Origin of the sequence: Kocuria kalidii (genome assembly GCF_044462225.1) — a bacterium.
GTDB lineage: Bacteria > Actinomycetota > Actinomycetes > Actinomycetales > Micrococcaceae > Kocuria > Kocuria kalidii.
Genome location: NZ_JBISWJ010000023.1, coordinates 1 through 56893 on the forward strand (window position 1 = coordinate 1; position 56893 = coordinate 56893).

A 56893-nucleotide genomic window follows, 5' to 3' on the forward strand; every position below is an offset into this window, starting at 1 on the left:
GGGCGGACCCCGGGACCGGCTGCGGCCCTACGGGTGCGGGTGCGGGTGCGGGTGCGGGTGCGGGTGCGGGTGCGGGTGCGGGTGCGGGTGCGGGTGCGGGTGCGGGTGCGGGTGGACCACCATGGCGGATCCGCCGTAGCCGCGCTCGGTCTCGGCCGCGGCGACGAACAGATCGTGGTCGAGGATCCGGATCGCCGAGGCGTTGCCGATCCAGCGCACGTCCTCGAGCACGTGCCCGAGCTCGCTCAGCTCCTGGCCGGTGGGCGAGGCCTCGAGGCCCAGGTCGGCGCCCGCCGTCCCGTTGCGCGAGCTGAGCCGGGGCGCGGCCACGGCGTCGACGAGGGCGAGGTCCCGGTCCACGTGACCCGTGACGATCTGCGCCACCGTGGTGATGATCGTGGCGCCGCCGGGCGTGCCCACCGACATCCACGGCTCCCCGTCCTGCAGCACGATCGTGGGGCTCATCGACGAACGGGGCCGCTTGCGCGGGCCGGGCAGGTTCGGGTCCGGCACCCCCTCGGTGACGGGCGCGAAGCTGAAGTCGGTCAGCTCGTTGTTGAGCAGGAACCCGTGCTCCGGGACCGTGATCCCGGAGCCGCCGGTCTGCTCGATGGTGAGGGTGTAGGAGACCACGTTGCCCCACCGGTCGGCCACGTTGAGGTGGGTGGTCGAGACGCCGCCGGCAGGCTCCGGCTGGCGGGCTCCGGACGTCCCGCACTCGGCGTAGTCCCCGTCGGGCTCCCCGAAGGGGATCGGCCGCTCCTGCGCCGCGGCGGGGTCGAAGAGGCAGGCGCGCTCGTCGGCGAACTCCTGGCTCGTGAGCTGCTCCACGGGCACGCCCTCGACGTCCCCGATCCACCGGTTGCGGTCCGCGAAGGCCGTCGCGGTCGCCTCCGCGAAGCGGTGCAGGTACTGGGTCTCGGAGACCCCGGAGAGACCGGTCCCGGTGCGCTCGTCGTAGGCCTCGAGCAGGTTCAGGGTCTCGGCCACCGTGATGCCGCCGGAGCTCGGCAGGCCCATGCCGTAGACGTCCAGACCGCGGTACTCGGTGTGGGTCGGCTCCTTGAGCAGGGCCTCGTAGGCGTCCAGGTCCTCCAGGGTCATCTCCCCGGGGAGCACCTCGACGCCCTCGGCGGTGGTGGGCTCCCGGCTCTCCTCGACGAGTGCCCGGCCGATCGCGCCCTGGTAGAAGGCGTCGGTGCCCTCGTGCCGGATCGCGTGGTAGGTGCGGGCGAGGTCGGGGTTGCGGAACACGGTGCCGACCTCCGGCGCCTCGCCGTCGCGCAGGAACAGCTCGGCGGTCTCGGGGAACATCATGAAGCGCTCGGCGTTCGCCGCGGTCTGCTCCTGGAAGTTCTCGTCCACCACGAAGCCGCGGTCGGCGATCCGCTCCGCCGGCCGCAGCAGCCCGTGCAGGTCCATGGTGCCGAACTCCTCGGCGGCCGCCTCCCAGGTGGCCAGGGTGCCGGGCACTCCCACTGATCTCCCCGAGCTGACCACGGTGGCGAAGTCGAGGGGCTCGCCGTCGTCGCCCAGGAACTCGTCCTCCGTGAACGTGGCCGGGGCGGTCTCGCGCCCGTCGATCGTGCGGACCTCGCCGGTCTGCGCGCTGTAGTGGACGAAGAACCCGCCCCCGCCGATGCCCGCGGAGTACGGCTCGGTCACGCCCAGGGTCGCGGCAGCGGCCACGGCGGCGTCCGCGGCGTTGCCGCCCCGCTCGAGCACGTCGACGGCGACCTGGCTCGCGAGGGGGTCCACGGAGGAGACCGCCCCGCCGCTGCCCGTCATGGTGGGGACCTTGGGCAGTTCGGCCGTGACGGGCGAGCCCCGGCCCCGGTCGTGCCGATCGTCGTGCGCGACGGCCGCGGAGCCGCCGAGTACGGTGCCGGAGACGCCGAGCGCTCCGGCCAGACCCAGTGCGAGGTACCTCAGGGATGCGCGCATGGGCTCATGCTGGCACCGGCGTGCCGCCCCGACCAGGGGCAACGCCTACATTTCGGCCGGTGGCGACGGCGTGCCCAGCCCCCGCGAGGACGCGACGAGCCGGTGCACCACCGTCTCGGCGTCCGACGAGGGATTGCCGAAGCGGTGCATCGTGACGGAGACGGCCTGCTCCGCGAGCAGCGGGAGCATCTCCACGCGGGAGGCCCCGACCACCGGGTCCGCGAGCACGGCGATCTCGGGCCGCTCCGCGAGGGCCTCGGCGAGTCCGTGCGCGGTGCCCACGACCCGGATCCGCCCGGCGCCGCTCGTGTCGGCCCAGTCCGCGGCGACCCGGGCGAAGGCCTCGTCCGGACAGGGGTCCAGCACGGAGCGGAACAGCTCCCGCACCTCCGCCGGCAGCTCCTGCGCGGGGACCAGGACCACGCGCGCCCCGGAGCGCACCGCGGCGAGCCCCACCCGGATCACGTCCGTGAGCGGGGCGTCCTCGGCCGCCCGCACGACGACGTCGCGGGGGCGGTAGCGGAACAGGTTGGCCTCGCTCTCCAGGCCGGTGGGGTCGTGGGCGCGGCCGAACTCCCGGTCCCACCACGCCTGGTCCTGCTCGGCGCAGGCCGTCAGCCAGGCGGCGTCGGCCTCGGGCACGAGGGGGCGCAGCGCGGCGAGGTGGTGGGCCACGGCCTCCGAGGGCTCGGCCCCGGTGCCGGTCCCCCCGTCCGGGACCTCCGCGAACGGGGCCTTCTGCCAGGAGCCGAGCTGGACGAGGTAGTTCGGCCCGCCGGCCTTCGCGCCCAGGCCCACCGACGACTTCTTCCACCCGCCGAAGGGCTGGCGCTGGACGACGGCCCCCGTGATGCCGCGGTTGACGTAGAGATTGCCCGCCTCGACGAGATCCACCCACGTGCTGATCTCCTCGGGGTCCAGGGAGTGCAGCCCGGCGGTCAGCCCGTACTCGACGGCGTTCTGCAGCGCGAGGGCCTCCTGCAGGTCCGGGGCCTCCATGAGCCCCAGGACGGGGCCGAAGCACTCGGTGCGGTGGAAGAAGGACCCGGGGGCCACCCCGGTCTTGATCCCGGGCCGCCACAGCCGCCCGGTGTCGTCGAGCTGCTCCGGCTCGAGCAGCCACTCCTCCCCCGGCTCGAGGCGGGTCAGTGCGCGGTGCAGCTTGTCCCCGGGCTCGGAGATCACCGGACCCACGGTCGCCTGCAGGTTCTGCGGCCAGTCCACGACCATCGAGGACGCGGCGTCGAGCAGCTGCCGGCGGAACCGCTCGGACCGTGCCACGCTGTCCACGAGGATGCCGAGGGAGGCCGCCGAGCACTTCTGCCCGGCGTGGCCGAACGCGCTGGTCACGAGGTCCCACACCGCCAGGTCCCGGTCCGCGCTGGGGGTGATGACCAGCGCGTTCTTGCCCGAGGTCTCCGCGTTCATCGGTCGTCCCGCCCGCCAGGACTGGAACAACCGGGCGGTCTCGTAGGCGCCGGTGAGCACGATGCGGTCCACCCCCGGGTGGGAGACCAGGGCCTGCCCCACCTCCCCCTCGACGGAGTCGACGAGCTGGAGCACGTCCCGCGGCACCCCGGCCTCCCACAGCGCCTCGACCACGGCGGTCGAGCAGCGCCGGACCTCGGGGGCGGGCTTGTGCAGCACGGCGGCGCCGGCGGCCAGGGCCGCGACCGTGGAACCGGTGGGGATCGCCAGCGGGAAGTTCCACGGCGGGGTGACCAGCACGAGCCGGTCCGGGACGAACCGGGCGCCGTCCACGGCCTCGAGCTCGAGGGCCCGGCGGGCGTACCAGCGGCAGAAGTCGATCGCCTCCGAGACCTCCGGGTCCGTCTGGCCCAGGGTCTTGCCGCCCTCCGCGCCGGCCACGGCCAGCAGGTGTCCCCGGCGGGCGGCCAGGACGTCGGCCGCCCGGTTGAGGATCTCGGCGCGCTCGCGGGCGCCGCGGGCGTGCCACTGCTCGGCGGCGGCCCGGCCTGTGCGCACGAGCCGCTCGACGTCCGGTGCGTCGACGGGATCGGGCACGGGCAGGGCGTCGTACCACTGCCGGTCCGCGATCCGGGCCGCGATCTCCTCGGCCCACGCCTGGTTCGCGGGGACCGAGACGTCGGTGTCCGGCTCGTTGCGGAACGGCTCCTCCAGCGGCAGGTGCGCGGACCCGGCGTCGGGCGCGGCGCGGTCCTGCGTGCGGGCGGGGACCGGGGCGGCGTCCTCCGCCGGGTCCAGTTCCTCGAGGGCGGCGCGGAAGCGCTGCTCCTCCCGGTCGAAGACCTCGTTGTCCGGTGCGAGGTCGAAGATCCCCGACATGAAGTTCTCGTGCGAGGCGTTCTCCTCGAGCCGGCGCACCAGGTAGGACACGGCCACGTCGAACTCGGCCGGGCGCACGGCCGGCACGTACAGCAGCAGCTCGCCGACGTCGGCGCTCACGGCCCGCGCCTGCTCGACCGCCATGCCCTGGAGCATCTCGAACTCGATCCGGTCGGTCACGCCGCGGCGCTCGGCGAGCAGGTGGGCGAAGGCGATGTCGAAGAGGTTGTGCCCGGCCACCCCGAGCCGCAGCCCCGTCATCCGCGCGGGCACGAACAGCCAGTCGAGGACCCGCTTGTAGTTGGTGTCGGTCTCCTGCTTGCTGCTCCACGTGGCCACGGGCCAGCCGTGCAGCTCCGCGTCCACGCGCTCCATGGGGAGGTTCGCGCCCTTCACGAGCCGGACCTTGACCCCCGCGCCCCCGGCCTCGACCCGCTCGGCCGACCACGCCGAGAGCCGCTGGACCACCGCGAGGGCGTCCGGCAGGTACGCCTGGACCACGATCCCCGCCTCGAGTCCCCGCAGCTCCGGGCGCTCCAGGAGACGCGTGAACACCTCGGTGGTCAGGTGCAGGTCGGAGTAGACCTCCATGTCCAGGTTGATGAACTTGCTCCCGGCCGGGGCCTGGGCCGCGGCGCGGTAGACGGGCAGCAGCCGCTCGACGACCTTCGACACGGTCCCCTCGAAGCCCCAGTGGGACAGCTGCGGGACCACGGAGGAGACCTTGAGGGAGACGTAGTCGACGTCGTCCCGGTCCAGCAGCTCGGCGGCGTCGGCGAGGTGCTTGTCCGCCTCCTCCTCGCCGAGGACCTCCTCCCCCAGCAGGTTGATGTTCAGCCGGTGGCCCTGGTCCGTGAGCTTCCGCACGGACTGCCCGAACTGGCGGGGGCGGGCGTCGACGATCATGTGCCCCACGAGCTGGCGGAGCCGGATCCGGGCGGCGGGGACGACGACCTGCGGAGCCCTGGCGGACAGGGCCGCCCCGAGCCGGATCTGGGCGCGGTCCGCCGCGGGCATGGTGCGGGGCACGATCTCGGCGAGCGCGTTCAGGGCCCGCCCGGCGGCCCGCACGTCCTCGGTGCGCACCACCCGGTCCACGAAGCCGACCGTGAACTCGAGCCCGTGGGGGTCCTGGAGGACGGTGGCCAGCCGGTCGGCGGCGCCGTCGCGGTGCTTGCGGCCCTCACCGGCGCGGACGAGCCATTCGCGGACCAGGGCGACGGCCTCGTCGGCCAGGGCGCGGGAGTCGGGGACGGACGGGGCGTCGGCGGTCATGGGGCACTCTCCTGGAGGCTCCGCCCGGCAGCGGTGCCGAGGCACTCCCTCGGCCACCGGCCGATTCCACCGGGCGTCACGGTGGCCGGTGAGTCCACGCTACGGGCGCCGCGCCCCCAGGGGAAGGGGCTGTGGGGAAGGGGCCGGGCGGAAGGGCCCGCCGTCAAGGGCGCCGCGGGAAGGGCCCGCCCGGCCGGTCCCCCGGGGAGGATTCCTGGCCGCCGGCCTGCCGCAGGATGTCCGTGGCGAGCCGGCCGAGGACGGCCTTGTGCGGGGCGAGCATGGCGTACCAGTAGGCGCGCCCCGCCGCGCCGGCCGGGCGGAAGACGGTGGTCTGGCGGTAGACGAGGGTGCCGTCCGGTTCCGGCTCCAGGCAGATGTCCAGCCAGGCGTCCCCGGGCATCCGTACGACGGACCGCAGCCGCAGCCGTCGCGGCGGTTCGAGGGCCTCGACCGTCCACCAGTCCAGGCGTTCCCCGGCCGCCAGCCGGTCCGGGTCCTCCCGGTGCCGCAGCCGCCCGGGCGGCAGCCCCAGGCGGTTGGCCGCGGCACGGGCGGCCCAGAGACGGTCCGTGCTGTACCAGCCGCGCTCGCCGCCGATGCCCTCGACGACCGCCCACACGGCGTCCTGGTCCGCGGTGGTGGTGCGCTCCACGGTGTCGACGTAGAAACCCCGCGTCTGTGCCATGCCACCATCCAAGCACGTGCCCCGGACCGGCACGAGGGGCGGGCCGGGAGAGCCGCCGGCCGTGGGGCCGCGGCGGGGTGCGGCCGGCCCCGGCGCGGCCGGTCCGGAGGGCGGACGCTCCGGGGAACGGGCCGAGTAGAGTGCGAGTGCCGTCCAGCACACCGCCGACCCACCGGAAGGGCCCTCCGTGACCGACTCCGTCCTGTCCCGTCTGCACGACCCTGCCCGGAAGGGCTTCGCCAGCGACAACCACGCGGGCGTCCACCCCGAGGTGCTCCAGGCCCTCGCGACGGCCAACGGGGGCCACGTGGGGGCCTACGGCGCCGACCCCTACACCGAGGCGCTGCAGGACGTCGTGCGGCGCCACTTCGGGGAGCAGGCCGCCTGCTACCCGCTGTTCAACGGCACGGGGGCGAACGTCGTGGCGCTCGCGGCGATGACCGACCGCTGGGACGCCGCGATCTGCACGGCCACGGCCCACGCGCACGTGGACGAGTGCGGGGCCCCCGAGAAGGTCGCGGGCGTGAAGATGCTGGCCGTGCCCACGCCGGACGGGAAGCTGACCCCCGAGCTGATCGACCGGGAGGCCCACGGCTTCGGCTTCGAGCACCACGCCCAGCCGCGCGTCGTGACCGTCACCCAGTCCACCGAGCTCGGCACCGTCTACACGCCCGAGGAGCTGCGCGCGGTCTGCGAGCACGCGCACGGCCTGGGCCTGACCGTCCACCTGGACGGCGCCCGGCTCGCCAACGCCGCCGCGGCCCTGGACGTCCCGCTGCGGGCGCTGACCACCGACGCCGGCGTGGACGTGGTCTCGTGGGGCGGGACCAAGAACGGGCTGATGGGCGCGGAGGCCGTCGTGGTGCTCACCCCGGACGCCGTGCGCCAGCCCCGGTTCGTGCGCAAGCTCTCGACCCAGCTGGCCTCGAAGATGCGCTTCGTGTCCGCGCAGCTGCTGGCCCTGCACACGGGGGACCTGTGGCTCGAGGCGGCCCGCCGGGCCAACGCCATGGCCCGGCGCCTGGCGGCCGGGATCGCGGAGGTCCCCGGCGCCCGGGTGACGCAGACCCCCGAGGCCAACGCGGTCTTCGCGGTGCTCCCGGCCGGGACCACGTCCCGGCTGCAGGAGCGCTGGCCGTTCTACGTGTGGGACCCGGCCGTCGGCGAGGTCCGCCTGATGTGCTCGTGGGACACCACCGAGGAGGACGTGGACGGGTTCGTGGCGGCGCTGCGGGAGGACATGGTCGCCGCCGCCCGCTGACCCCGGGGGCCCGGCCGAAGTGCGGAGGCCCTGCTGGCCCACAGCAGCCCGGCCGGCCTCGAGGACTTCAGACGATTCCGGAGACGATGTCGTCCACGACACGCTCCGCCCACCGGTCGATCTGCTCCTGGCGCTGCCCGCGCAGGGGTCCGTGCACCACGAGCTCGGCGAACCCGTGCACGGCGCTCCAGCAGACCCATTCCGCGCCCTCCCGCCGTGCGCGGGAGAGCCCGCCCGCCCGGACCATGCCGTCGAGGGCGTCCACGAGCATCGCGAACGGGGGTGGCAGGCGGCCGTCCGCGCCGGGGAGCACACCGTCCGGCTGCCCGCCGGGCCCGAAGAAGGCCGTCTCGAACCACCCCGGTTCGGCCACGGCGAAGGCGATGTAGCCGAGTCCCACGCCGCGGAGCCGGAGCCGTGCCCGTTCGCGGGGGGCGACGTCCCCCGGAGCCGGCGTCCGCGCTCGCATCCGTTCGGCCATCCGGTCCTGGATCTCCCGCGCGACGGCGGTCAGCAGGGCCTGCCGGTCGGCGAAGTGGCGGTACGCGGCGTTCGGCGAGACCCCGACGCGCCGCGTGACGTCACGCAGCCCCAGGGCGGCCGCCCCCCGCTCCCGCGTCGCGGCGAGACCGGCGTCGACCAGCGCCCTGCGCAGATCGCCGTGGTGGTAGGACTTCTCCGAGCGCGGCACCCTTGACCCTCTTCCCAACCGGTGTGTACGGTGTGAACATTCTACTGCTCCACGGTGCCCGCCCGGCGACGGCGGACCCGCTGCACACGGACGAAGGAGTCCCGGCATGCGGACCCTGGTCATCACCCAGAACATCACCCTCGACGGCGCGGTCGAGATGCTCGACGACTGGTTCGACCCCTCCGGGGAGCCGGACCCGGACTACCTGGACCTGACCCACCAGCAGGACCGGGAGGCGGACGCCTGCCTCCTCGGCCGGCAGACCTTCGAGGACTTCCGCGGCTACTGGCCGCTGCAGACCCACGACGCCACGGGCATCGCCGATTATCTCGACCGGGTGCAGAAGTACGTCGTGTCCTCGACGACGACGGACCCGCAGTGGCGGAACTCGACGATCCTCACCGGCGACCCCGTCGAGCAGGTCCGGGCGCTGAAGGACCGGCCCGGCAAGGACATCGTCTGCACCGGGAGCATCACCCTGACCCACGCCCTCATCACCGCCGGGCTCGTCGACGAGTACCGGCTGTTCACGCACCCCGCCGTCCAGGGCCGCGGGCGGCGGCTGTTCCCGGACGGGCACGTCATCCCGGAGCTGCGGCTGCTCGACGCACGGTCGTTCGGGTCCGGGGTCACCTACGCGGCGTACCGGCCGGTACCGGCCCGTGCGCAGGAGGAGACGCCATGACCGACGGAGGACGGCCCCGCGTCGTCGACCAGGACACCTGGCAGCGGGAGCTCGACGCGCTGCGCGCCCGGGAGAAGGCCGCCACCCGCGAACTGGACGCGATCGCGGCGCAGCGTCGCCGGCTGCCCATGGTCGAGCTGCCGGACTACACCCTCGAGGGCGAGGACGGACCGGTGCGGCTCGTCGACGTCTTCGCCGGGCGGCGGCAGCTCATCACCTACCACCACATGTGGTTCCCCGGCGAGACCTGGCAGTGCGGAGGGTGCACGAGCTTCACCTCGCAGTTCACCCGCCTGGACTTCCTGGACAGCTACGACGCCCGGTTCGTGGTCGTCACCCAGGGCCCGATCGACGAGGCCCTCGCCTACCGCCGCCGGGTGGGCAACCGGATGGACTGGTACTCGAGCGCCGGCAGCCCGTTCGGCGCCGACGTCGGAGCTCCTCCGGGCGGCGGCTTCGCCCTGAACGTGTTCTTCCGGGACGGCGACACCGTCCACCGCACCTGGCACAGCAGCGGTCGCGGCGTCGAGCAGATCAGCCACACGTTCCCGCTCGTCGACCTGCTGCCCTGGGGGCGCCAGGAGGAGTGGCAGGACTCCCCCGACGGCTGGCCGCAGTCCCCCGCCTTCAGCGGGTGGCTCGGGTCCGAGGACGTCGCCGCCCTCTACGGTGGGGAGCCCTGAGCGGACGGCGGCGCTGCGGACGGACACAGCCGCGGCCNGACCGCTCGGCCGGCCGAGCGGTCCCGTGGCCGTGCGGGAACGGTGCACGCCCGTGCCGTCACACCGGGGTGACGTAGGCCCCCGAGATCCCGCCGTCCACGAGGAACGTGGCGGCGTTGACGAACGAGGCGTCGTCGCTGGCCAGGAACGCGACCGCCGCCGCGATCTCCTCGGGCTCCGCGAACCGCCCGGCCGGCACGTGCACGAGCCGGCGCTGGGCCTGCTCCGGGTCCGTGGCGAACAGCTCCTGCAGCAGTGGTGTGTTGACCGGGCCGGGGCACAGCGCGTTCACGCGGATCCCCTCCCGGGCGAACTGCACGCCCAGCTCCCGGCTCATCGACAGCACGCCGCCCTTCGAGGCGCTGTAGGAGATCTGGGACGTGGCCGCGCCCATGACGGCCACGAAGGACGCGGTGTTGATGATGGATCCCCGGCCCTGTTCGCACATGTAGGGGAGCACGTGCTTGCAGCAGTGGAAGACGCTGGTGAGGTTGACCTCCTGGACCCTGCGCCACGCGTCGAGTCCGGTGTCGAGGATCGAGCCGTCGTCGGTCGGGTTGATCCCCGCGTTGTTGAAAGCGATGTCCACCGATCCGTAGGCCTCGTGCGTCGCGGCGTAGAGGGCGATCACGTCGGCCTCGTCCGCCACGTCGGTGCGCACGAACAGACCGCCGACCTCCTCGGCGGCCGCCTCCCCGGCGGCCGGGTTCAGGTCCGCGACGACGACGTGCGCGCCCTCGGCGGCGAGGCGGCGGGCCGCGGCGAGACCGATGCCGCTGGCCCCTCCGGTGATGACGGCGCTGCGGCCGACCAGGCGGCGGGCGTTGACCTCCATGGGTCCTCCTTCGGTGGTGGGGGCTCTCCCGGGACGGGACGAGGGGTGGTGGGCGGGGCGCCGACCGGGGCAGCGGCCGGTGGCCCCGGTCGGTCGCCGCGGTCAGTGACGGCGGTCGGTGGCCTCGGACGGTGGGCTCGGACGGTGGCCTCGGACGGTGGCCTCGGACGATGGGCTCAGTCGGTGGCGATGAACACGTTCTTCGTCTCGGTGAACGCCTGCGGGGCGTCCGGGCCGAGCTCCCTCCCGAAGCCGGACTGCTTGAAGCCGCCGAACGGTGTCCAGTAGCGCACCGAGGCGTGCGAGTTGACGGAGAGGTTCCCGGCCTCGACGGCGCGGGACACGCGCAGCGCCCGCCCGACGTCACGGGTCCAGATCGACCCGGAGAGCCCGTACTCGGTGTCGTTGGCGATCCGGACGGCGTCCGCCTCGTCCTCGAAGGGCACCACCGCCAGCACGGGGCCGAAGATCTCCTCCCGGAACACGCGGGAGTCCGGCGACGGGGTGAGCACGGTGGGCGGGAACCACCAGCCGGGGCCCTCGGGGGCGGTGCCCCGGAAGGCGACGGCCGCGTCGTCGTCGTCGAGGAAGGAGGCCACGGAGTCCCGGTGCGCGGCCGAGACCAGGGGCCCCATCTGCGTGTCCTCGCGCCACGGGTCCCCGCAGGCGAAGTCCCGCACGGCGGGCTCGAGCAGCTCCAGGAACCGGTCCAGCACGGAGCGCTGGACGAGCACGCGGGAGCGGGCGCAGCAGTCCTGGCCGGCGTTGTCGAGGGCGCCGGCGGGGGTGGTGGCGGCGGCGCGCTCGAGGTCGGCGTCCGCGAAGACGATGTTGGAGTTCTTGCCCCCGAGCTCCAGGGTGACGCGCTTGACCTGCTCCGCGCACCCGGCCATGATCCGCCGGCCCACCTCGGTGGAGCCGGTGAACACGACCTTGCGCACGGCGGGGTGGGTCACGAAGCGTTCCCCCACCACCGAGCCCTTGCCGGGCAGCACCGTGAGGACGCCCTCGGGCAGCCCTGCCTCGAGCGCGAGCTCCCCGAGCCGGATCGCGGTGAGCGGGGTGAGCTCGGCCGGTTTGAGCACCACGGTGTTCCCCGCGGCCAGCGCCGGGGCGAAGCCCCACGCGGCGATCGGCATGGGGAAGTTCCAGGGCACGATCACGCCCACCACGCCCAGCGGCTCGTGGAAGGTGAGGTTGACCCCGCCCGGGGCGGGGATCTGCTGTCCCGAGAGCCGCTCGGGCGCGCCGGAGTAGTAGGTCAGCACGTCCCGGACGTTGCCCGCCTCCCAGCGGGCGTTGCCGATCGTGTGCCCCGCGTTGCGGACCTCCAGCCGGGCGAGGTGCTCGAGGTCGGCGTCCACGGCGTCGGCGAAGCGGCGCAGCAGCCGGGCCCGGTCGGCGGGATCCACGGCCCGCCAGGTCTCGAAGGCTCGCCGGGCCCGCTCGACGGCCGCGTCCGTCTGCTCGAGGGACGTCAGCCCGACGGTGCCGACGACCTCCTCCGTGGCGGGGTCGATGATCTGCGTGGTGGTCATGGGATGCGGGTGTCCTCTCGCTGGGGTGCGTGGTCCGCCCCGCCGGCCCTGCGGGGGCGCTCCGGCCGGGCGCGCTCGCGCGCGTAGTCGTGCGCCACGCGGACGAAGCCCTCGAAGAGGCGGGCGTCCTTCCGGTTCTCCTCGGGGTGGAACTGCACGCCGAGCGTCCAGCCGCCCCCGGTGGTCTCGACGGCCTCGACCGTCCCGTCATCGGCGCGGGCGGTGACGACCAGGTCCTCGGCCACCGTCTCCAGGGCCTGGTGGTGGTAGCACGGGGACTCCGCCGTCTCGCCGAGCAGCTCACGGCAGCGGCTGCCCGGCGCGGTGGTGAACTCGACCTCCCCGTACCGGCCCGGTCCGGGCTGGTAGCGCGCGGCGTTCTCGTTGACGTCCGGGAGGTGCTGGATCAGCGTGCCGCCGAGCGCCACGTTGAGGATCTGGGCGCCGCGGCAGATGGCGAACAGGGGCACCCCGCGCTCCAGCGCCGCCCGGGTCAGGGCGAGGTCGTGCTCGTCCCGGGACGGCTGCGAGGAGGTCAGCTCGTGCCGCTCGGCACCGTAGAACCGCGGGTCCACGTCCACGCCGCCGATGACGATCAGCCCGTCCACGAGCTCGAGCACCCCCGGGTCCGTGCCCACCGGCGGCAGCAGCAGGGGCGTGCCGCCGGCCGCGGCGACCGCCTCCACGTAGGCGCCCGGGACGATCGCGGCCACGGAGTTCCAGACGCCCCACGACCCCTCCTGGTAGTAGGTGGTCAGGGCGATCCGGGGCCGGTACCCGGCGCCGGACGGCTCAGAGCCGCTCGAAGCCACGGCGCAGCTCCCAGTCGGTGACGGCGGCCTCGAAAGCCGCCAGCTCCACGTCGGCGTAGTGCACGTAGTGCTCCACCACGTCCTCGCCGAACAGCTCCGGTGCGAGCTCCGACCCGGCCAGCAGGTCGCGGGCCTCGCGCATGGTCGAGGGCACCACGGGGGCGTCGGACTCGTAGGCGTTGCCCTCGGTCATCGGCTCGAGCTCGAGCTCCTGCTCGATGCCGTGCAGCCCGGAGGCCAGCATCGCGGCGAGCGCCAGGTACGGGTTCACGTCCCCGCCGGGGAGCCGGTTCTCCATCCGGGCGGACTGGCCGCTGCCGACCAGGCGCACGGCGCACGAGCGGTTGTCCACGCCCCAGGCCACCGAGGTGGGGGCGAAGCTGCCCTCGACGAAGCGCTTGTAGGAGTTGATCGTGGGGGCGTAGAACAGCGTGAACTCGCGCATGGTCCGCAGCACCCCGGCGATGAAGTGCTCGTACGTCCGGGACCGGGCGTCCCGTTCGCGGTCCCAGAAGACCAGCTCGCCGTCGGGCCCGCGCAGGGACATGTGGATGTGGCAGGAGCTGCCCTCGCGCTCGTTGGGCTTGGCCATGAAGGTGATCGACTTCCCCTGCTGGTGGGCGATCTGCTTCGAGGCCAGCTTGTAGACCACGTGGTTGTCCGCCGTGACCATGCCGTCGTCGTAGCGGAACGCGATCTCGTGCTGACCGAGGTTGCACTCGCCCTTCGCGGACTCCACGGTCAGCCCGGCCGCGTACATCGTGTTGCGGATCTCCCGCAGCAGCGGCTCGACCCGCTGGGAGCCCAGCACCGAGTAGTCCACGTTGTACTGGTTGGCCGGGACCAGGTTCCGGTAGCCGGCGTCCCAGGCGTCCTCGTAGCTCGTGTTGTACACGCAGAACTCCAGCTCGGTGCCCGTGACCATCCGGAAGCCCATGTCCCGGGCACGGTCGAGCTGACGGCGCAGCATGGCCCGCGGCGACATCGGGATGGGCTGCCCGCCGTGTCCGGTGAGGTCGCACTGGATCATGACCTGGCCGGGGTTGTGGGGCATCAGCCGGATGGTGTCGAGGTCCATGTCGAACTCCATGTCCCCGTAGCCGGAGGACCAGTCACTGATCGAGTAGCCGCCCACGGTGTTCATCTCCGTGTCCACGGCCAGCAGGTAGTTGCAGCCCTCGGCGCCCTCGTCGAGCACCGAGTCCAGGAAGAACTGCGCGTGGTTGAGCTTGCCCTGCAGTCGTCCCTGCATGTCGGTGAAGGCGAGCACCACGGTGTCCACCAGCCCGTCGGCGACGTGCCGGCGCAGCTGCTCGACGGTGAGCATGCGGTCGTTGCGCGGGTGCTGGGCGATCTCGGTCATGGGTCCGTCCTTCGTCGCGGGAGCCGTGGGACGGGGCGGGCCGGGAGGCCGCGCCCCGGGTGGTCAGTGCAGGTCCGCCTCGGCGGTGCGGATCTGGGCGAACTCCTCCTCGGGGGCGTGCCCCACGAGGTGGTGCCGGCTGTAGAACCAGTAGTAGGCGAGGAAGACGACGAACACGAGGGCGGTGATCGAGGCCGCGACCACGTCGACCAGGAACGTCGCGACGACGGCCACGAGCGCCAGCACGAGGGCGATGCCGGTGGTGACCACGCCGCCCGGGGTGCGGTAGCCGCGCGGGAGGTCGGGCTCGCGCACGCGCAGCACGATGTGGGAGAGGTTGAGCAGCACGTAGGAGACCGTGGCGCCGAACACCGCGATGTTGATGAGCAGCCCGCCGTCCCCGGTGACCGCGGCGAGGACGAAGCCGATGGTGCCCGGCACGATGAGCGCCACCCAGGGGGTCCTGCGCTTGCCGGTCAGCGAGAGCCAGCGGGGCAGGTAGCCCGCCCGGGAGAGCGCGAACAGCTGCCGGGAATAGGCGAACATGATGGAGAAGAAGCTCGCGACCAGTCCGGCCAGGCCCGCGTAGTTGACGATGTTCGCCATCACGCTGTCCTGCCCCGCGACCGTGCGGATCGCCTCCGGCAGCGGGTTGTCGGAGGTGCTCATCGCCTCCGAGCCGGCCGCCCCGGGGACGAGCACGAGCATCAGCGCGCCGGAGACCAGCAGGAACAGCATGGCCACGATGATCCCGCGCGGCATGTCGCGGCGGGGGTCGGCGGTCTCCTCGGCGGCGAGCGGGACGCCCTCGATCGCCAGGAAGAACCAGATGCCGTAGACCAGGGCGGCCATCGCCCCCGCGTACCCCATGGGCAGGAACGCGCTCGCCCCCACCGCGTCGTTCGGGACGATGTCGAAGAGGTTGGCGGTGTCGAAGTGCGGCACGAGCGCGACGACGGTCACCCCCAGCGCGAGGACCGCGACCACGGTGATCCCGAACATCAGCTTGAGCGCCTCGCCGACCCCGTACATGTGGATGCCCATGAACACGAGGTAGGTGACCAGGTAGACCGGCCAGGAGTTGGTGATGCCGAACAGGCCCAGCGCCTCGATGTAGCCGCCGATGAACGTGGCGATCGCCGCCGGGGCCACGGCGTACTCGATGAGCACGGCCATCCCGGTGGCGAAGCCGCCGAGCGGGCCCAGGGCGCGCCGGGCGAACCCGTAGCCGGCGCCCGCGGTGGGCAGGGTCGAGGACAGCTCGGCGAGCCCGAAGACCATGCAGGTGTACATGAGGCCCATGAGGACGAAGGCGATGAGCAGGCCGCCCCACCCGCCCTCGGAGAGCCCGATGTTCCAGCCGGAGAAGTCCCCGGAGATGACGTAGGCGATGCCCAGGCCCGCGAGCAGGACCCAGCCGGCCGCCCCGGACCGGAGCTGGCGGTGCTGGAAGTACTCGTCGTTGCGGTTGGACGGTGCTGGGGAGTCGGACATGGGACGAGCCCTCCGGGTTCCACAAAGGTCTGAAATCAGACGTATGGCGCGAGTGGTCATAGTCTGTGGGCTCTCCCGCGGACCGTCAAGACCACCTCGGACCCGGTCGGCTCCTCCCGCACCGCACCGGGTGCCGGCCGGGCGACGCGCGGGACGGCCGCCCGGTGGTGGCGGTCGTGGCGGATGCCGCAGAATGGAGGGCATGAACCAGACCAGCGCACCGAACTCCTCCCGCCCCGACTCCAGGAACTCCGGTCAGGGCCGTTCCTGGGCGTTCATCGCCATCGCGGCCGGCTTCCTCGTCTCCGCCGCACTGATCATCGCGGTGGGCGTGGTCGCCCTCGACCTCACCAGCTAGCGGTCCCGGCCGGCAGTGAGGAGCGCCGCCCGGCCCGCGCCGGGCGGCGCTCCTCGTGGCGGACGGAGTGGGGGCGACGTGCGGGCGGCGTGAAGAACGCGTCAAGAAACGCCCCGGCAGTGTCAGGGCGGCGTTAAGAAACCGTGTGCGGTGCCCGCCCGTGGTGTGGACTGCTCGTGCGGTCCCGCAGAGTGCGAGCCGTCGCAGCGGGCGGACGAGAGAGGCTCCACATGGACATGACCACGGTCGCGGGGCCCCGGCCGGACGAACCACCGGCCGACGCCGACGATCCTGCCCGGTCGTCCCCCGGTGACGACCGGAGGGGCCGTCCGCGCGTGGTCGTGGCCGTGGCGGGCGGCCCGGAGTCGGAGGCGCTGATCCGGCGGGGCGCCCGGGTCGCGGAGCGCTTCCCGGACGGGGAGCTGATGGCGGTGCACGTCGTCGCCGGTTCCCGGCAGCACGCCGCCGAGCCGGCCGCCCTGTCCCGGCAGCGTCGGCTGGTCGAGTCGCTCGGGGGGACGTGGCACACCGTCCTCGGGAACGACGTGGCGACCGCGCTGCTGGACTTCGCTCGCAGCATCGCCGCGTCCCAGCTGGTCGTCGGCGTCGACCGCCGCACGCCGACGACCCGGTTCCGGGCACCGGGGACCGGTGCCCGGGTGGTCGACGCCGCCGGGGCCCTCGACGTGCACCTGCTCTCCCACGACCGGGCCGCCGGGAGCGGCCCGTGGCGCCGGCGCGCCACGGCCCTGAGCCGGAACCGGCAACTGGCCGCCTGGTTCCTGGCGGTGACCGGGTCCGTGGCGCTGACCGCGGGGTTCCTCACCGCGGGGACCGGCACGGCAGCGCTGAGCCTGAACTTCCTGTGCCACCTCACCCTGGTCGTCTTCGTGGCCATCCTGGGCGGGTGGTGGCCGGCGCTGGGCGCGGCGCTGCTGAGCACGATGCTCATCAACTGGTTCTTCACCCCGCCCACCCGGATGCTGGTCATCCACCACCCCGAGAACATCGTGGCCCTGGGCCTGTTCCTGCTGGTGGCCGCCGGCGTCGCCCGGGTGGTCGACGTCGGGGCCCGGCGCACGGACGAGGCCGGCAGCGCCCGCCACCAGGCCGGGATGCTGTTCGAACTGGCCGGCGGGGTGATCAGCGAGGGTCTGAGCGTCCAGGCCCTGCTGGACCGGCTCCGGCTCACCTACGCCCTGCAGGGGGTCGCCCTGGTGGAGCACGCCGAGGGCCCCGGTGAGCAGGGCGGCCGGACCACGGTCCTGGGCTCCGGCGGCCGGGTCCCGGTGCTCGGGGTCTGCGACAACACCGTGGTGGTCGACGACCACCACCTCCTGCTGATCGACGGCCTGCCCAAGGAGGCCTCGGACCAGGGGGTGCTGGAGGCGTTCGCCGGGCGCATCAGCGGGGTGCTCCAGCAGCAGGCTCTCGACGAGGCCCGGCTGGAGGCGCGGGAGCTGGCTGCGGGCAACGCCATGCGCACGGCGTTGCTGGCGGCCGTCTCCCACGACCTGCGCACCCCGCTGGCGGCGATCAAGGCGTCCGTCTCGAGCCTGCGCATGGAGGACGTGGTGCTCCCCGACGAGGACCAGGACGAGCTGCTGGCCAACATCGAGGAGTCCGCGGACCAGCTCGCCGAACGGGTGGACGACCTGCTGGACATGAGCCGCATCCAGTCCGGGCAGCTGGTCGTCCACCGGACGGCCCTGGACCTGGGGGACCTCGCCGAGAGCGCCGTCCGCAGCGCCACCGGCGCCGATCAGGCGACCCGGGTCAGCATCGACATCGCACCGGACGCGCCCCCGGTGCTCGGCGACCACGGGCTCCTGGTCCGGGTGGTCGCCAATCTCGTGGAGAACGCGCTGAAGCACAGCGGTCCCTCCCCCGTGGTGCTCCGGTCGGCGACGCGGCCGGGATGGGTCCAGCTGCTCGTGGTCGACCGCGGCCCCGGCGTCCCGGCTCCCGACAGGGACCGGATCTTCCAGCCGTTCCAGCGCCTGGGCGACCGGGAGGCCGGCTCCGGCGTCGGACTCGGGCTCGCCGTGGCCCGCGGCCTCGCCGAGGGCATGGGCGGGCACGTCCGGGCCGAGGACACCCCGGGCGGCGGTCTCACCATGGTCCTCGGCCTGCCGGCCGTGGACCCCGCCGACCGCGGGACGGCAGGAGCCGCCGGGACGGCCGCCGAGGACGGCGAACCGTGAACCCGAGCGTGCTCGTCGTCGAGGACGACTCCCACATCGCCCGGGCCCTGGTGGTGAACCTCGAGGCCCGCGGCTACCGGACGCACTGGGCCGCCACCGGGCACCGGGCCCTGGACCTGGCCGCCCACGAGCACCCCGACGTCGTGCTGCTCGACCTCGGGCTGCCGGACATGGAGGGCCGAGAGGTCATCGAGGGCATCCGGGGCTGGTCCCCCGTGCCGATCATCGTGGTCTCCGCCCGGCACGAGTCCCACAGCAAGGTCGACGCCCTGGACCGCGGTGCCGACGACTACGTGACCAAGCCCTTCGCCATGGACGAGCTGCTCGCCCGGTTGCGCGCCGCCCTGCGCCGCGCCCAGCCGGCTCCGGGCGAGGCCGTGGTCGCCACGTCCGACGGGCGGCTGTGCATCGACCTGGCCCACCGGGAGATCACCGTCGAGGGCGACCCGGTGCGGCTGACCAAGCTCGAGTGGCGCCTGGTGGAGGTCCTCGCCCGGAACCCGCACCGGCTGATCGGCCGCGCGGAACTGCTCACGACCGTCTGGGGCCCCGGGTACGGCGAGGAGTCCAACTACCTGCGGGTCTACATGTCGCAGATCCGCGCCAAGCTCGAGCCCGACAGCTCCCGCCCCCGCTACTTCCGCACCGAGCTGGGCATCGGCTACCGGTTCACGCCCTGAGGGCCGGCGCCCGCCGCGCGGAACGACCCTCCCGGGCCCGCCCCGCGGCACCGCGGGGACGGCAGACCGGGACAGCACTGCGGGGACAGCAGCACGGGACCGTCCGCGGAGCGCACGGTCCGGGTGCCCGGCACGGAGGACGACCTCGTCGTCCGCCCGCCCGCGGCACGCGACCCGTCCTCCCGCCCTTCCCCGACCGATCCACGACAAGACCCACGACCAGACCCACGACCAGATGATCCGGAGGACCCGTGCACCGCGCAGCGAGGAACAGCGGGAGTTTCATGCCTCTCGACGAGGCGCTGTACCGCACCCGCATCCGGCGGTTGACCGGCCGGCCCCGGCTGCGACGCCCGCACCGGCCGCGGCCTCCCCGCAGCACGGACCCGCGGGAGGTCACCCCGGCGCGGGTCGCCCAGCTCATCATGGGAGCCTTCGGAACGGCCCTGCTGATCGGGACCGTGCTGCTGCTGCTGCCCGTCGCACGGGTCGGCCCCGGCGGGGCGAGCCTCCTGCAGGCCGTGTTCACCGCCGCCTCCGCGGTCTGCGTGACCGGGCTCGTGGTGGTGGACACCCCCACGTTCTGGACCCCGTTCGGCCAGGCCGTGATCCTGGGACTCATCCAGATCGGCGGGTTCGGGGTCATGTCCTTCACCACCATGCTCGGCATCCTGCTGGCCCGCCGGCTCCGCCTGGCCTCTCGCATCCTGGCGTCGACCGAGACCAAGAACCAGGGACGCGGCGACATCGGACGGGTCCTGCTCCGCATCCTGGCCACCGCCCTGACCCTGGAGGCAGCCGTGGCCGTGGTGCTGGCCCTGCGCTTCCTGGTCGGCTACGACTACCCGCTGGGCCGGGCCGTCTGGCACGGGGTGTTCCACGCCGTCTCGGCCTTCAACAACGCCGGGTTCGCGCTGTACTCCCTGTCCCTGATGGACTTCGCCACCGACCCGTGGATCTGCCTTCCCGTCGTCGTCGCGGTCGTTCTGGGCGGACTCGGGTTCCCCGTGCTCTACCAGCTGCGTAAGGAGTGGCGGCTGCCGCGGCGCTGGACCGTGAACACCCGCATCGTGCTCTTCGCCACCGGCGTCCTGCTGAGCGCCGGCACCGCGTTCCTCTGCGCGGTGGAGTGGACCAACCCCGGGACACTGGGACCGATGGAGCCCTCGGAGAAGCTGCTGGCAGGGTTCTTCCAGTCGGCCATCGCCCGCACCGCCGGGTTCAACAGCATCGACATCGCCGCGATGCACCCGGTCTCCTGGCTCGGCCTGGACGTCCTGATGCTCATCGGCGGTGGCCCCGCCGGCACCGCGGGCGGGCTGAAGGTGACCACGTTCGCGGTGCTGGGCTTCATCGCCTACACGGAGATCACCGGAGGAGCCGCGGTCAACGTGCTCGGGAAGCGGCTCTCGCGCTCCGTGCAGCGCCAGGCGACCACCGTGGTCGTGCTCGCCCTCGGCGCCGTCATCACCGGCACCATGGCGCTGATGCTCCTGCACGAGGACCTGGGACTGGACCGCCTGCTGTTCGAGGCGGTCTCGGCCTTCGCCACCGTGGGACTGTCCACCGGGATCACCGCCGACCTCTCCGCGCCGGCCCAGTGCGTGCTCATCGCCCTGATGTTCCTGGGACGCCTGGGGCCCGTCACCGTGGCCACCGCCATCGCCTACCAGCACCGGCGCACCCTCTACGAACTGCCCGAGGAACGTCCCCTGATCGGCTGAGCCCCGCCCGGCCCACCAGCGGTCAGCACGCAGCCGCCCGCCCCCTGAAACGCACCCGATCCTCCTGGAGGTCCCCGATGTTCTCCCCCCGTCCCGACACTGCTCCCGCCCACCGCCCCGCAGGACGCAGGAACCGCGGCCCGGGCACCGTGGCCGTCATCGGCCTGGGCCGCTTCGGGTCCGCCCTGGCGCTGGAGCTGATGCGCAACGGCGCCGAGGTCCTCGGCATCGACACCCGGGAGGAGGTGGTCCAGGAGCTGAACGGGCAGCTCACCAGCGTGGTCCGGGCGGACGCCACCCAGGAACAGGTCCTGCGCCAGCTCGGGGTGGACGAGTTCGACAAGGTCGTGGTCGGCATCGGCTCCGACGTCCAGGCCAGCATCCTGACGACGTCACGGCTGCTGAAGTTCGCCCGGCCCGAGGTCTGGGCCAAGGCCATCACCGGCCCGCACGCCGAGATCCTGGACCAGCTCGGCGTGCACCACGTGATCCGCCCCGAGCACGACATGGGGGTGCGTGCGGCGCACCTGATCCAGGGCCGCGTCCTCGACTTCCTGGCCATCGACGAAGGGTTCGCGCTCATCCGGTGCGCCGCGCCCGCCACCGTCCAGCAGCGGCCCCTCGACGCCCTCGCCGTGCGGCGCAACCACGGGGTGTCCATCGTCGCGGTCCGCCGGCCGGACGAGCCCTGGGGGGCGATCGAGCCGGGCACCGTCCTTCACGAGAGCGACCAGATCCTCGTCACCGGACCCACCGGGAAGGTGGAGGCCTTCAGCAACCTCGCGTGACGGCCGTTCCCGTGCGGTGCCGGCACGGTGCCTCCGGCCGGCCTCCCGGACGACGTCCCGGACGAGCTCCCGGACCGTGACACGATGGGCGCACGCCGCACCGCAGGGAGGAGCGCCACCGTGAGCGACCCCGTCCAGCACCCCCTCATCCGGCCCGTGCGCCAGGGCAACGCCTTCGAGGAGGCCGTGGAGCGGATCCTTGACTCGATCCGGCTCGGCCTGTTCCGCAAGGGGGAGCGGCTCCCGCCCGAGCGGGAGACCGCGGCGATGCTCGGCATCTCCCGCGCCACCCTCCGGGAGGCCCTGCGCGAGCTCCAGGCGGCCGGGGTCCTGGAGGTGGTGCGCGGCCGGTACGGCGGGACCTTCGTGACCGGCCGCACCGCCCTGCCGGACGAGACCCTCCCCCCGGTGGACCCCGCGGAGGTCGAGGACGTGCTCGTGTTCCGCGCCGTCGTCGAACCCGCCGCGGCGGAGCTGGCCGCGGCGGCGGCCCTCAGCGCGGCGGCACGGGAGCACCTGCTCTCGTGCCTGCGGCAGGTCGAGCAGAGCGCCCCGGCGGACTACCGCCCCGCCGACGCCCGCTTCCACATCGCCGTCGCCGAGCTGGGCGGCTGCCCGAGCCTCGTCCGCGCCGTCGCGGAGGTGCGGTCCCGGGCCAGCGACCTGCTGGACCGGATCCCCGTGCTCCCGGTCAACCTCGAGCACTCGGACCGCCAGCACCGCGAACTCACCGACGCCGTCCTGGCCGGCGACGCCCCCGCCGCCCGCGCCGCCTCCCTCGCGCACCTGGAGGGAACGGCCGCGCTGCTGCGCGGTTTCCTCGGGCACGGGGCGGGAGCCCCCGCCGACGACGCCCGGCGGTAGTCGCACCCGTCCGGCGGGACCGGCCGCCCGTGCGGATCCCGGGGAGGCCGCGGCACGGGGATCCTGCGCGGTGTCCACGCTGTCCGTCCGGGACGGCGGGAACCGAAGCGGGCGGCCCGGGCGCGCGCCGCCCCGGTGCTCGCAGCCGCCCGCCGCGCGGCCGGGCCTCGGGCCCGGCCGGTGCGTCAGTAGAACAGCGCGCTCACCCGGACGAGGGTCGCCGTCACTCCGTAGGCCAGCGGGACCCCGACGAGGGCCCAGCCCAGTGCCAGTCGTGCACGGGTCATGTCATGCCTCCTTCGCGAGGGCGGCGGTCTCGGACGGTTCGGCCTCGGGCTCGTGGTACTTCGCGTCCACGGGCTTCACCAGGAGGTTGGCCACGAAGCCGACGATCAGGAGGGCCACCATGGTCAGCAGCGCCGGCTGGTACGCCTGCGACGTCAGCTCACCAGGAGTGCCCTGGGCGTCGAGGAACGCGTTGACGATGAGGGGCCCGGCGATGCCCGCGGCGGACCAGGCCGTGAGCAGACGGCCGTGGATGGCCCCCACCTGGAAGGTCCCGAAGAGGTCCCGCAGATAGGCCGGCACCGTGGCGAAGCCGCCGCCGTAGAAGGAGATGATGACGAAGCCCAGCAGCACGAAGAGCAGCGTGGAGGTCGAGCCGAACAGCGCCAGCACGGTGTAGAGGACCGCCCCGACGCCGAGGTAGACCATGTAGATGCGCTTGCGTCCCAGGATGTCCGAGGTGGTGGACCACACGAAGCGACCGCCCATGTTGCCGATGGACAGCAGTCCCACGAAACCGCCGGCCACGGCCACCGTCACGAGGGAGGTGCCGTCCGCCTGCCGGAAGAAGTCCTGGATCATGGGGGCGGCCTGCTCGAGGATGCCGATGCCGGCGGTCACGTTGCAGAACAGCACGATCCACACGAGCCAGAACTGCCGCGTGCGGATCGCGTTGCGGGCCGAGACGTGGTTCTTGGTGACGAGGGCCTTCGTCTTCACCTTCGAGGGGTCGAATCCCGCGGGCTTCCAGTCCTTGGCGGGGACCTTGATCGTGAAGGCACCGAAGAGCATGTACGCGAGGTAGACGACCGCGAGGGTCAGGAACAGCTTGCCGACGGCGTCGCCGCTCGCCACCCAGCCCGGCGTACCGGAGTCGGGGTCGTAGAAGCTGAGCAGGGCCGCGGAGAGGGGGCTGGCGATGAGCGCCCCGCCGCCGAAGCCCATGATCGCCATGCCCGTGGCGAGACCCGGACGGTCGGGGAACCACTTGATCAGCGTGGAGACGGGAGAGATGTAGCCGATGCCGAGGCCGATGCCGCCGATGACCCCGTAGCCCAGGTAGACGACCCAGAGCTGCTCGGTGAAGATGCCGAGCGCGCCCACCAGGAACCCGCCGGACCACAGCAGCGCCGCGGTGAACATCGCCTTGCGCGGCCCGCCGGTGTCCACCCACGTGCCGAAGACGGCCGCGGACAGGCCCAGCATCACGATCGCGATGGAGAAGATGATGCCGATCTGGGTCAGGCTCGCGTCGAAGTGCTCCACGAGGGCGTTCTTGTACACGCTGGTGGCGTAGGCCTGGCCGATGCACAGGTGCACCGCGAGGGCGGCCGGCGGTATGAGCCAACGGTTGAATCCCGGCGGCGCCACCGAGTGCTGTCGATCAAGCCATCCCATGCCCCGACTCCTCATCTCCTGTGGACCCTGCGTGCTCTCCTGCGGACCCTGCGCGACGCGGCGCACTCCGGGCGGAGCGCGCACACCCCGGCCGGGCACCCGACGGTGAAGCATGTCACATCAACGACACGAATGGGAAGCACCCTGCCGAACGACTCGCCGGGGCCGAGCGGCTCAGCCTCCGCGCAGAGACCGCCACAGACGCCGGCAGAAGGCCACGAACCCCTTCTCCCGCACGGTCCGCTCCAGCCGCTCGATCTGCAGCGACTGGGCGCGGACCACGTCGAGCAGGTCGTGCGCGAGCCCCTCCGCCGCATCCAGCCGCCGGTGCAGGCCACCGGCCTCCTCGGCCACCGCGCGGCGCAGGTACAGGGGCAGGCCGATGCCGTTCTCCGCGGTCCACTGCCTGAGGTGCCGGTCGCGCACAGCCAGCTCGTCGGAGCCGGCGGAGGACCCTCCCGCCGGCTCCGCGGGCAGCGGCGCGTCCCCGGGGAGCAGACCCGCGGTGAAGGTCTCGAGGAACCGGAGCACGAACTCCCAGTCCGCCGCCGCGTCCAATGTCTCGTCGTAGTCGCCGAGCACCCCGTGCACCGCGCGGCGGTACAGGAAGGTCGGGCCGACCGTGGTGAGGTCGCCGTCGAGCACGTCGGTGAGGGTGAGGGCCTGCCGGTCCGCACGCACGCGCTCCTGCCCCGGCCCCCCGGTCGGGGCCCGCTCGCCCGGCGCGCGCACCACCACCCCGTCGTCCGCCACGAGCGGGTTCTCGAGACGGGCCACTGCACCCTGCAGGACCAGGGGGTGCCACCCGTCGGACCCGTCGTGCAGGACGACGAGCTCCGAGTCCGCGGCCCGCAGCCCCCGGTTGGCCGCCGCCCCGGGGCCCATGGGCCTCCGGTGGTGCAGCACCGTCACGCGTCCGGCGAGCTCGTCCCGCCGCTGCACCAGGAGGTCGTCCAGTGCGACGGGGTCGCCGCCGTCGTCCACGACCACCAGCCGCCAGTCGGTGAACGTCTGCGCCAGGACGTCGTCCAGGGCCCGGGCAGGACGCCCCGACCGGTGCCCGCACCGGAGCACGACCGCCACGGTGGACCGTTCGGGCGGCACCCCGGGGACCGTGTAGCGGCGGCGGAGGGAGCGCACCACCGGGGCGCCGACCCCGCGCGGCGCGGCCGCGACCTCCCGCACGCCCGGTGGCCGCCCGCCGCGGAGCACCCCGACCACGTCGTCCCACCACCGGGCCGCGGACTCGCGCACCACCGGATCGGCGTCCGCCAGCGCCGACCGGACCGCCCCGCGGTGCTCGACCGCCTCCGTCGCCCACTGCTGGACGGCCGCCCGGGTGTCCCACGCCACGTCCCCCGGGGTGAGCAGCGCCGCCAGGGGCGCCACGCCGTCGTGCAGTCCCCAGCGACTCAGCACATCATCCATGCGCGTCAGGGAATACTTGTCCGGCGCCACGGGGAGGACCACGGCGTGCGCCGCCAGGCCCAGGACCGCGGCACGCCCGCAGGTGGTCAGGACATAGTCCGCCCGGCGCAGCACCGAACCCGCGGCGTCCGGGTCGGCCCGGTCCGCGCCCGGGTCGGCCCGGTCCGCGCCCGGGTCGGTCCGGCCCTCGTCCGGGTCGGCGCTGCTCCCGTTCGTGCCGGCCTCGTCCGTGCCCGCCGGGCCCCACCGGACGTCCTCCCGCAGCAGCGCCGCCACGCCCGCCGCGAACTCCTCGTCCGCCGGCGTGCCGCCGCACGCCAGGAGGGTGACCGCCCCCTCCGTCCGGTGCACCAGGGCGTCCAGCGCGGCGGCGAGCACGGGTGCGGCCTCGCCCGGGGAGAACGGCCCCGCCGGGGCCCCGACCGCGGCGACGATCCGGACCCGCTCCTCGTGCACGCCCGGCCGGTCCGCGTGCACGCCCGGCCGGTCCTCCTGCGCCGGTCGACGGGACGGGGCCTCGAGCTGCGGCAGGAGCAGCGCGTCCTCCCAGCCGACGCGCAGGGCGGGGTGGCCGGGGCACAGCCGGCGGGCCACCGCCAGGGACGACTCGTCCCGCAGGCCCACCAGGGATGCGGCGGACAACAGCTCGCGCAGGGCCTCGGCCGGAACGGTCGCGGGATCGAGGGCGAGTCCGCTCACCACGACCGGTCGACCGGCACCCACCGCGCTCCGGACCTGCTCGAGCCGGCTGCGGAGGTGGGGCTCCTCGACGACCGGGTCCGCCCCGAGGCTCACCAGGAGGGGGACCTCCGCCCCGGGCGGCCGCTCGGGTGACTCGACACCGGGTCCGGACCCGAGCGCCGGTGCGGACCCGGACCGGGAGCCGGGCCCGCGCGCGGACTGCGGCACGGACCGGGATTCGGACTGCGGCTCGGCCTGTGACTCGGCCTGTGACTCGGCCTGTGACTCGGACGGACCGTGCCCGGGCACGGGTGCGGCCACGCGGCCCGCCGGATCGACGAGCTCCACCTCGACCCCGCGCAGGGCGAGCTCGCCGAGGAGGCCGCGGAGCTCGTGCTCGTCCCACGGACGGTGCCCCGTCCCGGCGGGACTGCGGAGAACGTCGATGCGCATGGCGGAGCGGTCCCTTCCTCGGACGATGCGTGCCCGGCCATTCTCCCAGCCGCACCCCGGCGGGCTCGCACCCGGCCCGGTCCGGAGCACGGGCCGCCCGCCGCGGCCGCCCGTCCGGCCGCGGCGGGGTGTACGGAGTTGCAGGTCCGCACGAAAGCGCCTTGCCCGCGCGTGCGCGGGTCCGCCACTGTGGAGGGACACACAGAGCACCATCTCCGTCGGCGGCGACCGCCCGGAGGATCCCGTGACCTGAGGTCCCCTGCTCGACCGCCACATATTCTGCTATGGACATATAGGCGGACGCCGCAGGGCCGGCCCGGTCCCGGACCTCGCGCTGCCGGAGCGAGCCGGACACCTCCGGCTCCGGAGATCCCGCCCGACCCGGTCGCGGGAGACGTCGAGGAGTCCCACCATGTTGAATGCCGCCGTCATCAGCCCCCAGCCCATGACGCGCATCGCGATGCAGCGCGAGGCCGCCGAGCACCCGGAGCACGGCGTGCGGGTGGGCGCAGCGGCCGGGAACGTGCCGGAGTTCCTGGCCCTGCACCCGGCCGAGGAGACGGTGGTCCTGCTGAGCCTGAACACCATGGACGGCCGGAGTCTCGTGCAGAACGTCACGGACCTCACCGCGCACGAGCACACCGTGGTGGTGCTGGTTCCGCCCGACGACCTCTGCCGGGTCCGGTCCGCGTTCGCCTGCGGGGCCGCCGGAGCCGTGGGAAAGTGCGAGCCCATCAAGAGCGTCTTCCGGACCATGCGCCTCGCCAAGCAGCTGGGCCACTTCATGAGCGACATGCTCCAGGCGGCCCTGGCCGAGCTGCCCAGCCAGGCACCCGCCAAGCTGTCCGCCCGGGAGCGCGAGGTGCTCGCGCTCTACGTGGACGGCCTCCAGGAGCAGGAGGTCGCCGGCCGGCTGCGCATCGCGGAGTCCACGGTGGAGGAGCACCTCAAACGGATCCGGCGCAAGTACCTGCTGGTGGACCGTCCGGCGCGCACCAAGCTCGAGCTCTACAAGCGGGCCGTCGAGGACGGGATCATTCCCCCCGTGCTGCCGCTGGCCTGATCGCCGGCCCGTGCGGACCGTTGTGACCTGTGCGCGGCGCTCCTAGACTGGTGGCACCACCACGCGCCGTTCCGCGTCCCCCGCGCCGGAACCGTAGCCCCGGCGGGGTCCAGCGCCCGCACCGCACCGCGTGCGCCCGGGATCCCACCGGCACCGCCGACGCCGGTCCGCACCGCCGTCGAGCACGAGCAGCAGGCCGGGGGCCCGCGCCTCCGCACAGAGGAAGCCAGTCCGATGGACATCGTGGAGCATGGGGAACGCGACACCGAGATCGCCCGGGAGCTCGAGAAGCTGCGGACGAGACTGACGGGGGAGCTGGTCGAGCCCGGCGACCCCGAGTACGACGAGGCCAGACGGGTCTGGAACGGCATGGTCGACGTGCGGCCCCGCGCCGTCGTGCGGGCGGGGTCCGTCGCCGACATCGACCCGGTGCTCGCCGCCGCGCAGCACACGGGCCTGCCGCTCGCCGTCCGCGGCGGCGGGCACAACATAGCCGGCCACGGCACCGTGGCGGACGGCCTGGTGCTGGACCTGGCGGCGCTGCGCCGGGTCGAGGTGGATCCCGGCACCCGGCTGGTCACCGTCGAGCCCGGCGCGACCCTCGCCGACGTGGACCGCGCCACCACGCCGCACGGGCTCGCCGTGCCCGTCGGGGTGGTCAGCGCCACCGGGATCGCGGGCCTGACCCTCGGCGGCGGCGTGGGCTGGCTGACCCGCAGCAACGGCCTGACCCTCGACAACCTCGTGGACGCCGAGGTGGTCACGGGGACCCGGGAGCACCTGCACGCCAGTGCCGAGCACAACCCGGACCTGTTCTGGGGCATCCGCGGCGGCGGGGGGAACTTCGGCGTCGTGTCCTCCTTCACGTTCCGGGCCCGGGAGCTGCCGCCCTCCGTCCTGGGCGGCAACCTCCTCTACGGTCGCGACAAGTGGCGCACGGCCCTGCAGGCGTTCGCCCGCTGGACGGCCGACCTGCCGGACGAGATGAACGGCATCATCTCGATCCTCCGGTTCCCGCCCGGCTTCGGGATGGGCGACGAGCCCTGGCTGATCATCGGCTTCGCCTGGATGTCGCCCGACCACGACGAGGGCCTGCGGCTGGTCGAGCGGCTGCGCGCCGACGCCCCGCCCGACGAGGAGGAGGTCGGACCGGTGCAGTGGACCGAGTGGCAGTCGGCCATGGACGAGCTCTTCCCGAAGGGCGCGCGCGGCTACTGGAAGAACGCGTCCTTCTCCCGGCTCGACGACGAGGTGGTCGACGCGCTGCTCGGATTCGCCTCCGAGATCACCTGGTTCGGCACGGGCATCGACATCCACCACATGGAGGGGTTCTTCGGGCGGGTGCCGGCAGGCGCCACCGCCTTCCCGAACCGGTCCGCGCGGTACTGGCTCAACGTCTACGGCTACTGGCAGGACGCCGCCGAGGACGCCCGTCTCACGGCGTTCGCGCGGAGGGCCCACGCCGCTATGGAGCCGTTCGCCGAGATCGGCCAGTACGTGAACTTCCTGGGCGCCGAGCACGGCCCGGTCACCCCCGAGGCGGCGCGGCAGGCCTACGGGGAGCGCACGCACCTGCGGCTCGTCGAGCTGAAGAACCGCTACGACCCCGGCAACCTGTTCCGCCGCAACCACAACATCCTGCCGAGCGCCGCCTGACGGCACCCGGCCGAGAAGGAGGACAGTCCGGTGGGACAGCATGTGCACGCAGGAGCACTCGACATCTGGACGGAGCAGGTGGGCGACGGCCCCGACGTCCTCCTGATCGGCGGACTCGGTGACACCGTCGAGTCCTGGCAGTTCCAACTGGAGGGCCTGGCCGACCGCTACCGGCTCACGGCGTTCGACAACCGGGGGGCGGGACGCACCACCCTGCCGGACGACGCCCTCACAGTGGAGGCCATGGCCGACGACGCCGCGGAGGTGCTCCTCGCGCTCGGCATCGGATCGGCCCACGTGGCCGGTTTCTCCGGCGGGAGCATCATCGCGCAGGAGCTGGCGCTGCGCCACCCCGAGGTCGTGCGCAGCCTGGTGCTGCAGAGCACATGGTCGGCCATGGACCCCTACCTGCGGGCCTGGGGAGAGTTCGTCCGCTGGCTCGTCGGTGCCGCACCTGGTGAGCGGGAGTTCCTGGAGTGGTTCTTCCTGTTCATCTACACGCCCCGGGCCCACAACGACGGGACGGTGGCCGGGATCGTCGACGAGGCCCTCGCCTTTCCGCACAAGCAGCCGCCCGAGAACGTGCAGCGCCATCTGGACGCGTTCATCGGCCACGACACGACCGGACGCCTGCCCCGGGTCACGGCCCCGACCTACGTCCTGGCCGGGGGCCTGGACACCACCGCCCGCCCGGAGCTCGGCCGCGCCGTGGCGGACCTGATCCCCGGCGCCCGGTTCCAGGTGCTGGAAGAGGAGTCCCACCAGCCCTTCCAGGAGGTCCCGGAGCAGTGGAACGGCCTCGTCGACTCGTTCTGGCAGGACGTGGAGTCCCAGGACCCGAGGAGCAGCGGCTGAGGGACGGGGTCAGGGGGCACCGAGCAGCCGCAGCACTGCCGCCACGACTGCACCCAGCACCACGACCAGCAGGAACGGTGCCCGCAGCGCCAGGGCCAGTCCCGCCACGAGCAGGGCTCCCAGCCGGGCGTCGAGCACGAGGGACTGGCCGGAGCCGAAGGCGTTCATCACCACCAGCGCGGCGAGCAGGCCCACCGTGACGGTGCCCGCCGTGCGCCCGACGCGGGGGTCGTCCAGCACCCGGTCCGGCACGAGGTAGCCCACGAGCTTCAGGGCGTAGGCCAGGGCGCACGCCCCGAGGACCCAGAACCACATGCTCATGCCCCGGCCTCCCCGGGACGGGTCCCGGGGTCCGCCGTGGCGCTCCCGGCCCCGCGGGAGCGGCCGAGGGCGGCCGCGACCACGGCGGCGACCAGGATCGGCAGCCCCGCCGGCAGCACCGGGATGGTCAGCGCGGTGACGAGACCGCAGACCACCGCGACCGCCACGGGCTCCCGGGCGCTCAGCCGCGGCCACAGCAGGCCCAGGAACGCCGCCACGGCGGCGCCGTCCAGCCCCCAGCGGGCCGGGTCCCCCAGGGCGTTGCCGAGCAGGGCCCCCAGCACGGTGAACACGTTCCAGAGCAGGAACACGCCCAGTCCCGCGGTCCAGAACCCCCGGCGCTCCTCGACGGGATGGATCTGGGACGAAGCGGTCGCGTTGGACTCGTCGATGGTCACGTGCGCGGCGAGCAGCCGGCGCCAACCGCGCGGACGGACGAGGGCGTTCATGCTCATCCCGTAGACGGCGTTGCGCACCCCCAGCAGCGTCGCGGCGCTCAGCGCCGAGGCGCCGGCGCCCCCGCCGGAGACCACGCCGATGAACGCGAACTGGGACCCGCCCGTGAACATGAGCGCGGACAGGGCCACGGTCTGCCAGAAGCTCAGGCCCGCCGCCACGGACAGCGCTCCGAAGGAGATGCCGTACAGCCCGGTGGCCACGGACACCGACAGGCCGATCCGCACCGCCGGCGAGGACCGCCAGGCGACGGGGGCCGTGTGGCTCATGCCGCGCCGCTCCCGGCGCCGGACGACCCGTCCGCGCCCGTCCCGGCGTCCTCCGGCGGGACGTCCGACGCCGACCGGCGCCCCTGGGCGGCGTCGAGCGCGTCCATGGCCTGGACGAGGGCGAGGTGGGTGAAGGTCTGGGGGAAGTTCCCGGTCATCCGCCGCCGCTCGGGCGACCACTCCGTGGCGAGCAGGCCGAGGTCGTTGGCGCGGGAGAGCACGAGGTCCACGAGCTTCCGGGCGCTGTCCGGACGTCCCGAGCGCGCGTACTGCGCGGCCAGCCACAGGGACGCGCCGAGGTGCGGGTTGTCCTGACCCGGGAAGCCGTCCACCCCGATGACACCGGCGTACGCGTCGGGGTCGTCCGGGTCCACGGGGCCCAGGACGTTGCGGTAGCGGTGGATCAGGCCGCTGGGGTGGCGCAGCTCCTCCTCGATCCGCCGCACGGTCCCGAGCATCCGCTCGTCGTCGTAGGCCACGAAGCCGACCTGGGGCAGCTGGAGCAGGGAGGCGTCCACGGTCCTCGCCCCGTAGTACTGCACGAAGGAGCCGGCCTCGGGGTCGTAGCCGCTCGTCCAGATCTCCTCCGCCAGCGCGTCCCGCAGCTGCTCCCACAGCTGCACGTCACCGGGCAGCCCGTGCACGCGCACGGCGTCCACGCCGCTCTGCAGGGCCGCCCACATGAGCACGCGCGAGTGCGTGTAGTACTGCCGTTCGCCGCGCATCTCCCAGAGGCCCTGGTCCGCGACCTCGTAGTTCCCCACGACCGAGCGCAGCATCGCCTGCTGCAGGGGCCACGACAGGTGGTCCTCCACGGCGCCGCGCCGGCGGAGCTTCTCGAACACCACCATGACGTGCCCCACCGCGTCCGTCTGGTGCTGGACCGAGGCGCTGTTTCCCTCGCGCACGGGGCGGGAGCGTTCGTAGCCGGGCAGGTCGAGCTGGTGCTCGCGCCCCCGGCGCTCCCCGGCGACCCCGTAGATGTTCTGCAGGTCGTGCGGGTCGCCCGCCACGGCGCGCAGCAGCCAGTTGCGCAGCTGCACGGCCTCCCGGTCGTGGTCGTGGTCGAGCATGATCTCGAGGGCCATCGCGGCGTCCCGCAGCCAGGAGAAGCGGTGGTCCCAGTTGCGCTCCCCGCCGACGACGTCCGGGAGGGAGGTGGTGGGGGCGGCCACGATCCCGCCCGTCTCCTGGTGCATCAGCGCCCGCATCACGAGCAGCGAGCGCCGGACCACGTCGGAGCGCCGGGCGACCGCGTGGCCGCGGACCGGGACGATGTGCACCGGTTCGTCCGCCCCGGCGGCCGGCGGGGAGTACAGCCCGGACCAGTCCTGCCACAGCTCCACGGTGCGCGTGAGCTGCTCGTTGACGTCGACGGGCGCCGGGGGCGTGCGGTGGGACGGGAAGTGCGTGAGGACGAAGTCCCGTGCCTGGCCGGCGGAGACGGTGAAGGTGCCGTGGTGGCGGCGCTCGTCGTCGTCGTCCGTGGACTCCGGGAGGGGCTCCCCGCGCAGCACGAGGGCGTCCGGGCCGGCCATGGCCACGAGCATGGGCGGGGCGGGATCGCCGCCCTCCGGGTCCTCCTCCCCCTCGAAGCGGCTGACCCAGGGCACCACGGCGCCGTAGCCGAAGCGGACGCGCAGCTCGTGGTACATCTCGACCTCACCCGTGAGGCCCTCCACGCGGCGGACCACGTCCGTGCGGGACGTCAGCGGGAGGAAGTCGGTCACCCGCACGGAGCCGGAGTCGGTGACCCAGACGGTCTGCAGGACGAACGTGTTCTCCACGTAGAACCGCTCGGCGACCTGGGCGCCGCCCTCCTCCTCGTCGAGGGGCTCTCCGTCGGCCCCCTCGGCGACCGTGCTCGCGGGGGCGAGCAGCCACCGCCCGTGGTCGGCGTCCCCGAGCAGGGCGCCGAAGATCGAGGGGGAGTCGAACCGGGGCGCGCACAGCCAGTCGATGGACCCGGCGCGGGAGACGAGCGGACCCGTGCGCATGTTCGAGAGCAGGGCGTAGTCCTCGATCAGTGAAGCCATGCCTCAAGATTGGCACATCGCGGGGGCGGCCCGGACCGGACGCTTGAGTCATACCCCCAAGGGGTATACAGTGACGGCAGGACGACCGAGGAGGAACCATGGCCCAGACCCTGCCGTCGCACGGATACACCCAGGACAAGGACGCGTACCTCAAGCGCCTGCGGCGCATCGAGGGCCAGGTCCGCGGCATCCACCGGATGGTCGAGGAGGACCAGTACTGCATCGACATCCTCACCCAGGTCTCCGCGATCCAGTCGGCGCTCAAGGCCGTGAGCCTCGGCCTGCTGGACGAGCACCTGAACCACTGCGTCGTGGGCGCCGTCGAGGCCGCCCGGACGTCCGGGGACGTCGCCAGCGTCGACGACAAGCTCCAGGAGGCGTCCGCGGCCATCGCGCGCCTGCTCAAGAGCTGACCCGCCCCGCCCGATGCACGCACCACCCCCGAACGTACCCGCCGAACCCTTGAACGAACCCGCCCCACCCCCGAGGAGAGCACCGTGCAGACCACCGTCAACGTCTCCGGCATGACCTGCCGGCACTGCGTCATGTCCGTCACCGAGGAGCTCACCGAGCTGACCGGCGTCGAGTCCGTGGACGTCGACCTGGTCGCCGGCGGGGTCTCCCCCGTGGTCGTGACCTCCTCCCGCGAGCTGTCGGCGGACGAGGTCGAGGCGGCCGTCGAGGAGGCGGGGTACACCGTTGCCTGAGACCCGCACGCCCGTCCCCACCGAGGTCGCCGGACCTTTGCGCACCCTCGAGCTCGGGATCACCGGCATGACGTGCTCCTCGTGCGTCAGCCGGGTCGAGAAGAAACTGGGCAAGCTCGACGGGGTCGACGCCTCCGTGAACCTCGCCCTCGAGACCGCCACCGTCCACGTGCCCGAGGGCATCAGCGACGAGCAGATCCTCGAGACGGTCGAGCACGCCGGCTACGGGGCCGTCGTCACGAACGCGCCCGGGGACGACGACGCCGGCGCCTCGGGCCGCCCCGACGCCATGGCGCAGGTCGCCGGCCGGGAGGCGTCCTCGCTGCGCTCCCCCGACGCCCTGCGCCGGCGCCTCGTGGTGGCCGCCGCGCTCTCCGTGCCGGTGTTCGTGATCTCGATGCTGCCCGGCTTCCAGTTCCCGCACTGGGGCTGGGTGGTCGCGGTCCTGAGCCTGCCGGTCGTGACGTGGGCGGCGTGGCCGTTCCACCGCTCGGCGGCCGTCAACGCCCGGCACCTGACCTCCACCATGGACACCCTCGTGTCCCTGGGCGTGTCCGCGGCGTACCTGTTCTCGCTGTGGAACCTGCTGCGCGAGCCCGGCATGACGGCCGGCGCGATGCTCGGCCACGCGATGGACATGAGCGGGCACCAGCTCTACTTCGAGACCGGGGCCCTCGTGACCGTGTTCCTCCTGCTGGGCCGGTACCTGGAGGCCCGGGCGAAGGCGCGCTCCGGCGAGGCGCTGCGCGCGCTGCTGGAACTGGGCGCGAAGGACGCCGTGGTGCTGCGGGACGGCGTCGAGACGAACCTGCCCGCGGAGCAGCTGCGGCCCGGCGACCTGGTCGTCGTGCGCCCGGGGGAGAAGATCGCCGCCGACGGCGTGGTCGTCGACGGCCGCTCGGCCGTCGACACCTCCCTGCTCACCGGCGAGTCCCTCCCGGTCGAGGTGGGGATCGGCGACACCGTCACCGGCGCCACGATCAACACCAACGGCCGCCTGCTGGTCGAGGCGACCCGCGTGGGCGCCGACACCACCCTGGCCCAGATGGGCCGGATGGTGTCCCGGGCGCAGGCGGGCAAGGCTCCCGTCGCCCGGCTCGCCGACCGGATCTCCGGCGTGTTCGTGCCCGTGGTCCTGGTGATCGCCCTGGTGACCCTGGCCGGCTGGCTGGTCCTGACCGGGGACGTGGACGCGGCGTTCGTGGCCGCGGTCTCCGTGCTGGTCATCGCGTGCCCGTGCGCCCTGGGTCTCGCGACCCCCACGGCCCTGCTCACCGGCACGGGCCGGGGCGCGCAGCTGGGCATCCTCATCAAGGGTGCCGAGGTCCTCGAGGACACCCGCACCGTGGACACCGTGGTGCTCGACAAGACGGGAACCGTCACGAGCGGTCAGCTCTCCGTGGCGTCCGTGACGCCCGTGTCCGGGTACTCCCGCGACCAGGTGCTGGACCTCGCGGCCACCGTGGAGCAGCACTCCGAGCACCCCATCGCGCGGGCCGTGGCCGCGGCCACCCCGCACCGGTTCCCGGTCTCCGGGTTCGATTCGGCGCCCGGCGGCGGCGTCCGCGCGCACGTGGCGGACGGGATGCACTCCCGCTCGGTGGTGGTCGGGCGCACCACGTGGCTGTCCGAGAACGGCGTGCGCCTGGACCGGGGCCAGCTCGACGCCCTGCGCCGTGCCCAGGAGGGAGGGTTCACCACGATCCTCGTGGCCGTCGACGGCGCCCTCGTCGGCTTCGTCGACCTCCGCGACACCGTCAAGGACGACGCGCGCGCGGCGATCGAGCGGCTCAGGGGGCTGGGGCTGCGGCCCATGCTGCTGACGGGCGACAACGAGCCCGTGGCACGGGCCGTCGCCGCGGAGGCCGGCATCGCCGCCGGGGACGTCGTCGCGGACGTCAGCCCGGAGGGCAAGGTCGCGGTGGTCCGCGACCTCCAGGACGAGGGGCGCGTGGTCGCGATGGTGGGCGACGGCGTCAACGACGCCGCGGCGCTCGCCCAGGCCGATCTCGGGATCGCGATGGGTGCCGGGACGGACGCCGCCATCGAGGCGGCGGCCATCACGGTGGTGCGCAGCGACGTCCGGTCCGTGCCCACGGCCATCGCCCTGTCCCGCCGGACCCTGTCGATCATCAAGTCCAACCTGTTCTGGGCGTTCGCCTACAACACGGTGGCCATCCCCGTGGCGGCCGCCGGTCTGCTCAACCCCGTGATCGCGGGCGCCGCGATGGCCTTCAGCTCCGTGTTCGTGGTGCTGAACTCGTTGCGGCTGCGGGGCTTCGGCCGCTGACCCCGCAGGGGCCGCCGGCTCCTCGCGACGACGCCCCGGCAGGTGCGGCGCAGTGCACGACGCCCCGGGGAGGACCGTGGTCCTCCCCGGGGCGTCGTGCCGTGCGGGACGCGCCGCTCAGGCGCCGGCCTGGCCGGGGTCGACCGGGCTGTCCCCCTCCTCCTCGAGCTCGGGCACCTCGGACTTGTAGTCCTCCTGCGCCACGTCCGTGGGGTCGTCGTCGGGACCGGTCTCCTGCTTGGCGGCCATCCGCTGCTCGACCTCGCGGTCGAAGTCGTCGTCGCCCTCGGTGGGTGGTTCCGGCTGCTGGCTCATGCTGGTTCCCGTCGTCCGGTGTCGAGCAGGACGCGGGGTCGGCCCTGCTCAGGTGCAGTCCAATCTATCGAGTGCACGCCCGGCTGCCAACGGACCGGCGGCCGGAGCGCCCGTCCCCGGGGCCGGGGGCTCAGACGCGCGGGGAGGATCCGTCGTCGTCGTCCGCGGTCCCGTCCGCTGCCCCGTCGGTGCGCCTGTCCGTCGTTCCGTCCACCGGGCCCGTGCCCTCGGCGGCACGCCGGCCGAGGAGGTCCTCGCCCCGGGTGTCGGGCCGGACGCGCTGGCCGAACTCGGCCTCGCCGGGGGGCTGCGCGGCGGCCTGCCGCCGGGCGCGGGCCTCGGCGTAGAGCTTCGCCGAGGAGCGGTTGACGCCCGTGCCCCGGCCGAGGTGGGGGTCGTTCGGCTTCTCGACGATCATGAGCGTCGCACTGATCACGAGCGTCACGATGAACACGATGCCGGCGGCGATGAAGGCGAGGTCAAGGCGCAGGGCGTTGTCCGTCCCGCCGCTGGCGAAGATCCCCACGGCGACGAACGCGACCGCCGCGAGCACCGCGGAGAGAATGAGGGGACCCTTGACGTCGGCCCGGGAGCCGCCTCTCGAGTCCTTGCGCTGTGCCACTCGTCCTCCTCGTGAACTGGGGGTTCCCGGCAGGACGGGGCCTGCCGTGCGGTGCCCCAGTCTACGCGGTCCCGCTGGGGGCCCGTCCCCGGCGGTCCTCGTGCCGGAGGGTCAGCGCGGCCAGCAGGTGGGTCACGCCGATGACCACCGCGGCGGCGCCCACCACCCCGAAGAGCGCCTTGGGCCCGAGGTCCACCACGAGCACGAGGCCCGTCGCGGCGAGGACCGTGACGAGCCCGGCGATGGTCCAGTCGCGGCCCAGGGGGAAGCTCGTGCGGAACTTCAGCCCGAGGGCCAGCTCCGTGAGACCGGCCAGGCCCATGATGGACGCCGCGTAGACCACGAGCCACGCGGGGGTGTCGGCGCCGATGATCGTGAACACCCCGCCCAGGAGGTACAGCACCCCGTAGGACTGCGGGATCTGCCGGGCGGGGCCCATGTCCACGTGGTCGTTCCCGTTGAGGCGCAGCTGCAGCAGGATGCTCGCCGCGCCGGTGAGCACGAGGTAGAGCCCCACGCCCCAGGCCACGACGGTCAGCGTCGGCTCCTGCCAGAACACGGTCACGGCGCCGAGGACCAGGGCCACGAGCGCGCGCAGCAGCGTGGGTGCGAACAGGTCGCGGTGGATGCCGGTGCTCGGGTCGGGGTGCACGGTGCGCCTTTCGGGGGACGAGCTGTCGGTGGAGCGCTCGGGGACGCCCTGGTGGAACGGCCCGGCGGAACAGCCTGGTGGAACGGCCCGCGGGGCACGGACCAGTCTAGCGACCGGCGACGGGGCCCGGCGCCGAGAGCACCCGGGCCAGGACCGCGAGGGCGTCCGGCAGGGCGTCGCCCTCCGGCGCTGCTCCGGTGGCGCCGAAGCCGACGACGACGCCCCGGCGGCCGCCCCGCACCCCGTGCGCCCAGTACGAGCCCAGGGCCGCCACCCGCACGCCCGCGGCGGCGGCACGGGCCACGACGTCCTCCTCCTCGAACGGCACCTCCCCCGTGAACTCGAGGACCGCGTGCAGCCCGCCGTCCATGGGCACCGCCCGCACCCCGCGGACCCCGGCGAGGGCCGCGCCGAGCAGGTCCCGCCGGCGCCGGTACTCCCGGCGCATCCGGGCGGTGTGCCGGCGCAGCCCGCCGTCGGCGAGGAAACGGGCCATCGCGTCCTGGGCCACCGCGGAGGCGGGGTTGCCCAGGTCCGTGCGCAGCCGCAGCAGGTCCTCGCGCAGAGCCGGCGGCGCCAGCAGGTAGCCGACGCCCAGTCCCGGGGCGAGGACCTTCGTGAAGGACCCGAGCGTGGCCACGTGGCCCCCGGCGCCGAGCCGCCGCCCCGGCGCGGAGGGCTCCGGGACGGCGCCGGGGGCGCGGTCGAGGGAGGACAGGGCCGGGAGCGGCTCGCCGACGTAGCGCAGCTCGGAGTCGTAGTCGTCCTCCACGATCAGGGCGTCGTGGGCCCGCGCCCAGCCGAGCAGCTCGAGCCGCCGGGCCGCGGGCATCGACGCCCCGAGGGGGTACTGGTGGCTGGGGGTGACGATCACGGCGTCCGGGGGCCGCTGGACCTCCCACTGCCCGGGTCCCGACCACGCGCCGGAGGGGAGCCGGGCGGGGTCGAGCCCCTGGTCGTCGATCGGCACGGGCAGCACCTCGTGCCCGAGCCGTTCCGGCACCCGGTGCAGCGACGGGTAGCCGGGGTCCTCGACGGCCACGCGCAGCCCGCGGCCGGCGTGGCCGCCGAGCACCGCGAGCAGCAGCTGGAGCCCGTCCCGCGCGCCGGCCGTGACGAAGAGGTCCTCCGGGTCCCGGACCACGCCGCGCATCAGCCGCAGGTGCTCGGCGATCTGCTCGCGCAGCGGCTCGGAGCCCTGGGGCGGGGGCGCGCCCGCCCCGGCGGCGGCCGCGGCGTCCCGCCACGCGGCGCGCCACTGCGGGGTCGCGAGCCGGCCGGTGTCGGGCCGGCCGGGAGTGAGGTCGATCATGGGCCGCTCCCGGGCCCGGCGCGGCGCCGGCGCGGGCGGGCGGGGGCCGCGCGGGGCCGCCTGGGGCTCCGTCCGGGAGCGGGCCAGGTCCGGGTGGACCACCGTGGCCCCGTTGGTCGCGTGCAGGTAGCCCTCGCCGTGGAGCTGGTCGTAGGCGGTGACCACGGAACCGCGCGAGACCCCCAGCCTGGCGGCGAGTCCGCGCGTCGAGGGCAGCGCGTCTCCGGGGCGCAGCGCCCCGGAGACCACCAGGTCCCGCAGCTGCCGGACGAGCTGGGCGGGCAGCGGCGCCGGATCGGCCCGGTCCACGCGCACGGGCAGCTCCACGTCGTGGGGATGTCGCACCGGCCCCCTCCTTCCGCCTGCTGAGCCATCGGTGGTCCAATGGATTCTACCGATGGTGGACCTGTCGGTGGACCACTTGGGGCCGGAGGATGGGGTGCATGACCGATCTGCAGACCACCCCTGCCCAGAACTCCATCCGCACCGCCGGCTCGGACGCCACGCCGCTCACCGGCTCGCCGCTCGTCAAGCGCGGTCTCGCCGACATGCTCAAGGGCGGCGTCATCATGGACGTCGTCACCGCCGAGCAGGCCCGCATCGCCGAGGACGCCGGCGCCGTGGCCGTCATGGCCCTCGAGCGCGTGCCCGCCGACATCCGCGCCCAGGGCGGTGTGGCCCGCATGTCCGACCCCGACCTGATCGAGGGCATCCAGGCCGCCGTCTCCATCCCGGTCATGGCCAAGGTCCGCATCGGCCACTTCGTGGAGGCGCAGGTCCTGGAGCACCTGAAGGTCGACTACATCGACGAGTCCGAGGTCCTCTCCCCCGCCGACTACGTCAACCACATCGACAAGCAGCGCTTCACGGTCCCGTTCGTGTGCGGGGCCACCAACCTGGGCGAGGCCCTGCGCCGGATCGCCGAGGGTGCCGCCATGGTCCGCTCGAAGGGCGAGGCCGGCACGGGCGACGTCTCCGAGGCGACCAAGCACATCCGCACCATCCGCGGCCAGATCGCGGAGCTGCGCGCCCTGTACGCGATCTCCCCCGACGCCCTCTACGTCAAGGCCAAGGAGCTCGCCGCGCCGTACGACATCGTGCTCGAGGTCGCCCGCACCGGGAAGCTGCCGGTCGTGCTGTTCACCGCCGGTGGCGTGGCCACCCCCGCGGACGCGGCCATGATGATGCAGCTCGGTGCCGACGGCGTGTTCGTGGGCTCCGGCATCTTCAAGTCCGGCAACCCGGCGGCGCGGGCGCAGGCCATCGTGAAGGCCACCGCCTACTTCGACGACCCGGAGAAGATCGCCGAGGCCTCCCGGGGCCTCGGTGAGGCGATGGTCGGCATCAACGTGGGAGACCTGCCCGCCCCGCACCGGCTCGCGGAGCGCGGCTGGTGAGTTCCGCGCCCCGCGTCGGCGTCCTCGCCCTGCAGGGCGGGGTCGCCGAGCACGCGGCGATGCTCCAGGAGCTCGGTGCGGAGCCCGTGCTCGTCAAGACGGCCGACCAGCTCGCCGGGCTGGACGGGATCGTCCTGCCGGGCGGGGAGTCCTCCACCGTGGACCGGTTGCTGCGCCTGTTCGGGCTGCGGGAGCCGCTGCGGGAGGCCGTCCTCGGCGGCCTGCCCACCCTGGGCACGTGCGCCGGGCTGATCCTGCTCTCCTCCGGCATCGAGGACCCCGCTCCCGGCCAGCAGTGCCTGGAGGTCCTGGACGTCACGGTCGCCCGCAACGCCTTCGGCCCCCAGACGGCCTCCGAGGAGGTCCGGCTCGCCTGGGGCGACGACGGGGCCGTCGTGCGCGCGGCCTTCATCCGGGCCCCCGTGGTGACCCGGGTCGGCGAGGGCGTCGAGGTCCTGGCCCGGCACCGGGGCGAGGTGGTCGCGGTGGCGAGCGGCGCCGTCGTCGGCATCTCGTTCCACCCCGAGCTGACCGGGGAGACCACGGTGCACCGGCACCTGCTCTCCCTCGTCGCCGCCCGGCGCCGGCTCCCCGCCTGAGCGTGCTCCCTCCGCTCGGTGGCCGGGCCCCACGGGCGATCAGTAGCTGCCGGACGCCCCGCCGCCGGTGAAGCCGCCGCCCCCGCCGAACGAGGTCCCGCCCTGCCCGTCCCCGGTCGTGCCGCCGCTCGAGCCGCCGGAGTACAGCGCCGGGTTCGCGAGGTAGAGCGGCAGCCACACGGCGGGGCTGGTGACCGCGTCCGGCGTGCGGTGGTGGTAGCGGTACTTCCGGTACGCCGCGTGCTGCTCCTCGGTGAGCCGCAGCTCCGGATCGCGCCGGCGGGCCGCCCGCAGCTCCTCGTCGGCGATCCGGCGACGGCGGCGGAGGTCCGCGGCGATCCACCACGCCACCAGCACGACGACCAGGCCGAAGCCGCCCCCGACCCAGCCGAACAGCACCCAGTCGAAGGGCTCCTGCGGAGGCTCCTCCCCCTGCGCGTAGACGTAGATCTGCTCGACGGCCTCGCGCAGGCCCTGCGCGTAGCGCTCGTCCGCGAAGGCGGGCCCCAGCACGTCCTCCACGACCCGTTCCGCCTCGTCGTCGGAGAACCGCTCGCGGACCCCGTCCGCGGACTCGATCCGCAGCTCCCGGTCCGCGGTGGCGGCGACCACGAGCACGCCGTTGTCCGACCCGGCGTCGCCCACCCCCCACCGGGTGGCGACCTCGCGGGCGTAGTCCTCGATCGACCCGCCCGACTCCTCCACCGTCAGCACGGCCACCCGCGCGGCGTCCGTGGTCGCGTTGCGGTCCTCGATCAGGGCGTCGAGCTCCTGCTCCTGCGCGTCCGTCAGGACGTCGGCGGAGTCCAGGACGTCGGACCCGGCCGGCGGATCCGGGATCTCGACCGCGCCGCCCGCACACCCGGTGAGGGCGGCGCCGATCAGCGCGGTCACGGCGAGTGCTCTGCGGTCCACGGCGTGCTCCCGTCCTGCGTCCGCGGCCGGTCCGCGGGGTCACCTCCAGGATGTCCCGCCGCACCGGGTCCGCGGATCCGCCCGGAGGACGAGGTGCTGCGCCGGCCGGGGACCCCCGGCGCCGTCGCGGAGCGCCCGCGCCGCGGGCCCACCCGGTCGCCGGCGGCAGGACGCCGTCGTCCACGGGAGGAGCGCGGGGCCGCCGGGCAATGTGTCGGCAGGGCTGCCGACACATTGCCCCAGGTCATGAGCGAAATGGGGCTCTCTGCGCCAAGCTGGGGGCAACAGGTGCGAAGGAGTAGGTGATGAACACACCGGGCAGTCTGCCGCCGAGGACGTTGACGCCCCAGCGGCTGGCAGAGATCAAGCTGTTCCACCGGACACTGACCCGCAGGCTCGAAGCCGACGAGGCCGCGATCTCCGGATTCGAGAGGATCATGCTCGTGGACATCATGGCCGAGCTCATCGAGCACGCCGACACCACCACGTGACGGAAGCACCCCCTCCCCCTCCTGGCGGAGGAGGGACCGCTTCTGCCGGATATGACGGCCCAGGTCGTCGGCCGTCGGATCCGGGGCACAGACGTAAGCACCCCCGCCCGGGAGAGGGCGGAGGCGCTTACGGCGGGGCGCCGGGGGACGCCGACCGGGTCACCCGGGGGATCAGGGGCGACAACTCCACGATAGATGAGAAGGACTGTTACTCGACAGCCAACTTACGAAGTTCCTCAGCGGTAGCCGTGCCCCGGGGTCCCGGCGGGGCACGGCTACCGACGGGGCACGACCCCGGAGGGGTGCCCGGCCGGCTGGTCCCGGCCCGCAGCACGGCCCCACCCCGGGAGGTCGCCGGGGGCTCCTCCGGCGGACCGGCGGATCAGTCCTTCCTGCGGGCCGGGACCACCATCACGGGGCTCTCGCACTCGACGAGCACGGCCTGCGAGACGGAGCCCATGAGGAGCCCCCGGAATCCTCCGTAGCCACGGCTGCCGACCACCACGAGCTCCGCCGAGCGTCCGGCCTCGACCAGCTGGTCGGCAGGCGGGCCGGAGAGCACGAAGGTCTCGACGTCCAGCTGCGGGTGGTCCTCCCGGACCGACTCCGCCACCTGGTCCACGAGCGCCCGGGCGGGCCCGGTGAGCTGGTCGTGCACCGCCCGGTCCAGCTCGGCGGAACCGGTCGGCACGCTCACGCCCTCCGGGACCACGGTGACCAGCGCCAGTCCTGCGCCGTGCCGCTCGGCGTAGTGCCCGGCCGCCACGACCGCCGGGTTGTCGCGTCCGAGCCGGTCCACGCCGACCACGACCCGTCCCGCGAAGGGGCCCGCCGGGCCGCCGGCGGCCCCCGCGCGGGGGTCCGCGCCGGCCGGGCGCTCCGGGAGGACGATCACGGGACACGCCGCATGCGCGGCCGCCGCGGCCGTGACCGACCCGAGCCGTCCGCGCACCCCGCGGCGGCCGCGCCGGCCGAGCACCATGACGGCGGCGCCCTCCGACGCGTGGACCAGCACCCCGGCGGCGTCACCGCGCTCGACCACCGCGACGCCCGGGACGCCGGCGTCCCGGGCCCTGGTGACGGCCGCCCCGGCGATCTTGTCCGCCTCCTGCTCGATCGCCTCCAGGAACGGCCCGTAGAGGCTGGGGTCCACGGCGGCGGGCCGCCCCGTGGAGACCACCACCTTCACCTCGCCGGAGCGGGCGCCGGCCTCCCGGAGCGCCCAGTCGAGGGCCCGGTCGCTGTTCTCGGAGCCGTCGCAGCCGACGACGATCTGTTCTGCCATGTGTCGCTGCTCCTCGGAGGTCGCCGTGGGCCGGGCGCTCAGGCGGGGTGCGCGGGCACGACCATGACGGGGCCGGCCGTGTTCTCCAGCACCGCCTGGGACACCGAGCCGAGCAGCAGCCCGCGGAAGCCGCCGATGCCGCGGGAGCCGACCGCGACCAGGTCCGCGGTGCGCGTGGCGTTCGTGAGGATGCGGGCCGGACGGCCCACGAAGATGTGGTGCTCCACCGTCAGCCCGGGGTGCTCCGCGGCGATCTCCTCCGAGATCTGGGTGAGCTTCCGGTCGGCCTCGTGGAAGTACCGGGCCTGGTTGAACTCGTCCTGGAACCAGGAGGGCGTGCCGGACAGGGCGCCGTTCACGGAGACCAGTGCGAGGGTCTTGCCGTGCTCCTGGGCGTACTCCATGGCCTTCCACAGCGCCGGGTTGCGCGAGCCGAGGGCGTCGAGGCCGACGACCACCTTGCCGGTGAAGTCGATCTCGTCCGCCTTGACCGGTCCCTCCGCCTCGAGCGCGAAGTCGCCGGCGCTGCCGCCGTGCCGTTCGGAGTGCCGGTTCTCCGCGGAGTCGGGGACGATGATGACCGGGCACTTGGCGTGCGCGGCGACCGCGGCGGACACCGAGCCCAGCCGGCCGCGCAGCGCACCGCCGCGACCGCGCTTGCCCATGACGACGAGCGCGGCCTCGCCCGACTGCTCCACGACGGCCTTGGCCGCATCACCGCCGGCCTCGACGACCTCCACGGGCAGCCCCGCCTGCTCCACGGTCTGCCGGGCCTCGGCCAGGTGGTCGGCGTTCTCCTTCATGACGGCCTCGGTGAACCGCATCTCGAGCCCGGGGTCCCCGACCCCGATGACCGGGTAGGCGCCGACCAGGCGCACGGACAGGTTCTGGGCCCGGGCCTCGTCGAGCGCGCGTTCGAGCGCATGACGGGCCTGGTCCGACCCGTCGATGCCGACGAGCACGGCGTCGTGCCCGGAGTCGGCGGCGGACTGGTGGTCTCTGCGGGAGTTGTCGTTCATGGTGGCATCGTAAGTGATCCACGGCACAACCCCCGGGTGCGGCCCCGGTTGTTACCGGGCGTTCCGGAGCAGCCAGGAGTCGCCGCGGGCGCGCAGGCCCAGCGTCAGCGCCCGCGCACCCAGGTAGCCGCCCGCGTAGGCGATCCACAGCCACACGAACCCTCCGGTCCCGTCCCCGGCGGAGCGTGCCACGAGCACCAGCAGCGGGGCGTAGACCGCGAGGTTCAGCACCCCGGCCACCGCGAGGTAGCGGGCGTCCCCGGCCCCGATGAGCACGCCGTCGAGGACGAAGACGTAGGCGGCCAGCGGCTGGCCGACCGCCACCACCAGCAGGGCCGCCGCGAACAGGGCCTGCACCGCCGGGTCGGGGCTGAGCAGGAAGCCCAGCCGGCTGACGAGCAGGGCCACGACGAGACCCGTGACCACGCCGAAGCCGAGCCCCCACAGCACCAGCCGGTTCATCAGGTCCCGGATCGCCCGCCGCTCGGCGGGGTCCTCGACGTCCCGTGCCCCCATGTCCCGCCCCAGCAGCGCCTGCGCGGCGATCGCGAGGGCGTCGAGGGCGAAGGCCAGGAAGTTGAACACCGTCATGACGAGCTGGTGCGCCGCGAGGTTGTGGGCGCCCTGCCCGGTGACCACCAGGACGGTCGCGAGAATGGCCACCCGCAGGGAGACCGTGCGGAGCATCAGCCAGGAGCCCACGGCCAGGTGCGCCCGCAGGCGCGACCACGTGGTGGCCGGACCCACGCCGTGCGCCCGGGCGAGCCGGCGCAGGATCACGAAGTACGCCAGCGCCATGGCCCACTGCACCGCGCTCGTGCCGATCGCGGCGCCGGCCACCCCGAGGCCCGCGCCGTGGACGAGCAGGAGGTTGAGCCCCGCGTTGGCCGCGGCCCCGATCCCGGCGATGAGCAGGGGGGTCCGCGTGTCCTGGAGCCCGCGCAGCACGCCGGTGGCCGCGAGCACGAGCAGCATGGCGGTCAGCCCGGGCAGGGACCAGTGCAGGTAGACGACGCCGTGCTCCAGGACCTCGCCCCGCGCGCCCATCATGGTGAGCAGCGGGCGGCCCAGCACCCAGCCCCCTGCGGAGAGCAGGAGACCGAGCCCCGCGGCCACCCAGAGACCGTCCCGGCCCACCGCCACGGCCTCCGGCAGCCGCCCGGCGCCGAGGTGCCGGGCGACCGCCGGGGTGGTGCTGTAGGCGAGGAAGACCATGAGCCCCACGACCGTCTGCAGCACGGCCGCCGCCACGCCCACGCCGGCGAGCTGCGGGGTGCCGAGGTGACCGACGATCGCGGAGTCCGCCAGCAGGAACAGCGGCTCGGCCACGAGCGCCCCGAAGGCGGGCACGGCCAGGGCGAGGATCTGCCGGTTGAGGCCGCGGGGGCGGGAGGTCGTGGTCACCGGTCCAGGCTACCGACGACCCCCCGCCCCCGCGGCGCACCGCCGGACGGAGCGGCGCCCGGACGGGCCGGCGCTCAGAAGGGGTAGTGCGGGACGTCCGGGCTGATCGTGATCCACTGCGTCTCGGTGAACGCGTCGATGTTGGCGGTCGGCCCGCCGAACCGGGAGCCGGTCCCGGACGCGCCCATGCCGCCGAAGGGGGCGTTCGCCTCGTCGGCCACGGTCATCTCGTTGATGTGGATCTTGCCGGAACGGATCCGGTCGGCGATCTTCATGGCCTCCCCGACGTCCCCGATGATGGACACCGACAGCCCGTACTCGGAGGCGTTGGCGAACTCCACCGCCTCCTCGGCGCTCGACACCTTCATCACGGGCGCCACCGGCCCGAAGATCTCGTCCTTCCACGCCGTCATCTCGTGCGTCAGGTCGGCGAGCACGGTGGGCCGGTAGAACAGCCCGTCGTGGGAGCCGCCGGCGACCACCCGGGCGCCGGCGATGGCGGTCTCCTGCACGATCGCGTCGATGGACTTGAGCTGGCGCTCGTCGATGATGGGGCCCAGGTGCACGGGCCCGCCGGAGGGGTCCCCGACCACCAGCGCCTCCGCCTTCGCCGCGAGCTTGTCCACGTACTCGTCGTGCAGGTCCTCGTGCACCAGGTGACGCCCGGTGGTCATGCAGATCTGGCCCTGGTGGAAGAAGGAGCCCATCGCCCCGACCCCGGCGGCCAGGTCCACGTCCGCGCCCGGCAGGACGATGACCACGTTGTTGCCGCCCAGCTCCAGGTGCGCGCGCTTGAGGTGCTGCGCCGCGGCCGCGCCCACGTGCCGCCCGGCGGCCGTGGAGCCGGTGAAGGACACGACGTCCACATCCGGGGCCTCGACCGCGGCGGCCCCGACGTCCCCGCCGCCGGGCAGCAGCTGGAGGACGCCGGGCGGCAGCCCGGCCTCCTCGAACACGCGCATGATGAGCGCCCCGCCCGCCACGGAGGTGCGGGGGTCCGGCTTGAGCAGCACCGCGTTGCCCAGTGCCAGGGCCGGCGCCACGGAGCGGATCGAGAGGATCAGCGGGAAGTTGAACGGCGAGATCACCGTGACCACCCCGGCCGGCACCCGGCGGGACAGCGACCAGTGCGGGGCGTCGGAGGGCAGGTACTCCCCGTGCGGGTGGGTCGGCAGCGCGGAGGCCTCGTAGCACTCCGCGGCCGCGACCGAGGCCTCCAGGCCGGCCTTGGGCTGGATCGCCCCGGTCTCCCGGACCACCCAGTCCACGACCTCCTCGGCGTGCTCCTCGAACAGGAGGCCGGCCCGGCGCAGCACCCCCGCGCGCTCGGAGGGCTTCAGCGCCGCCCACTCCCGCTGGGCCGCCGCGGCCTTCTCCGCCGCCTCGTACACGTCCTCGGGGGACGCGAAGCCGATCCTCCCGAGCGACTCGTCCGTCGAGGGGTTCGTCACGTCCTCGGTGCCGCCGCGGCCCTCGCGCCACCCGTTGACGTAGATCTTTCCGGTCCACACCGATGCGTCCAGCAGTGCCATGCGTCGAGCTCCTCAGTCTCCGGCCGCGGGGCGGACCGCCGGACGGCGGGGTGACCCACGGCACACGTGCAGTCGGAATTATTCTGCGTGTTCCTGGGAGAGCGCCCGGAACCGTGCTCGCCGCGGTGGTCTCAGAGGCCCCGGAGGCGGTCCATCTCCCGGCGGTCCTTCTTGGTGGGCCTTCCGGTGCCCCGGTCCCGCCGCGGGACCGCCGCGTGCAGTGCGGGAGGCGGCGGCGGGCTGTGGTCGACGTAGGCCTTCGCGGCCACCGGGGCCCCGACGCGCTTGGTCAGCAGCTGCACCACCTCGAGGACCTGCTCGTGCCCGGGACGCCGCACGGCCACCCGCTGGCCGGGCCGCACCGGCTGGGCGGCCTTGACCGAGGTCCCGTCGATCTTGACGTGGCCTGCACGGCACGCGGCCGTGGCGGCGGAGCGGGTCTTGAACACGCGCACCGCCCACAGCCACACGTCCACGCGAACGCTCGCGGGCGCCTGCGTCGTCGTCATCGCCCCTCCTCGGGAATCCTTCCCCGGGGGTCGTCCGCCCGGGGCACGGGATCCATTGTGCCGAACCCGTGCCGCCCCCGCGCCCGCACCGTGCCGACCCCGCGACGGACCCCGCACGGCTCGTGCGGGTCCGCACCGCGTGGCCGGGAGTGGGGACAAGTAATGTGCTACCGACCAGTGGTGCGCAACACTCCGGCAACGCGGCAGCCCCTACACTGAGGCTCATTCAGCGGTGGGCCGCACCGGGGCACTGCGCCGTGTGCGGGCACCGCGGCCGACCACCTCCCGAGGGAAGGACACACCCATGAAGAGCAGGTTCCACGGGGCAGCGACCCTGTCCGTGCTGGCCGTCTCCGCACTGGCCCTGAGCGCGTGCACCAGCACCGACGGCGGCGACGGCGGCGAGGCTGCCGCCGGCGGGGAGAGCGAGGTGAGCCTGATCAACCCGGGAACCCTCACGGTCTGCTCGGACATCCCCTACGCCCCCTTCGAGTACGTCGAGGACGGCGAGACCGTGGGCTTCGACATCGACCTGGTCAACAACATCGCCGAGGACATGGGCGTGGAGACCGAGTTCATCACCACCTCCTTCGAGGCCATCGAGACCGGCTCCGCGCTGGACACCGACCAGTGCGACCTCGCCGCCTCCGGGATGACCATCACCGAGGAGCGCGAGTCGGTGATGGACTTCTCGGAGCCGTACGTCGCGGACAACCTGGGGCTGCTCGTGGCACCGGGCTCCGGCATCGGGTCCGTGGCCGACATCGAGGGCCGGCGGGTGGGCGTGCAGCAGGCCACCACCGGCGAGACCTACGCGCAGGAGAACGGCGCCGACGTGGTCCAGTACGAGGACTCGGCGCTGATGATCCAGGGCCTCAACACCGGTGACGTCGAGGCCGTGGTGGCCAACATCTCGGTGACGGGTCCCGCGATCGACGACAACCCCGAGCTGGAGCTCGTCGAGGAGATCGAGACCGGCGAGGAGCTGGGCCTGGCGGTCAAGACCGGCAACACGGCCCTGCTGGAGCAGGTCGACGAGTCGCTGGCGGCCATGGAGGAGGACGGCACCCTCGAGGACCTCAAGGCCGAGTGGCTGGGCGCCACGGGCGCCGAGGGCTCCGCGAGCCCGGAGCCTGCCGCGAGCTGACCGGACGCCGCACCCACCGGGTGTGACGGGCGGCACGGACGCCGCGGCCCGCGCGAGGCGGGCCGCGGCGCCGTCGTCCGTAGGCTGGGCCCGGGGCGGGCGCCGCCGCTCCTGCGCCTCCCGGCCCGCCCCGCGACCGACGACAGGGGAAGCTCCCGTGACCACCCGCTCCGGACTCGAGCTGCAGCACGTCCACCCCGGCGTCCGCCCGCAGGACGACCTGTACCGCCACGTCAACGGCGGCTGGATCGAGGCGCACGAGCTGCCGGAGGACCGGGCGTTCGACGGGGCCTCGGCGATCCTCACCGACCTGAACACGCAGCGGGTGCACGAGATCGTGCAGGAGGCCCCCGCCGGGTCGCGGATGCGCGCGCTGTACCGCTCCTTCCTCGACGAGGACGAGATCGAGCGCCGCGGACGGGCCGTCCTGGCCCCGGACCTGGCGGTGCTGGACGCCGCCCGGGGCAAGGAGGGCCTCGCCCGCGCCTCGGCCGCCCTGCACCGCACGGGTGTGGACGGGGTGCTGTCCTTCTTCGTGGAGAACGACTCCCGGGACTCCTCCCGCTACTCGTTCTTCCTCCGCCAGGACGGGCTGTCCCTGCCCACGGACAGCTACTACACCGACCCCCTGCACGAGCGGCTGCGCACGGCGTTCACGGACCACGTCGCGGCGATGCTCGAGCTGGCGGGCCTGCCGGCGCGCTGGGGTGTGAGCGCCGGGGACGCCGCGGCGACCGTGCTCGCCATGGAGACGCAGCTCGCCGCGGCCCACTGGGACACCGTCTCCGCGCGGGACGTCGAGGAGATGTACAACCCCGTGGACGTGCCCGGCCTGCAGGCCATGGCCCCCGGCTTCCCGTGGACGGCGTGGCTCGAGGGCACCGCCCCGGAGCGCGGCGCGGCGATCTTCGACCGGGTCATCGTGCGCCAGCCGTCCTTCGTGGCGCAGCTGGGCCGGCTGTGGGAGCAGTGGCCGGAGGAGCAGATCCGGATCTGGCAGTCGTGGCGGATCGTGTCCAAGCGCGCGCCCTTCCTGCCCCGGCCGTTCGTCGAGGAGAACTTCCGCTTCTACAGCACCGCCCTGTCCGGCATCACGCGCCCCCGCGAGCGGTGGAAGCGCGCCGAGTTCCTGGTCACCCGGGTCCTGGGCGACGACGTGGCGCGCGAGTACGTGGCCCGCTGGTTCCCGCCGGCGCACAAGGCCCGGGTGGAGCAGCTCGTGGAGCACCTGCTGGCCGCGTACCGGGAGCGGATCTCCCGGCTGGAGTGGATGTCGGAGGCCACGCGGGCCCGCGCCCTCGAGAAGCTCTCCACGTTCACGGTCAAGGTCGGCCACCCCGGGACCTGGCGGGACTACTCCTCCCTGCACCTGGATCCGGAGGACCTGCTCGGCAACGTCCGGGCGGGACTGGCGCTCGAGCACGACCGCACCGTCGGGAAGATGGGCACCCCCGTGGACCGCGGCGAGTGGTTCCTCTACCCCCACTGGGTCAACGCCTACTTCCACCCCGTGCTCAACGAGGTGGTGTTCCCCGCCGGGATCCTGCAGCCGCCGTTCTTCGACATCGAGGCCGACGACGCCGTGTGCTACGGCGCGATCGGCTCCGTGATCGGCCACGAGATCGGCCACGGCTTCGACGACCAGGGCGCCAAGTACGACGCCCGCGGCCACCTCGCGAACTGGTGGACCGATGCGGACCGCGCGGAGTTCGCCCGGCGCACCGCCGCGCTCGTCGCCCAGTACGACAGCTGCACGCCCCGCGGGCTGGACCCGGCCCGGCACCGCGTCAGCGGGGCCTTCACGGTGGGGGAGAACATCGGGGACCTCGGCGGGCTGGAGATCGCCCTGGTGGCCTACCGGATGTCCCTGGCCGAGCGGGGCCTGGAGCAGGACACCGCTCCGGTGCTCGACGGGCTGACCGGCGCGGAACGGTTCTTCTACGCCTACGCGGCCCTGTGGCGCTCGACCGCCCGGGAGCAGGAGCTGGTCAACCGGCTGGCCACCGACCCGCACGCCCCGGACGAGTTCCGCTGCAACCGCGTGGTGCAGAACATGTTCGCGTTCCACGACACCTTCGCCACCCGCCCCGGGGACGGTCTGTGGCTGGCACCGGAGGAGCGCGTGAACATCTGGTGACCCGTCCGCTCCTTCTTCCGGCGGGACCGCGTGCGACGGCGGCCGGAGTGGGCCGGGGTCCGTCGCACGCGGCCTCGGGGACAGGGAGCGGGGCGGATCAGCCGGGCAGCGGCGGCGTGCGCGGGGGCACGGTGCGGCGGGAGCCGGTGGCCTCGAAGGCCGCGCCGAGGTGCAGGAGCGCGGTGTCGTCGTAGGCCCGGCCGGCGATCGTCAGGCCGACGGGCATCCCCGTGTCGGTCATCGTGCCCATGGGCACGGTGACGGTGGGGATGCCGAGGTGCCGGGGCACGAGGTTGCCGTTGGCGACCCAGACGCCGTTGCGCCAGGCCGCCTCGGCGGAGACCGGGTCCACGTCGGCGTCGGCGGGACCGACGTCGGCGACGGCCGGGAACACGACGGCGTCGAGGCCCAGCCCGTCCATCCACTGCTCCAGGTCGACACGGCGGGTCTCCTCGAGCCCGCGCAGCCCCTCCGCCAGGTGCGGGATCTCCGTGAGCACCGGGACGCCGTGCTCGCGCACGACATCCGGGTAGTCGGCGATGTCGTCCTCGAAGCCGTCGTAGCGGTCGGGCAGGGCACCGGCCGGGTGCGGGAAGATCCGGGACCCGTCGACGTCGGCGAGCCGGTGCAGTGCCGGGTCTCCGTTGGCCTCGAGGAAGTCGTGCCACGCCCAGGACGAGAGGTCCACGATCTCCCGGTGCAGGTACTCCGGGCTCACCAGCCCGCGGGTCGCGATCGTGGGCGCGCCGGGGCGGTCGCCCTCGTAGTTGCTCACCACCGGGAGGTCGACCTCGACCACCGTGGCGCCCGCGGCCTCGAGGTCGCGGCGCGCGGCCTCCCACAGCGCGATCACGGAGGGGCGGGTCTCGATCCGCCGGCCCGTGGGGCCGCCGATCCCGGGGTTCTCGGCGGTCCCGGCCTCCGGGTCGGCGTTGACGTACATCCGCGGCACCCCCAGGCGCACGCCGGCAAGGACGCCCGCGGCGGCCTCGCGGTCCGGGACGGCCAGCGCCGGATAGGACTCCGGCCGCACCGAGGACGCGGCGGGAACGTCGATCCAGGGCTGCACGCGCCAGAAGTCGCCGCGGGTCTCGGGGTCGTCCGCGACCACCACGTCGAGCACCTCGAGCAGGTCGGCCACGGTGCGGGTGTGCGGCACGACGACGTCCATCGTGGGCACCAGCGGCCAGTTGCCGCGCACCGAGATCACCCCGCGCGAGGGGGTGTAGGCGCACAGGGCGTTGTTGGACGCGGGGGCACGGCCGGAGGACCAGGTCTCCTCGCCGAGGCCGAACGCGGCGAAGCTCGCGGCCGTGGCCGTCCCGGAGCCGTTGGAGGAGCCCGAGCCGAAGGCCGCGGTGAGGTACTCGCCGTTGTAGGGGCTCTCGGCCCGTCCGTAGAGGCCGCGCTGCATGCCCCCGTTGGCCATGGGGGGCATGTTGGTCAGCCCGAGCAGCACCGCCCCAGCCGCGCGCAGCCGTTCCACCGTGAAGGCGTCGTGCCGGGCCACGAGGTGCTCGAACGCGGGCGATCCGGCCGCCACCGTGAGACCACGGGCCTGGTAGCTGTCCTTGGCGGTGTACGGGATGCCGTCCAGCGGCCCGAGCGTCGCGCCGCGGGCCCGGCGGGCGTCGGAGGCGCGGGCCTCGTCCAGGGCCGCGGGGTTGTCCACGACGACGGCGTTGAGCTCCGGCCCGCCGCGGTCGTAGGCCTCGATGCGCCGCAGATAGGCGGTGACCAGCTCCTCGCTGGTCGTACGCCCGGACTCCAGGGCGGCGCGCAGCTGCCCGATGCTCGCCTCCACGACGTCGAACCCGCCGCCGCTCCCGGCGCCGGCCACGGTGCCGGGCCGGCTGTCCGGTCCGCTGCCGATCGCCTTCACCGCCGGCCCTCCTCGTCCGTGGCGGCGCGGCGGGCGGCCGGCTGCTGCTGGGTGATGCAGTGGATGCCGCCGCCGAAGGCGAAGATGTCGCGGGCGTCGACCAGCTCGACGGCCCGGCCGGGATAGGCCTGCGCCAGGATCCCGGCGGCGACGGCGTCGTGGGGGTCGTCGAAGGCGCACAGCACGACCACGCCGTTGGCGACGTAGTGGTTGATGTAGGAGAAGTCGACGAACCCGTCGCCGGCGTCGAGCACCGTGGGGGCGGGGACGTCGACGACGCGCAGCCGGCGCCCCTGCGCGTCGGTGGCCGCCTCGAGCACCGCGCGGATCTGCCGGGACACCGCGAAGTCGGGGTGGGCCGGGTCGTCCTGCCGGTGCACCAGGACGGTGCCCGGACCGGCGAAGGCGGCGACGATGTCGACGTGACCGCGGGTGCCGAACTCGTCGTAGTCCCGAGTGAGCCCGCGGGGCAGCCAGATCGCCGTGCTGGTGCCCAGGCGGGCGTGGATCTCGGCCTCGACCTGCTCCTTGGTGGCCCCGGGGTTGCGGCCGGGGTCCAGCTGGACGGTCTCGGTGAGCAGGACGGTGCCCTCGCCGTCGACGTGGAACCCGCCGCCCTCGTTGACCAGCGTGCTGGGCCGCACCTCGGCCCCGGCCCGCTCGGCCACGAGGCGGCCGAGGTGCTGGTCGTGGCCCCAGGCGGCCCAGTCCTGGGCGCCCCAGCCGTTGAACACCCAGTCCACGGCGACCACGTCCCCGGCGGGGTCGTGGGCGAACGTGGGTCCGGAGTCGCGCAGCCAGGCGTCGTCGAGCGGGGCCGCCACGACGTCGATGCCCTCCCCCAGCGCGGCACGGGCGGCGTCCGCGTCGGCGGGGTCCGCCAGCACGGTGACGGGCTCGTGCCGGGCGATCGTGCGGGCCACCGCCGCCCAGGCGCGCCGGGCCCGGGCGAGGGTCGCGCTGCCGGCGGGGCCGAAGGTCTCGTTGGGGGGCGGGAAGGCCATCCAGGTCCGCTCGTGGGGGGCCCACTCGGCAGGCATCACGGTGGTGGGCGTCGAGCTGGGCGTCGTTCCTACAGGGTGCATGGTCGGTGTTCCTCGGGTCGTTCTGCGGACGGGGGTCGGGGAGGTGCTCGTCACGGCGTGGCCGCCGGGCCGTCCGCGTCGAAGCGGACGCGACCGCCCACCACGGTCAGCCGCGTCCGGTTGCTCAGCAGCTGCGCCGATCCGGCGGCGAAGGGATCGGCCTCCAGGACGGTGAAGTCGGCGAGGTGGCCGGTGCGGATCCGTCCCTCCTGGTGCTCGGCGCGGCAGGAGAAGGCGGCGTCCCGGGTGGCGTGGCACAGGGCGTCGGCCAGGTCCAGGGCGTAGTGGGGCAGGTTCGGCGGCAAGGAGGAGTCCAGGGCGGACCTGCGGGTGGTGGCCACGTACAGATTGGGCAGCGGCTGGTGGGGCGCGGTGGGCGCGTCCGTGCTGATGGCCAGGGTGGCCCCGGCGGCGACGAACTCGGTCCAGGGGAAGGCCCGCTCGGTGCGGGGCTCGCCCAGCACCGCGCGCCAGTGGTCCTGGATCGCCGGGTCGGCGTGGACGGGCTGGACCGAGGCCACCACGCCGAGGGCGGCCAGGCGGCGCACGTTGTCCTCGGTGACCGTTTCCAGGTGCTCGATCCGGTGGCGGCGGTCCCGGGGGCCGTTGATCCGTTGGGCCTGTTCGAGGGCGTCCAGGGCGATGTCGGAGGCCTCGTCGCCGATGGCGTGCAGGGCGATTTGCAGCCCGGCGGCGTCGGCGGCGACGACCACCGGTGTCAGCGACTCCCGGTCCCAGATGGGCTCGCACGTGCTGCCGTCGGCGTAGGGCTCCTTCATGGCCGCGGTGCAGCTGTCGATCACGCCGTCGACCACGATCTTGATCCCGCAGATGCGCAGCCACTCCCCGGAGAGCTCCTCGGCGAGCTCGGCGGCCCGGTCGACCTGCGCGAGGTTCTCCGCGTCGCTGTCGCGGCGGTGCACGAGCCAGTGGCCCTTCACGCGCAGCGGCAGGGCGCCGCCGTGGCGCTGGACGGCACGCCGGAAGGCGGCGAGGTCGTCGTCCTGGACGGCCATGTCCACCGCCCCGGTGACGCCGACGGCCAGGTAGTGCTCGAAGACGGACTCCAGCTGGGCGTCGCGGTCGGCGTCGGTGGCCGCCCGGGCCAGGGCGGGCCAGACGATCTGCTGGGCGGCAGTCTCGTAGAGCATCCCGTCGGCAGTTCCCGTGACCGGGTCGCGGCCGATCCGGCCGCCGATCGGATCCGGGGTGGTGTCCTCGATGCCCAGTTCCGCCAGGGCCGCGGTGTTGACCCACACCGAGTGGAGGTCGTTGGCGTCGAGGTAGACGGGACGGTCCGGGACGGCCTCGTCGAGCAGCGCCCGGGTGGGCGCCGCGCCCGCGAGGGCGCCGTAGAGCCAGCCGGTGCCGAGCAGGCGAGGTGCGTGCGGGTTCTCCGCGGCCGCCCGGCGCAGCCGGGCCTGGATCTCGGTCAGGTCCGCGGCGTCCCGCAGGGGCACCTTCTGCAGGGACTGGCCCGTCATCAGCAGGTGGGTGTGGGCGTCGATGATCCCCGGGAGGACGCAGCCCCCGGCGAGGTCCACCTCGGCGGCGCCGGGCCCGGCGGCGCGCCGGGCGCCCGCCTCGTCCCCGACGTACAGGAAACGGTCCCCGCGCACGACGAGCGCCTCGGCGTCGGCGCCGTCGGCGGTGAAGACGGCGGCGTGGGTGTAGACGGTGCAGTCGGTCACGGGGACGCTTTCGGCTCGTGCGGTACGGGGCATCAGACGATCACCGCCTGGGGGAAGCGTGCCTCCGGCCGGGCGGCAGCCTCGACCCGCACGGAGAGGCGGGAGATGAGCACCAAGGGGATCAGCAGGACGAACGTCATACCGGCCAGCACCGCGCCCAGCACGGTGTAGCCGGCCGCGGCCGAGACGGCGGTGCCGAACACGGGGGCGAAGGAGGAGCCGACGAGGTAGACCCCCAGCACCGGCGCCGACCACTTCCCCGAGGCGTCGAGCGCGGCGGCGACCGCGACGATGTAGATGAAGGACAGCATGTAGAGGGTGTTCCAGGCGATGACGACCACCATGTACCACCCCGGGTCGGTCACCGTCCCGGCGAGGAGCTTGAGCACCCCACCGGCGGCCAGCGCCGCCGCGAGCGGCGCGGTGCGACCGAGACGTCCGCCGGCCAGCCCCACGAGGGCCGAGGCAGCCAGCCCGCCGAGGGTGGAGAGGCTGAGCACCAGGCCCATCCCGGTCTCGTCGAGCCCTGCCTGGTCGGCGCCCATCGTGGCGGCCACGGCCCACAGGGAGTCCTCGCTCAGCGCCCACAGCGCGAAGCAGGCCAGCAGCCCGGTGCCGGCCGTCGCCGTCCGGCGGGAGGAGGTCGCGCTCGGTGCGGTGGAGATCGCCTCGGGGGTCGGCAGCACAGCGGGAGCAGGCCGGTCGGGAAGCCACCCCGTGGTGAGCAGCGCGGCCAGGGCCAGGCCGGCGAGCAGGCCGAAGGCGCTG

At 74.0% G+C, this 56893-nt stretch carries 49 protein-coding genes (1 of these 49 cut by a window edge); 20 read left to right on the forward strand and 29 right to left on the reverse strand.

Annotated features, from left to right (window positions below; translation table 11 throughout):
* Window positions 1-27: 27 nt before the first annotated feature.
* The 3 genes from ggt to ACH9D3_RS03270 all read right to left on the reverse strand — a co-directional run bounded on the left by ggt (window position 28) and on the right by ACH9D3_RS03270 (window position 6214).
* Window positions 28-1944 (reverse strand): gamma-glutamyltransferase, encoded by a 1917-nt coding sequence (gene ggt / locus ACH9D3_RS03260; RefSeq protein WP_396409838.1) that lies wholly within the window; start codon window positions 1942-1944, stop codon window positions 28-30.
* Window positions 1945-1989: 45 nt separating this feature from the next.
* Window positions 1990-5526, reverse strand: a complete 3537-nt coding sequence (locus tag ACH9D3_RS03265) for a proline dehydrogenase family protein (RefSeq protein WP_396409839.1) — start codon at window positions 5524-5526, stop codon at window positions 1990-1992.
* Between the two features lie 163 nt (window positions 5527-5689).
* Entirely contained in the window at window positions 5690-6214 is a 525-nt protein-coding gene (locus tag ACH9D3_RS03270) for a DUF2867 domain-containing protein (RefSeq protein WP_396409840.1), read from the reverse strand.
* Window positions 6215-6401: 187 nt separating this feature from the next.
* Here ACH9D3_RS03270 and ACH9D3_RS03275 point away from each other — a divergent pair, with 187 nt between their 5' ends.
* A complete protein-coding gene (locus ACH9D3_RS03275; protein WP_396409841.1) occupies window positions 6402-7475 on the forward strand; it encodes a beta-eliminating lyase-related protein in 1074 nt (357 codons plus the stop codon).
* A 67-nt stretch (window positions 7476-7542) separates the two neighbouring features.
* On the opposite strand, the gene ACH9D3_RS03280 is transcribed toward ACH9D3_RS03275, so the two are convergent.
* Window positions 7543-8166: a WHG domain-containing protein gene (locus ACH9D3_RS03280; protein WP_396409842.1), complete on the reverse strand. Its 624-nt coding sequence runs from the start codon at window positions 8164-8166 to the stop codon at window positions 7543-7545.
* 106 nt (window positions 8167-8272) lie between these two features.
* Between ACH9D3_RS03280 and ACH9D3_RS03285 the strand changes: the two genes are divergently transcribed.
* Window positions 8273-8851 (forward strand): dihydrofolate reductase family protein, encoded by a 579-nt coding sequence (locus tag ACH9D3_RS03285; protein WP_396409843.1) that lies wholly within the window; start codon window positions 8273-8275, stop codon window positions 8849-8851.
* Window positions 8848-9534, forward strand: a complete 687-nt coding sequence (locus tag ACH9D3_RS03290) for a DUF899 family protein (RefSeq protein ID WP_396409844.1) — start codon at window positions 8848-8850, stop codon at window positions 9532-9534. The genes ACH9D3_RS03285 and ACH9D3_RS03290 overlap by 4 nt, the downstream gene beginning before the upstream one ends.
* A gap of 97 nt (window positions 9535-9631) precedes the next feature.
* Here the strand turns inward: ACH9D3_RS03290 and ACH9D3_RS03295 are convergent, their stop codons facing one another.
* The 5 genes from ACH9D3_RS03295 to eat all read right to left on the reverse strand — a co-directional run bounded on the left by ACH9D3_RS03295 (window position 9632) and on the right by eat (window position 15615).
* Window positions 9632-10408, reverse strand: a complete 777-nt coding sequence (locus tag ACH9D3_RS03295; RefSeq protein WP_396409845.1) for a 3-oxoacyl-ACP reductase — start codon at window positions 10406-10408, stop codon at window positions 9632-9634.
* 176 nt (window positions 10409-10584) lie between these two features.
* Window positions 10585-11946 (reverse strand): aldehyde dehydrogenase family protein, encoded by a 1362-nt coding sequence (locus tag ACH9D3_RS03300; RefSeq protein ID WP_396409846.1) that lies wholly within the window; start codon window positions 11944-11946, stop codon window positions 10585-10587.
* Window positions 11943-12758 carry a gamma-glutamyl-gamma-aminobutyrate hydrolase family protein gene (locus ACH9D3_RS03305; protein ID WP_396409847.1) on the reverse strand — a complete coding sequence of 272 codons (816 nt, stop codon included), beginning with the start codon at window positions 12756-12758 and terminating at the stop codon, window positions 11943-11945. Before ACH9D3_RS03305 ends, ACH9D3_RS03300 begins: the two co-directional genes overlap by 4 nt.
* Entirely contained in the window at window positions 12739-14121 is a 1383-nt protein-coding gene (locus ACH9D3_RS03310; protein WP_396399751.1) for a glutamine synthetase family protein, read from the reverse strand. Before ACH9D3_RS03310 ends, ACH9D3_RS03305 begins: the two co-directional genes overlap by 20 nt.
* A 63-nt stretch (window positions 14122-14184) precedes the next feature.
* Complete coding sequence (eat, locus tag ACH9D3_RS03315; RefSeq protein WP_396399752.1) at window positions 14185-15615, reverse strand: ethanolamine permease; 1431 nt, start codon at window positions 15613-15615, stop codon at window positions 14185-14187.
* A gap of 202 nt (window positions 15616-15817) precedes the next feature.
* Here eat and ACH9D3_RS03320 point away from each other — a divergent pair, with 202 nt between their 5' ends.
* From ACH9D3_RS03320 to ACH9D3_RS03345, 6 genes are all read left to right on the forward strand, one after another.
* Complete coding sequence (locus ACH9D3_RS03320; RefSeq protein WP_396399753.1) at window positions 15818-15973, forward strand: hypothetical protein; 156 nt, start codon at window positions 15818-15820, stop codon at window positions 15971-15973.
* Window positions 15974-16203: 230 nt separating this feature from the next.
* Window positions 16204-18177: an ATP-binding protein gene (locus ACH9D3_RS03325; protein ID WP_396409848.1), complete on the forward strand. Its 1974-nt coding sequence runs from the start codon at window positions 16204-16206 to the stop codon at window positions 18175-18177.
* Window positions 18174-18857 (forward strand): response regulator, encoded by a 684-nt coding sequence (locus ACH9D3_RS03330; RefSeq protein ID WP_396409849.1) that lies wholly within the window; start codon window positions 18174-18176, stop codon window positions 18855-18857. The genes ACH9D3_RS03325 and ACH9D3_RS03330 overlap by 4 nt, the downstream gene beginning before the upstream one ends.
* A 284-nt stretch (window positions 18858-19141) precedes the next feature.
* A complete protein-coding gene (locus ACH9D3_RS03335) occupies window positions 19142-20581 on the forward strand; it encodes a potassium transporter TrkG (protein ID WP_396409850.1) in 1440 nt (479 codons plus the stop codon).
* A gap of 77 nt (window positions 20582-20658) precedes the next feature.
* A complete protein-coding gene (locus ACH9D3_RS03340; RefSeq protein ID WP_396399757.1) occupies window positions 20659-21369 on the forward strand; it encodes a potassium channel family protein in 711 nt (236 codons plus the stop codon).
* Between the two features lie 120 nt (window positions 21370-21489).
* Complete coding sequence (locus ACH9D3_RS03345) at window positions 21490-22233, forward strand: FCD domain-containing protein (protein WP_396409851.1); 744 nt, start codon at window positions 21490-21492, stop codon at window positions 22231-22233.
* Between the two features lie 185 nt (window positions 22234-22418).
* On the opposite strand, the gene ACH9D3_RS17345 is transcribed toward ACH9D3_RS03345, so the two are convergent.
* The 3 genes from ACH9D3_RS17345 to ACH9D3_RS03355 form a co-directional block, all read right to left on the reverse strand.
* A complete protein-coding gene (locus tag ACH9D3_RS17345) occupies window positions 22419-22520 on the reverse strand; it encodes an MFS transporter small subunit (RefSeq protein ID WP_449274665.1) in 102 nt (33 codons plus the stop codon).
* Window position 22521: 1 nt separating this feature from the next.
* Window positions 22522-23916, reverse strand: a complete 1395-nt coding sequence (locus ACH9D3_RS03350) for an MFS transporter (protein WP_396409852.1) — start codon at window positions 23914-23916, stop codon at window positions 22522-22524.
* Window positions 23917-24090: 174 nt separating this feature from the next.
* Window positions 24091-26478: a glycosyltransferase gene (locus ACH9D3_RS03355; protein WP_396409853.1), complete on the reverse strand. Its 2388-nt coding sequence runs from the start codon at window positions 26476-26478 to the stop codon at window positions 24091-24093.
* 412 nt (window positions 26479-26890) lie between these two features.
* On the opposite strand from ACH9D3_RS03355, the gene ACH9D3_RS03360 reads away from it, so the two are divergent.
* From ACH9D3_RS03360 to ACH9D3_RS03370, 3 genes are all read left to right on the forward strand, one after another.
* Complete coding sequence (locus ACH9D3_RS03360; RefSeq protein WP_396409854.1) at window positions 26891-27541, forward strand: LuxR C-terminal-related transcriptional regulator; 651 nt, start codon at window positions 26891-26893, stop codon at window positions 27539-27541.
* A gap of 234 nt (window positions 27542-27775) precedes the next feature.
* Window positions 27776-29197, forward strand: a complete 1422-nt coding sequence (locus tag ACH9D3_RS03365) for an FAD-binding protein (RefSeq protein WP_396409855.1) — start codon at window positions 27776-27778, stop codon at window positions 29195-29197.
* Between the two features lie 30 nt (window positions 29198-29227).
* On the forward strand, window positions 29228-30052 hold the full coding sequence (locus ACH9D3_RS03370; protein ID WP_396409856.1) for an alpha/beta fold hydrolase: 825 nt from the start codon (window positions 29228-29230) through the stop codon (window positions 30050-30052).
* A 9-nt stretch (window positions 30053-30061) separates the two neighbouring features.
* Here ACH9D3_RS03370 and ACH9D3_RS03375 read toward each other — a convergent pair whose 3' ends face one another.
* The 3 genes from ACH9D3_RS03375 to ACH9D3_RS03385 are packed head-to-tail and all read right to left on the reverse strand — an operon-like array spanning window position 30062 to window position 33134.
* A complete protein-coding gene (locus ACH9D3_RS03375) occupies window positions 30062-30373 on the reverse strand; it encodes an AzlD domain-containing protein (protein WP_396409857.1) in 312 nt (103 codons plus the stop codon).
* Window positions 30370-31098, reverse strand: coding sequence for an AzlC family ABC transporter permease (locus tag ACH9D3_RS03380; protein ID WP_396409858.1), 729 nt, complete (start codon window positions 31096-31098; stop codon window positions 30370-30372). Before ACH9D3_RS03380 ends, ACH9D3_RS03375 begins: the two co-directional genes overlap by 4 nt.
* Window positions 31095-33134 carry a glycoside hydrolase family 15 protein gene (locus tag ACH9D3_RS03385; protein ID WP_396399766.1) on the reverse strand — a complete coding sequence of 680 codons (2040 nt, stop codon included), beginning with the start codon at window positions 33132-33134 and terminating at the stop codon, window positions 31095-31097. Before ACH9D3_RS03385 ends, ACH9D3_RS03380 begins: the two co-directional genes overlap by 4 nt.
* Before the next feature lie 98 nt (window positions 33135-33232).
* Between ACH9D3_RS03385 and ACH9D3_RS03390 the strand changes: the two genes are divergently transcribed.
* The 3 genes from ACH9D3_RS03390 (at window position 33233) to ACH9D3_RS03400 (ending at window position 36131) form a co-directional block, all read left to right on the forward strand.
* Window positions 33233-33547, forward strand: coding sequence for a metal-sensitive transcriptional regulator (locus tag ACH9D3_RS03390; protein WP_396409859.1), 315 nt, complete (start codon window positions 33233-33235; stop codon window positions 33545-33547).
* 84 nt (window positions 33548-33631) lie between these two features.
* Window positions 33632-33841, forward strand: a complete 210-nt coding sequence (locus ACH9D3_RS03395) for a cation transporter (RefSeq protein WP_396409860.1) — start codon at window positions 33632-33634, stop codon at window positions 33839-33841.
* A 67-nt stretch (window positions 33842-33908) separates the two neighbouring features.
* A complete protein-coding gene (locus tag ACH9D3_RS03400) occupies window positions 33909-36131 on the forward strand; it encodes a heavy metal translocating P-type ATPase (protein WP_396409918.1) in 2223 nt (740 codons plus the stop codon).
* 117 nt (window positions 36132-36248) lie between these two features.
* Here ACH9D3_RS03400 and ACH9D3_RS03405 read toward each other — a convergent pair whose 3' ends face one another.
* The 4 genes from ACH9D3_RS03405 to pdxR all read right to left on the reverse strand — a co-directional run bounded on the left by ACH9D3_RS03405 (window position 36249) and on the right by pdxR (window position 39377).
* Window positions 36249-36446, reverse strand: a complete 198-nt coding sequence (locus ACH9D3_RS03405; RefSeq protein ID WP_396399769.1) for a hypothetical protein — start codon at window positions 36444-36446, stop codon at window positions 36249-36251.
* 130 nt (window positions 36447-36576) lie between these two features.
* Window positions 36577-37068: a hypothetical protein gene (locus ACH9D3_RS03410; protein WP_396409861.1), complete on the reverse strand. Its 492-nt coding sequence runs from the start codon at window positions 37066-37068 to the stop codon at window positions 36577-36579.
* A 61-nt stretch (window positions 37069-37129) separates the two neighbouring features.
* Window positions 37130-37720: a DUF308 domain-containing protein gene (locus tag ACH9D3_RS03415; protein ID WP_396399771.1), complete on the reverse strand. Its 591-nt coding sequence runs from the start codon at window positions 37718-37720 to the stop codon at window positions 37130-37132.
* Window positions 37721-37826: 106 nt separating this feature from the next.
* Window positions 37827-39377, reverse strand: a complete 1551-nt coding sequence (gene pdxR / locus ACH9D3_RS03420; RefSeq protein ID WP_396409862.1) for a MocR-like pyridoxine biosynthesis transcription factor PdxR — start codon at window positions 39375-39377, stop codon at window positions 37827-37829.
* Window positions 39378-39475: 98 nt separating this feature from the next.
* On the opposite strand from pdxR, the gene pdxS reads away from it, so the two are divergent.
* Entirely contained in the window at window positions 39476-40429 is a 954-nt protein-coding gene (pdxS, locus tag ACH9D3_RS03425) for a pyridoxal 5'-phosphate synthase lyase subunit PdxS (protein ID WP_396399773.1), read from the forward strand.
* Window positions 40426-41028, forward strand: a complete 603-nt coding sequence (gene pdxT, locus ACH9D3_RS03430; RefSeq protein ID WP_396399774.1) for a pyridoxal 5'-phosphate synthase glutaminase subunit PdxT — start codon at window positions 40426-40428, stop codon at window positions 41026-41028. Before pdxS ends, pdxT begins: the two co-directional genes overlap by 4 nt.
* 39 nt (window positions 41029-41067) lie before the next feature.
* Here pdxT and ACH9D3_RS03435 read toward each other — a convergent pair whose 3' ends face one another.
* Window positions 41068-41943, reverse strand: a complete 876-nt coding sequence (locus tag ACH9D3_RS03435; protein WP_396409863.1) for a TPM domain-containing protein — start codon at window positions 41941-41943, stop codon at window positions 41068-41070.
* Between the two features lie 305 nt (window positions 41944-42248).
* On the opposite strand from ACH9D3_RS03435, the gene ACH9D3_RS03440 reads away from it, so the two are divergent.
* A complete protein-coding gene (locus ACH9D3_RS03440; protein WP_396399777.1) occupies window positions 42249-42434 on the forward strand; it encodes a hypothetical protein in 186 nt (61 codons plus the stop codon).
* 382 nt (window positions 42435-42816) lie between these two features.
* Here ACH9D3_RS03440 and ACH9D3_RS03445 read toward each other — a convergent pair whose 3' ends face one another.
* The 5 genes from ACH9D3_RS03445 to ACH9D3_RS03465 form a co-directional block, all read right to left on the reverse strand.
* The gene (locus tag ACH9D3_RS03445) at window positions 42817-43719 is read right to left on the reverse strand and encodes a universal stress protein (protein WP_396399778.1); all 903 of its coding nucleotides are present in this window, start codon (window positions 43717-43719) and stop codon (window positions 42817-42819) included.
* Window positions 43720-43757: 38 nt separating this feature from the next.
* The gene (locus tag ACH9D3_RS03450) at window positions 43758-44738 is read right to left on the reverse strand and encodes a universal stress protein (protein ID WP_396409864.1); all 981 of its coding nucleotides are present in this window, start codon (window positions 44736-44738) and stop codon (window positions 43758-43760) included.
* 51 nt (window positions 44739-44789) lie between these two features.
* Window positions 44790-46142 carry an MATE family efflux transporter gene (locus tag ACH9D3_RS03455; RefSeq protein WP_396399780.1) on the reverse strand — a complete coding sequence of 451 codons (1353 nt, stop codon included), beginning with the start codon at window positions 46140-46142 and terminating at the stop codon, window positions 44790-44792.
* Window positions 46143-46216: 74 nt separating this feature from the next.
* Window positions 46217-47674 carry a benzaldehyde dehydrogenase gene (locus ACH9D3_RS03460; protein ID WP_396399781.1) on the reverse strand — a complete coding sequence of 486 codons (1458 nt, stop codon included), beginning with the start codon at window positions 47672-47674 and terminating at the stop codon, window positions 46217-46219.
* Between the two features lie 131 nt (window positions 47675-47805).
* The gene (locus ACH9D3_RS03465; protein ID WP_396399782.1) at window positions 47806-48183 is read right to left on the reverse strand and encodes an RNA-binding S4 domain-containing protein; all 378 of its coding nucleotides are present in this window, start codon (window positions 48181-48183) and stop codon (window positions 47806-47808) included.
* Between the two features lie 304 nt (window positions 48184-48487).
* Between ACH9D3_RS03465 and ACH9D3_RS03470 the strand changes: the two genes are divergently transcribed.
* Together ACH9D3_RS03470 and ACH9D3_RS03475 are read left to right on the forward strand one after the other, a co-directional pair.
* A complete protein-coding gene (locus ACH9D3_RS03470; RefSeq protein WP_396399783.1) occupies window positions 48488-49330 on the forward strand; it encodes an ABC transporter substrate-binding protein in 843 nt (280 codons plus the stop codon).
* A 157-nt stretch (window positions 49331-49487) separates the two neighbouring features.
* Entirely contained in the window at window positions 49488-51467 is a 1980-nt protein-coding gene (locus tag ACH9D3_RS03475) for a M13-type metalloendopeptidase (protein WP_396409865.1), read from the forward strand.
* 97 nt (window positions 51468-51564) lie between these two features.
* Here the strand turns inward: ACH9D3_RS03475 and ACH9D3_RS03480 are convergent, their stop codons facing one another.
* The 4 genes in view from ACH9D3_RS03480 to ACH9D3_RS03495 are tightly spaced (at most 50 nt apart) and all read right to left on the reverse strand, a layout consistent with a single transcriptional unit that may run on beyond the window.
* Window positions 51565-53307 carry an amidase gene (locus ACH9D3_RS03480; protein ID WP_396409919.1) on the reverse strand — a complete coding sequence of 581 codons (1743 nt, stop codon included), beginning with the start codon at window positions 53305-53307 and terminating at the stop codon, window positions 51565-51567.
* A gap of 38 nt (window positions 53308-53345) precedes the next feature.
* Window positions 53346-54434 (reverse strand): agmatine deiminase family protein, encoded by a 1089-nt coding sequence (locus ACH9D3_RS03485; RefSeq protein ID WP_396409866.1) that lies wholly within the window; start codon window positions 54432-54434, stop codon window positions 53346-53348.
* Window positions 54435-54484: 50 nt separating this feature from the next.
* Complete coding sequence (locus ACH9D3_RS03490; RefSeq protein WP_396409867.1) at window positions 54485-56125, reverse strand: amidohydrolase family protein; 1641 nt, start codon at window positions 56123-56125, stop codon at window positions 54485-54487.
* Between the two features lie 32 nt (window positions 56126-56157).
* On the reverse strand, window positions 56158-56893 hold the 3' portion of the coding sequence (locus ACH9D3_RS03495) for an MFS transporter (RefSeq protein ID WP_396409868.1). Its footprint extends 503 nt past the window's final position; the window shows 736 of its 1239 coding nt (coding positions 504-1239); the start codon falls outside the window, past its right edge; its stop codon occupies window positions 56158-56160.

Bases quoted from the DNA above. Each gene is read 5' to 3' on its own strand.
- ggt (WP_396409838.1), bottom strand. From the start codon at position 1,944: ATGCGCGCATCCCTGAGGTACCTCGCACTGGGTCTGGCCGGAGCGCTC.
- ACH9D3_RS03265 (WP_396409839.1), bottom strand. From the start codon at position 5,526: ATGACCGCCGACGCCCCGTCCGTCCCCGACTCCCGCGCCCTGGCCGAC.
- ACH9D3_RS03270 (WP_396409840.1), bottom strand. From the start codon at position 6,214: ATGGCACAGACGCGGGGTTTCTACGTCGACACCGTGGAGCGCACCACC.
- ACH9D3_RS03285 (WP_396409843.1), top strand. From the start codon at position 8,273: ATGCGGACCCTGGTCATCACCCAGAACATCACCCTCGACGGCGCGGTC.
- ACH9D3_RS03290 (WP_396409844.1), top strand. From the start codon at position 8,848: ATGACCGACGGAGGACGGCCCCGCGTCGTCGACCAGGACACCTGGCAG.
- ACH9D3_RS03295 (WP_396409845.1), bottom strand. From the start codon at position 10,408: ATGGAGGTCAACGCCCGCCGCCTGGTCGGCCGCAGCGCCGTCATCACC.
- ACH9D3_RS03300 (WP_396409846.1), bottom strand. From the start codon at position 11,946: ATGACCACCACGCAGATCATCGACCCCGCCACGGAGGAGGTCGTCGGC.
- ACH9D3_RS03310 (WP_396399751.1), bottom strand. From the start codon at position 14,121: ATGACCGAGATCGCCCAGCACCCGCGCAACGACCGCATGCTCACCGTC.
- eat (WP_396399752.1), bottom strand. From the start codon at position 15,615: ATGTCCGACTCCCCAGCACCGTCCAACCGCAACGACGAGTACTTCCAG.
- ACH9D3_RS03320 (WP_396399753.1), top strand. From the start codon at position 15,818: ATGAACCAGACCAGCGCACCGAACTCCTCCCGCCCCGACTCCAGGAAC.
- ACH9D3_RS03325 (WP_396409848.1), top strand. From the start codon at position 16,204: ATGGACATGACCACGGTCGCGGGGCCCCGGCCGGACGAACCACCGGCC.
- ACH9D3_RS03335 (WP_396409850.1), top strand. From the start codon at position 19,142: ATGCCTCTCGACGAGGCGCTGTACCGCACCCGCATCCGGCGGTTGACC.
- ACH9D3_RS03340 (WP_396399757.1), top strand. From the start codon at position 20,659: ATGTTCTCCCCCCGTCCCGACACTGCTCCCGCCCACCGCCCCGCAGGA.
- ACH9D3_RS17345 (WP_449274665.1), bottom strand. From the start codon at position 22,520: ATGACCCGTGCACGACTGGCACTGGGCTGGGCCCTCGTCGGGGTCCCG.
- ACH9D3_RS03350 (WP_396409852.1), bottom strand. From the start codon at position 23,916: ATGGGATGGCTTGATCGACAGCACTCGGTGGCGCCGCCGGGATTCAAC.
- ACH9D3_RS03355 (WP_396409853.1), bottom strand. From the start codon at position 26,478: ATGCGCATCGACGTTCTCCGCAGTCCCGCCGGGACGGGGCACCGTCCG.
- ACH9D3_RS03360 (WP_396409854.1), top strand. From the start codon at position 26,891: ATGTTGAATGCCGCCGTCATCAGCCCCCAGCCCATGACGCGCATCGCG.
- ACH9D3_RS03365 (WP_396409855.1), top strand. From the start codon at position 27,776: ATGGACATCGTGGAGCATGGGGAACGCGACACCGAGATCGCCCGGGAG.
- ACH9D3_RS03375 (WP_396409857.1), bottom strand. From the start codon at position 30,373: ATGAGCATGTGGTTCTGGGTCCTCGGGGCGTGCGCCCTGGCCTACGCC.
- ACH9D3_RS03380 (WP_396409858.1), bottom strand. From the start codon at position 31,098: ATGAGCCACACGGCCCCCGTCGCCTGGCGGTCCTCGCCGGCGGTGCGG.
- ACH9D3_RS03385 (WP_396399766.1), bottom strand. From the start codon at position 33,134: ATGGCTTCACTGATCGAGGACTACGCCCTGCTCTCGAACATGCGCACG.
- ACH9D3_RS03390 (WP_396409859.1), top strand. From the start codon at position 33,233: ATGGCCCAGACCCTGCCGTCGCACGGATACACCCAGGACAAGGACGCG.
- ACH9D3_RS03400 (WP_396409918.1), top strand. From the start codon at position 33,909: ATGACGTGCTCCTCGTGCGTCAGCCGGGTCGAGAAGAAACTGGGCAAG.
- ACH9D3_RS03405 (WP_396399769.1), bottom strand. From the start codon at position 36,446: ATGAGCCAGCAGCCGGAACCACCCACCGAGGGCGACGACGACTTCGAC.
- pdxS (WP_396399773.1), top strand. From the start codon at position 39,476: ATGACCGATCTGCAGACCACCCCTGCCCAGAACTCCATCCGCACCGCC.
- ACH9D3_RS03440 (WP_396399777.1), top strand. From the start codon at position 42,249: ATGAACACACCGGGCAGTCTGCCGCCGAGGACGTTGACGCCCCAGCGG.
- ACH9D3_RS03445 (WP_396399778.1), bottom strand. From the start codon at position 43,719: ATGGCAGAACAGATCGTCGTCGGCTGCGACGGCTCCGAGAACAGCGAC.
- ACH9D3_RS03450 (WP_396409864.1), bottom strand. From the start codon at position 44,738: ATGAACGACAACTCCCGCAGAGACCACCAGTCCGCCGCCGACTCCGGG.
- ACH9D3_RS03460 (WP_396399781.1), bottom strand. From the start codon at position 47,674: ATGGCACTGCTGGACGCATCGGTGTGGACCGGAAAGATCTACGTCAAC.
- ACH9D3_RS03465 (WP_396399782.1), bottom strand. From the start codon at position 48,183: ATGACGACGACGCAGGCGCCCGCGAGCGTTCGCGTGGACGTGTGGCTG.
- ACH9D3_RS03470 (WP_396399783.1), top strand. From the start codon at position 48,488: ATGAAGAGCAGGTTCCACGGGGCAGCGACCCTGTCCGTGCTGGCCGTC.
- ACH9D3_RS03485 (WP_396409866.1), bottom strand. From the start codon at position 54,434: ATGCACCCTGTAGGAACGACGCCCAGCTCGACGCCCACCACCGTGATG.